Raw genomic sequence first — 56,287 nt, 5'->3', positions numbered from 1 at the left:
ATCCTCCGCGGCTTCAACCCCGACCCGTCGATCGTCCGCGTCGGCGAGGATTGTTATATCGCGACCTCGACCTTCGAATGGTTTCCCGGCGTCCAGATCCACCATTCGCGCGACCTGGCGAACTGGACGCTCGTCGCCCGCCCGCTGGTCCGGGCGAGCCAGCTCGACATGCGCGGCGATCCGGACAGTTGCGGCGTCTGGGCGCCCTGCCTGACGCATGACGGCGACCGGTTTCACCTGATCTACACCGATGTGAAACGCTATGGCCGCACCACCACCGGCGGCGCCTCGGGCGCGTCGCTGCGCGATTTCCACAATTATCTGGTGACCAGCGACACGATCGAGGGCGATTGGTCCGACCCCGTCTATCTCAACAGCAGCGGCTTCGACCCCTCGCTGTTCCACGACGATGACGGCCGCAAATATCTCGTCAACATGCTGTGGGACCATCGGCCCGGCCGCAACCGCTTCGCCGGCATCGTGCTGCAGGAATATGCGCCCGAGGCCAGCGCCCTGGTCGGCGAACCGCGCCTGATCTTCGCAGGCACCCCGCTGGGCCTCACCGAGGCGCCGCATCTCTACAAGCGCGACGGCTTCTATTATCTCATCACCGCCGAAGGCGGCACTGCCTGGAACCACGCCGTCACCATGGCGCGCTCGCGGTCGCTGACCGGCCCCTATGAACTCCACCCCGACACCTATATCCTCAGCGCGCGCGACCGCCCCGATGCGCCGCTGCAGCGCGCAGGCCATGCCGATCTGGTCGAGACCCCCGAGGGCGAGCCCTGGATGGTCTATCTCTGCGGCCGCCCCCTGCCCAATCGCGGCCGCTGCGTGATGGGCCGCGAGACCGCAATCCAGCCAATGCGCTGGGCGGACGATGGCTGGCTCTATACGGCGAGCGGCGACAGCATCCCGGTACTCGACATCCCCATGCCGACGCTCGATGCGCCGACGCTGGCACCCCCTGTACGATCGGACTTCGACGCCGGCGCGCTGCCGATCGACTTCCAGTGGCTCCGCTCGCCCGAGCCGGAAAAGCTGTTCAGCCTCACTGCCCGCCCCGGCCATCTCCGCCTGTTCGGCCGCGAGTCACTGGGCAGCCTGTTCGAACAGGCGCTGGTCGCGCGCCGGCAACAGGCCTTCTGCTATTCGGCGGAAACGGTCGTCGACTTCGCCCCGCAAAGCTACCAGCAAGCGGCCGGCCTGATCTGCTATTATAACGGCTCGAAATATCATTATCTGTTCGTCACCGCCGGTGACGATGGCCGCCGCCAGATCCAGGTCATGTCGGCCCTGCCCGACTCTCCCCAGGGCGACGCCTTTTCGCAAATCCACCCCGTCGCGGCGGAAGGCCGGATCCACCTCCGCGCCGAGGTCGATTACGAACGCCTCCGCTTCGCCTTCCGTATCGAGGGGAACGCCGAGTGGACCTGGCTGCGCGAGCAGTTCGACGCCAGCATCCTGTCCGACGAAGCGAGCGCGCCGGGCCTGCCCAACTTCACCGGGGCGTTCGTGGGGGTCGCGTGTCAGGACACATCCGGCCGGCGGCTGGCGGCGGATATCGACTGGTTCGACTATCGCGAGCGCGCCTATCTCGCGGACTGTACAAAGACCTGATCAGGAGACAGCGCCGTCACAGCCGCCATGTGGTGAGCCGTTTCTGACAGCAGCGGCAGATCCGTTACTGCTCCTTCTTGAACAGGTCCTGGAAGATCAGCGGCCCCCAGATGCGGCCGCGTGCGTGGACCAGCGCGCCACCTTCATTGAGCTTGCCCAGCGCGACGGGGGCGAAGCCGAGTTGCCTGGCCAGGGCCGCCACCGGCGCGACCGCGTCCCCATCGTCGCTCGACAGAAAGACGACCCGGTGCCCGCCCTTGACGACCGGATCGGTGGCCAGGGTGGCCGCGATCAGGTGATTGAACCCTTTCACGAGCCTGGCGCCAGGGAACGCCTTCGCAACGAAGGCAGAGGACGGGAGACCGTCCAGCTCTTCCGGGGGAACGCCGTACGTGTTCGTCGCGTCGATGATGGTCTTGCCGTCCCAGCTCGGCAGGGCCTTCGCAACCTCGCCATGCTCCCCGAACGGGACCGCCAGGATGATCGTGTCGGCCTCGAGCGCATCCTGCAGCGATTTGGCGACGACCATGGGCCCGATCGCCCGAGCCTGCGGCGCCAGTGCCTCGGGCGGCCGGCGGCTCGCGACGGTTACCGCGATGTTCTTGCGGGCGAAGGCGTGGGCGAGCGCCTGGCCGATCTTGCCGAAGCCTATGATTGCATAACTCATGATAGTTCTCCGTTTCGTGTTGATAGTGATTTCTTGGGCCTCAACGGCGCCAGGCCAGCGCGTCAGAGTTGGGCAAGGCCGCCGTCGACGGCGAGTTCGCTGGCGGTCATGAAGCTGCTGTCCGACGACGCGAGAAAGGCAGCCGCCGCCCCGATTTCGGCTGGATCGGCCATGCGCTGGAGCGGCGTCATCGCGGCGAAGGCCTTCTGGCCCTCCTCGCCCAGCGCGTCCTTGGCGAGCTCGGTCGCCGTCGCCCCGGGCGACAGCACGTTTACCCGGATGCCGGTGCCCTTCAGGTCCTCCGCCCAGGTCCGCGCAAGATTGCGCACGGCCGCCTTGCTCGCGCTATAGGCGCTCATTCCCGGGGCACCCGTGGTGCCGGCGCTCGATCCGGTCAGGATGATCGAACCGCCCGCGCTCATCAGCGGCAGCGCCTTCTGGACCGTGAAGATCGTCCCCTTCACATTGGTGTCGAAGGTTTCGTCGATGTGCTCGGCAGTGATCTTGCCGAGCGCAAGCTGGCTTCCCGCCCCGGCATTGGCAAAGACGATGTCGAGGGTTCCGCGCTCGGCCTTCACCGCCGCGTAAAGCCGGTCGAGGTCGGCCAGCTCGGAAACCGAGCCCTCCACCGCGCGGGCATTGCGCCCGAGCGCGGCAATAGCGGCGTCGAGCGCTTCCCGCCGACGGCCGAAGATGAAGACGAAGGCGCCCTCCTCGATGAAGCGCTTCGCAGCGGCAAGGCCGATGCCGGTAGCGCCGCCCGTGATCACGGCGGTCTTTCCATTCAGTCTGTTCATGTCGTGCATCCCTGGCTGGAGCGTTCGGTAACGCCCCCGAGGACCACCAGATGGGGCCGCCGGCATCAGGCGTTCAGTGCAAAAACGCGCACATCGGTGGTGCAAAATTCAACCGGCTGGATGAGCTTTCGCCAACAGCGACGGTTGATTGGGCGCACCCTGCGGTGCAGGATCGCACCATGATCGACTGGGATGACGTTCGCTATTTTCTCGCCGTCGCGCGCGGAGGCTCGGTGCGGGCTGCCGCCGCGCGCCTGGGCGTGAACCACTCGACCGTGYTGCGACGCATCGCCCAGCTCGAGGAGCGCCTWGGGGCRCAGATGTTCGAAAARCTGCCTKCGGGCTATCGCCTGACGGCYGCGGGCGAGGAGGTYCTCGARCTCGCGAACCAGATGGAAGCRTCGTCGCACCARCTGGAGACGCGMRTCTTCGGSCGCGACCAGAGCGTGCGCGGGCTTYTGCGGGTGACGCTGGCGCCGCCCCTCGCSACWCACCTGCTCATGCCGGMCTTCGCCGATTTCGCGCGCCTGCACCCGGACATCGAGATGGAAATCCTGTCGTCCGGCGAGCTGGCAAATCTGACCAACCGCGAGGCTGACGTGGCGATCCGCGTCGTCTACGACCGCAAGACCCTGCCGCTCAATCTTCACGGCCTGACGGGGCCGGAGGTCTTCGGGGCCGTCTATATGTCCCGCGATCGACTGGCCGCATGGCGTGCGGGCGCGCCTGATCCCATGCGGTGGATTGTCATCAGCATGCACGGCATTCCGGACTGGGCCAGCGAGGGGGAGGTTCGCACCACGGGGGCTCCGTTCAGGGTCACGGATGCCGAGGCGCAACTCGCCGCGGCGCGGCAGGGGCTCGGCATCACGACATTGCCGTGCTTCGTCGGAGATGCCGATCCGCTATTGGTGCGGGTACCGGGCACCGACCTGCACCAATATGGCGCGGTTTGGCTTCTCACGCAGGGGGAGACACGCAAGACGAAGCGCGTGCGGCTGTTCACGGAGTTCGTATCCCGCAGGCTCGCCGCCTACGCGCCGCTTCTCGCCGGGCTGTCCATGTCGCGCGACTGACCCCCAGGCCGCGGCGATCCACACCAGCCCGGCTCCTGCGAGGATCTGCGGGAATTTCAACATCGCGGCGCCCGATCCACTGGCGCTTCGCGTCGAATGCGATACCAACGGCCCGCACCACAGCTGAAAGAGATCGAATGCCCGGAGGCCTTGTAGCGCTGCTCGACGATATCGCGATGATCGCGAAGCTGGCCGCGGCCTCGGTGGACGATGTCGCCGGCGCGGCGGGCCGGGCGGGCGTGAAGGCAGCGGGCGTGGTGATCGACGATACCGCGGTCACGCCGCGTTATGTCGTCGGCCTGACGCCGGACCGCGAGTTGCCGATCATCGCCAAGATCGCGATCGGATCGCTGCGCAACAAGCTGTTGTTCCTGCTGCCCGCCGCCCTGCTGCTGAGCAGCTTCGCGCCCTGGGCGATCACGCCGCTGCTGATGATCGGCGGCGCCTATCTCTGCTTCGAGGCGACCGAGAAGATCTTCGAGACGATCGTCGGCGAGCATCACGCCGACGAAGTCGCCGAGATCCACGATCCGGCCGAGCTGGAAAAGCGCCAGGTCGGCGGCGCGATCCGCACCGATTTCATCCTGTCGGCCGAGATCATGGTCATCGCCCTGTCCGACATCCCCGAACAGTCAGTGGTGATGCAGGGCGTGGTGCTGGCCGCCGTCGGCATCGCCATCACCGTGGGTGTCTATGGCGTGGTCGGGCTGATCGTGAAGATGGACGATATCGGCCTGCACCTCGCCCAGCGCAGATCGGCGGGCGTCCGCGCCCTCGGCCGCGGGCTGGTCAAGGCGATGCCGCTGCTGCTCGAGGGCCTGTCGACGCTAGGCGTCGCCGCGATGGCGTGGGTCGGCGGCGGGTTCATCGTACATGGGCTGGAGGAATTCGGCCTCGGCGTGATCTCGCACGGGCTGCACGATGCGGCTGAGGCAGTCGGTCACGCCTCACCGGTGGCGCAGGGTCTGGTCGAATGGCTGGTCGGCGCGCTCGGATCGGCGGTCGTCGGCATGATCGTCGGCGGCGTCATCGTCGCGGTGCTTCACCTGATTCCGCGCAAGGGTGGCCAGGCCGCGAAGACTCATGGCTCAGCGGTCGATCAGAAGGTCCCGCAATAACCCGGCAGGTGCCTCGCCTCCTCGCCATGCGCGATCTCGAGGGCCTTGTTCACTGCCTTTTCGAACCTGTCCGCCACCCTTTTCGCTGGAATCCGTCCACGGAGAAAGTCGGCCCAAAGGAATTCGGCATAGGGCGTGTCGGTCTTGGCATAGCCGCCGGCCTGTCGCACCGCCCCGGCCAGGGAGCGGTACGGATCGTCGACAAGCTTGCCCAGCGAGCGCGGGATGTCGGCGACGTCGCACCTTCTGCCCTTCGCGTCATAGGGGTGGAGCCAGTTGCGATTGTCCATGAAGGTGAGGAATTCCGCCTTGCGCAGATGGCACAGCCTCGCGACCACGCTGACCAGCACATGCTCGACCCCTTCGTCGTGCAGCGCGCGCGCCAGGTGATGATGATCGATCAGCCACGGAACCTGCTTCGGCCCCAGCACCACCGGGATCATGTGGCTGCCGAGGAAATCGGGGCCGTCCGCGGCGACATGCCCCTGCCATTGCCGTCTCTTGCGGTCCACCTCGATCATGCCGACCGTCATCTGCGTCGGGCGCAGCGCGGCGAGCGGAACGGGCTGCAGCCGTGGCTCAAGCAGATTGTACATCGTCGTTCCCTTTTCCCGCCTTCACCGCGCGCACCGCGTCCGCGACACTGAACGAGGCGCCGTTCGCCAGGCGATGGAACCCGGCCGCCACCAGCACGTCGCGAACGCGATCATGCGCCCGCGCAAGCTGCAGGGACAGGCCTTTCGCCGCCAGCAGCTTCTCGAACTCGGCGATCGCCTCCAGTGCGGTGCTGTCGAGATCGTCGCTCTCCTCCAGGCTCAGCACGACATGGGTGTCACCGCTTCTTGCCAGCGCCTTCGCCGCGATGGTGCCGAGCGACTGTTCGGCATTGGCGAAGAACAGCGGCGCATTGGGGCGAAAGATCACCATGCCCTCCACGCCCCTGGCATCGGGATGGCGCGCCCGGTCGACGAAATCATGGCCGCCATCGAGATAGCCCAGTTCGCTCACCACGGGATGGGCGAGCCGGTTGAGCAGCGCCCCGATCGACAGGGCCACCGCGATCAGCATGCCGTCGAGCACCCCGAACAGGATCACGCCGCAAGCCGCCGCGAGCGCGATCCACTGGTCGCGGTCGATCATGAACAACCGCGTGAGCGGCGCGGGCGACAGGGCGTGCGCCAGTGCCGCGACCACCACCGCCGCCAGCAACGGCTGCGGCAGGGCCTCGATCGTCGGGCCGGCCAGCCATGCCGCCGCCGCGAGGGCGATCAGCGCGGTGATCGCGGCGAGCCGGTTCGTCGCGCCGGCGGATTCGGTGGCCGACGCTGCGGAAAAGCCGGCCCCGACCGGCATGCCCTGAGCCAGCGCGGACAACAGGTTCGCGCCGGCCAGCGCACTGAATTCGCGATTGGCGGACAGCGTATCGCCATGGCGCAGCGCGAGCGTTCGCACGGTGCCCCAGCTTTCGGCGAACAGGATCAGCGTCAGCGGGGCAGCGAGTTGCGCGAGGCGCGACCAGCGCGCGAAACTGAAATCCGGCATCGTCCAGGCGGACAGATGGAAATCGATCGGCCCGACCGATGCCACGCCCAGCGCCGGCAGGTCGATCATCCGTGCCGCCGCGACGCCCAGCACCAGGGCGATCAGCGCGGCGGGAAGACGAGTCGTCGCGCGCAGGCCAAGCAGCAGCGCCAGGGCGACCGCCCCGATCGTGAGGCTGGCGAGGTTCGTCCGGCCGAGATTCGCGGCGATGTCGGCCAGCAGGGCCAGGGTGGAGGACGAGACGAGCTTCAGCCCGAGCAGATGCGGCACCTGGCGGATGATGATGTTGATCGCCAGGCCGAAGGCGAAACCGCGCAGCACCGGACGGGCGATGAACGCCGACAGGCTGCCGAGACGAAACAGGGCGATCAGCGCGAATAATATCCCGACGATCGCGGCCATCGCCATCGCCATCGCGCCGCGCTCGGCCGGGCTGCCCGGCAACGTCGCCAGCGCGGCGGCGAGAATGGCGGCCGAGGAGGAGGTCGGCGCGACGATCGCGAAGCGGCTGCGGCCGAGCACCGCATAAGCCGCGCCGCCCGCGAGCGCGGCGAGGATGGCCCGCCCGGGCGTGAACCCGGCGATGCCCGCATAGGCGACGGCCTCGGGCAGCATCAGCCCGGCCACGGAAAGACCGGCCACGACGTTCATGCCGGTCTGCGCGGGGATGCCGAGGATCGTCTTCACGCCGCCATCCTAACGGCGCGCGGAGCGACGCAGCAATCCATTCCGGGGAAGAATGGTCGGGGAGACAGGATTCGAACCTGCGACATCCTGCTCCCAAAGCAGGCGCGCTACCGGACTGCGCCACTCCCCGACGGACGGGTCGCTTAGGCTGGACCGGGGTGCGACGCAAGGCCGCTCGGTCATCCCCGGCCGAACAGGGGCATATTGGTCGCCATGATCGTCATGAAGGGGATGTTCGCGTCGAGCGGCAGTGCCGCCATATGGACGACCGCACGAGCGACATGGCCAACGTCCATCCTCGGCTCGGCTCGGATGCTGCCGTCGGGCTGCGGCACGCCCTGCCCCATCGCCGCACTCATATCGGTCACCGCATTGCCGATATCGATCTGCCCGGCCGCGATGCCCCAGGCGCGGCCATCGAGCGCGATCGACTTGGTCAGGCCGGTGATGGCGTGTTTGCTCGCCGTATAGGGCGCGGAATGGGGTCGCGGCCGGTCGGCCGAGATCGATCCGTTGTTGATGATCCGTCCGCCCTGCGGCGCCTGGCGCTTCATCGCCCGCATCGCCGCACGCGCGCACAGGAAGCTGCCGAGGATGTTGATGTCGAGCAGCGACCGGATCGCCTCGACGTCCAGCTCGTCGAGCGGTACCGGCGGCGCTAAAATGCCGGCATTGTTGAACAACAGGTCGATCCGGCCGAATTCGGCAACCGCCGCGTCGAACAGCGCGTCCACCGACGCCGCATCGGTCACGTCGCACGGTACCGCGAGCATCGACCCGCTGCCCAGCGCCGCCGTTTCGGCAAGCGCCTCGCGCCGCCGCCCGGCCAGCACGACGCGCCACCCGGCCTCGCCCAGGGCGAGCGCCACGGCACGGCCGATGCCGCTTCCTGCGCCCGTCACGATCGCGACCCGATTGTCCATGAACACTCCCCCACTGCGCTGAATGCCTGCGGGAAGTTGGTGGGCCCGGCAGGACTTGAACCCGCAACCTACCCGTTATGAGCGGGCAGCTCTAACCAGTTGAGCTACAGGCCCCACCAAGCCGCTCGTTAGCGGAGGGCGTGCTTGGGTGGCAAGGCCGCCGCGCCGATGAAGGCGCGGATTGACTTGCGATCAGCTAGAAGAAACCCGTCCTGCGCGATCGCCGGGCGCCGCAGGCAGCCGCAACGTCAAAATCTTGTCGCCAATGGTCAGGGTGCCACGCAACTCGATCGCGAGATTGCAGGCCAGCCGCAGCGCAAAGCCAGTGCCGAGCAGCGGCGCGCCCTCGCGGTCGTTATCGATTTCCGCGTCGATCGTCAGCAGCTCGTCACCGGCATAGTCGGCAAGCGCCCCCGGCCGATCGAACACGACCGCGACCACCGCATCGGCATCGCGCATCGCAGCGATGCCGATCCGCTCGCCCTGCCCGCTCGACGCCACCAGCGTCGCGGCGAGCCGGGAGATCAGCCGCCCAACCGCGCGGTCATCGCCGGCAAGGGCGAGGTCGCTGTCGCCGAGATGGAGATCGATCGTCGTGCCGCGCAGCGCCGCCAGCGGCTGGAGTTCGCCCACGACGCGCTCGAGCAACGGCACCAGCGGCACCTCGCCCGGGCGCAGATCGAGCGCCCTGGCGTCGATCCGCGCGGCCATGTCGATATCGTCGATCGCGGTCAGTAGCCTGCTCGCAAGGGCCCTTATCTCGGCCGCATGCGCGCGATAGGCCTCGGATACGGGACCAAGTGTCTGCGATTCGATCATTTCCGCAAAGCCCGCGATGGCGCTGGTCGGCGTGCGCAATTCATGGACGAGCTGGCGCAGCGCATCGGAAGCGGGGTTGGGATCCGGATAGCGCTCGGCCGTCTCGTCGGGGCGCGGACGGCGCGCGGTGCCGCGATAGCCGGTAAAGCGTCCGCTTTCGTGGTCGAACACCGGGATGCCGGTGATCCGCCATGGCCCGGCAGCTTCCGAGTCGCCGCCGATGACGAGCCGCGCATCGGTAAAGCCCGTGCGCTGGCGGAATGCGCCCGCAGCGGCCCCGTCCACCTGCGATTGGCCCTGGATCGCCATCGGATTCAGCGACAGGCCGATCAGCGGCGCGCGGGCGGCGCCTTCGATCCAGCGGACCACGCCCGCCGCGTCGGTCTCGAACCGGAAACCCTGCGCGCGCACCGAGCCGGGCGCGAACAGGTCGGTCTCGACCGGCAGGCGAATCGGCGTGACGGGCGTCTGCTCGCGCCGCTGTCGATAGGCGTCGATACGGGCAACCATCTCGGCGATCTGGAACGTGCCGCTCGCCGCTTCCTTGGGTGCCGGCAGATAGGCGAACTCGATCACATCGGCGCCAGGTTCCGGCGCATCCGCAGCGTCCTTCGCTTCAGCCTCGTCATGGGCAGGCACTTCGGTGACGACCGGCAGACCAGGCGCGATGCTGGCGAATGAAAGCGGCGATTCGCCAACGGGCTCGGCGACCGGCTGATGCGGAACGGCCTCCCATGCGGAATCGACGCTGCCGAAGCTCTCCAGCAGACCCGCCAAGGCCGGCGAGAGGTCGCCGCGATGGCGCAGGACCGCGCGCGCGTCGGGCGCCATGACCGGCAGCATCGCAATCCATTCGTCGTCGCGCAGCCTTGCGCTGCGGAGCAATGGCGCGGCAATGGTCGGCTCGTCTTCGACGAAGAGATGGACGAGCGCGGCGGGCGGGTCTGCACCCTCCGCGCCCCGTGCGCTCGCCGCGCGAACAGAGGGCGGCACGAGCGGGCGAATCGCCTTGAGTCGTTCGATCACGTCAGTCTCGGGCGCGATACGGCGGCGGGCAATCAGATCGACCAGCTGCCGCCAGGCCGATTGCGCGCCGAGCGGGCTTGACATGTCCGCCGAAAGAACCGTTTCGAGGCTGTCGTCGAAGCGCAAAGATCGAATTCCCACCGGTCGCGAGGGCCGCGCCGCGGGACGTGCTTAGACGCCCGGCATGGCCCGCGAAACACCTGTTTTTGACGCGTAGCAATGTGGGACAATTGCGTTCGCCCGCAATTATCTTATGCTGAACGCCGGCCGCTCGCCACAAAGACAGAGCCGGCGGGGAGCTTTGCGTAATGGCGTTTGATTCGATCGACCGGCGGATTCTGGGATTGCTGCAGGATGATGGCCGGATGACGAATGTCGATCTGGCGGAACGAGTCGGTTTGACCGCCCCACCCTGCCTGCGCCGGGTCCGCACGCTCGAGGAAGCCGGCGCGATTCGCGGCTATCATGCCGAGCTCGACGCGGCGACCCTCGGCTACCCGATCACGGTTTTCGCGATGGTCAGCCTGCGCAGCCAGGCCGAGCATGATCTCGCCGCGTTCGAGGATCATGTCGCGCAGATTCCCGAGATCCGCGAATGCCATATGCTGAATGGGGAGATCGACTTCATCCTCAAGATCGTGGCGACTGACCTGAAGAGTTTTCAGGAGATCCTCACCACGCATCTGACGCCGGCGCCGAACGTGGCGAGCGTAAAGACCTCGCTGACGATCCGCACCGCCAAGGCGCTGCCCGGCATCCCGGTGCGGCAGGACTGACGCGAAAAGGGGCGGCCACGCCGCCCCTTCCCGAATGCTCCATCCCCCGGCAACCGCTATACGGCGGGTGGAGTATCGAGCCAGATCTTCCAGAGCGTCGCGGTGTCGCTGTCGGGCGCCGTGGCAACCGTCGCCAGATCGGCGCGCGCGCGCTCCTTGTCGCCGGCGAGCGCCAGCGCGATCCCGCGGTGAAGGCGCACATCGTCACCATCCTTGACGCTCTTTGCCAGCGCGAGATCGTACATCTCGACCGCCTTGGCATAGGCGCCCCTGCCGATGCTCATATTGCCGAGCTGTGCCGCCAGCTCGCCATTTGCCGCCTTGCGCGCGGCGGCTTCGGTCGGGCCAGCCGCCGGCGCCGCCTTGCCCTTGGCGGGCGTGGTGCCGAGCAGGCGGATGCTCTCCGGGTCCTTGGGCGGGATCGCGCCCGAGGCGAGCCCTTCCTGGATCACCGATTTCACTTCGTCCTTCAGGCCGAGATTGTTCGCCCGCCGGGCATATTCCAGATATTCCTTCTGGCCGGCCAGGCTCTTGGTCGCGCGCATCAGGCGGAACAGGTCGACGAACCGGGTGTCGCGATCCTTGCGCTCGGCCGCGCTCAGCTTGGTCTCGTCCTCGTCCTTGAAGCCGTTGATCGCGATCGCGTCATGCCAGTTCGCCTTGGTGCCATAGGCAGCGAGCCATTTGCCGGTCCAGGCCGCCGTCTCCGGCGCCTTTTTCAGCCGGAGCCGCTGCGTCGTGAAGCGATACCAGCTTTCCGGCGGCTTCTTGCCTGCCGCGATCTGGGCCGCGATCAGCGCATCGACTTCGGCCGCGCCGGCGGAAACCTGCCCGCCTTCCATGTTCGCGCGCACGATCTGCAGGTTCAGTTCGTCGTCGCGCAGGCCATTCTCGCGCGCCTGGCGATAGAATTGCACCGCTTTGGCATAATCCTTCCGCGCATAGGCGAAATCGCCGAGCGTGTAGTTGTACCGCGCCGCGTCGTCCTTCGACGTGCGCGGATCGGCGATCAGTTCGGTCAGCGGCTTGACCATCGCCGTCTGGGTCTGGACCGTCACCGGCGATGCGCTGAGCAGCCTCACCCGGAGGGTCCGCCCGACAAAGCGCTCGCTGTCGTTGCTCGCGCTCCGCTCGATCGTCGAGATCGCGCCTTCGGCACCCGCCAGGTCATTGGCCTTCAGCGCCAGCGTCGCCGCCGCCGCCGAATCCCGCACCTGCTTGGACAGGACGAAGCTCGCCGGACCGTCGGACGCCGGCTGTTCCTTCTTGCCCGCAGCGGTCGCCGCGAACGGGATTGCGGCACTCGCCGTCAGCAGCGCCGCCAGCGCCATCGTCGAAATCGTCTTCATTACTGATATTCTCCAAAACCGGCGCTGGCGGTCGCGCTCTTAGCTCCTGTGAATCACGCCAGCGGCGGCGAGTCCAGCCAGATCGTCCACAGATGCGCGATCTGGCTCAGCGGCGCGGTGGCGACCTTGGCGAAAGCGGCCTTGGCTTCGTCCTTGCGGCCGAGATTGGCGAGCGCCATGCCGAGATGCATGTTCACCGTGCTCGCATCGGCACCGGCCTGACCGGCCGCCGCCGTGTAGCTTTCCACGGCCTTCGCATAATCGCCCGCGGCATAATAAATGTCGCCGGCGACGCTCGGCTTGGATTTGCCCGCGGCACTTGCCGCCGACACTTCGGACTTTATCGCTGTCTGGGCCGCCGTATAGACGCGCGCGATATCGGCATCGCCCGCCGGGATCTTGCCGGCCGCGCGGCCCTCGTCGATCACCGCGGCGGATTCCCACGGCAGGCCCGAATCCAGCGCGGCCTGCACATAGCCATAATAATCGTTCGGATCGCTCAACACCTTGGTGCTGCGCATCGTGCGGTACAGGTCGAGCTTCTGCGCCTTGGTGAACTTGGTGTTGGTCGGATCAGTCACCTTGCGGAAATTGCCGACCGCGGTGCGCCAGGTGGCGACCTTCGGATAGGCCTTGAGCTGACGCACGAGCCAGTCCTCGGCCGTCGGAACGTCGTGGGCGGCATAGCTGTTGCTCACGGCATAGGCGTACCAGGATTCAGGCGCCGTACGGCCGGCCGCCGTCTCGGCGGCGACGGCCTTGTCGAGCTCCGCGATCGCGTCCTTGGTCCGGTTGGTCGAGCCGTACGCCTGGGCCAGCGATACCGAGAGGTCCGACTTGGCATAGCCGAGTTCGCGCGCCTTCAGCAGGAAGGGAATGGCCTGCTCGTTCTGCTTCGCGTCGATCGCGATCGTGCCGCGCACGAAATTATAGGCGGGAAGATCGGCCGGCGGAGTCTTCGGGTTCACGATCAGCGCATCGAGCGCGGTGGCCAGCGTGGCGTTGTCCTTCTTCTCGCTTGCGATGTTCAGCCGGAAGATATTGGCGAAATACCGGTCGTCGTCCGTCGTCGCGAGCGGATCGGCGATGGCGAGCTTGGCTTCGGCGGTGGCATAATCCTTGGCGTCGAGCGCCTTCTTGACCTCCTGCGCGGCCTTGCCGAAGGCGGGGCTCGCGGACAGCTTGGGCACGCCCGCCTCCGCCTTGTCGTCCTTCTTGTTCTTCTGCGCGGTTGCGGGCGCGGCAACCATGGCGGTGGCACCAAGCGACAGCATCAGGGCCAGGGCGACGTTCGGAAGCAACTTCATCAAGAAAAACTCCTAAGCGGATGGATGTCCGGTCAATTCGCAGACGCCTCTAATGTGGGGGGCACCATGGTTCAAGCGCACGGATTACCCGTTTGGTTCGCATTCAGGCGCTGAACGCTGCTTTAACGCACCGGATCCCCCGGGCGACACAGCACGTTTGACTCGCGCGCGCCGCACCGACTAGGCGCAGCGGGTGATCGCCCTGCTCTCCCCCGCCAAGACTCTCGACTATGAACGGCCCCTGCCGCCGGTCGAGGCCACCGTGCCGCGTTTCGCCGCCGAGGCGAGCTCCCTTGCCGCGTCGGCCGCCCATCTCAGCCAGAAGCGCCTGGCCGAGCTGATGCAAATCTCGAAGAAGCTCGCCAAGCTCAACGCCGACCGCTTCGCCGGATTCGACGCCCAGCCGGAGCGCCCGGCGCTCTATGCCTTTGCCGGCGACGTCTATCTCGGTTTCGAGGCGCGCACGCTCGACGAATCGGGCGTCGCCTTCGCGCAGGATCATGTGCGCATGCTGTCCGGCCTGTACGGCCTGCTTCGCCCGCTCGATGCGATGCGGCCCTATCGCCTGGAAATGGGCACGCGCTGGGCGCCGCGCCGCAAGAGCCTCTATGCCTGGTGGGGCGATCGCATCGCCCAGGCCGTCCGCGACGATGTCGCGGCGGAGGGCTCGGGCGTGGTGCTCAATCTCGCCAGCCAGGAATATTTCCACGCCGTCGCCGATAAGCTCGCGGGTCTGCGCGTCATCCATGTCGATTTCCGCGAGCCCGGCCCCGATGGCCCGCGCTTCGTCAGTTTCCACGCGAAAAAGGCGCGCGGCATGATGGCGCGCTGGCTGTGCGAGCACCGCATCACCGACATCGACTCGATGAAGGGATTCGACAGCGCGGGCTATCGCTTCGACGCCGCGGCGAGCGCGCCCGACAGCTGGCGCTTCGTCCGCGCATGAGCAGCGCCGTCGTGTTCGGCGCGTCGGGCGGCATCGGCGGCGCGCTCCGCGACGCGCTCGAGGAGGAAGACGCCTTCATGACGGTTCACGCCTTTTCCCGCAGCGCCACCGGCACCGACCTGACCGACGAAGCGAGCATCGCCGCCGCGGCCGCCATCGTCGCCAAAGGCCCCGCCCCGACTCTCGTCATCGTCGCGACCGGCCTGTTGCACGAGAAGGGACAAGGCCCGGAAAAGGCCATGCAGGAGCTCGATCCGGCCTGGCTCGCCCGCACCTTCGCGGTGAACGCGATCGGCCCGGCGTTGGTCGCCAAGCATGTCCTGCCGCTGATGCCGCGCACCGGCCGCACCGTCTTCGCGGTCCTGTCGGCACGGATCGGCAGCATTGCCGACAACAGGCTCGGCGGCTGGTACGGCTATCGCGCGTCCAAGGCCGCGCTCAACATGATGGTCCGCACGCTCGCCATCGAGGAGAAGCGCCGCAACGATCGCTCTATCGTCGTCGCGCTGCATCCGGGCACCGTCGACACCGATCTGTCGCGCCCGTTCCGCGGCAATGCCGCGCCCGGCACCCTGTTCGATCCGGCCCGGGCGGCGATGCAGTTGCTGGATGTGATCGACGGCCTGAAAGCGCCCCACAGCGGAAAGCATCTGGCCTGGGACGGCGCGGAAATCGCGCCGTAGCGTCCCCTCGCGTACGCGCGCACGCGTGACGCACGCGCGTGACAAAGGCGGCAGGCTGGTCTAGACCGTCATCGAACAGACATACACACCATTTCCGAAAGCCTTGAAACTTGACCGACGAGACACTCCTCGCCGACCCTTCCGATATTTCACCGATCTCGATCGTCGACGAGATGCGTTCGAGCTATCTCGATTATGCGATGAGCGTGATCGTCAGCCGCGCGCTGCCGGACGTGCGCGACGGGCTGAAACCGGTGCATCGCCGCATCCTCTTCGCCAGCCAGGAGGGCGGCTTCGTCCCCGGCCGGCCGTATCGCAAATGCGCCAAGATCGTCGGCGACGTGATGGGCAATTACCATCCGCACGGCGACAGCTCGATCTACATGGCGCTCGCCCGCCTCGCCCAGGATTGGGCGATGCGGGTGATGCTGATGGACGGCCAGGGCAATTTCGGATCGATGGATCCGGATATGCCCGCGTCGATGCGGTACACCGAAGCGCGGCTGACCAAGGCGGCAATGGCCCTGCTCGAGGATATCGAGAAGGACACGGTCGATTTCGCGCCCAACTATGACGGATCGCGCGAAGAGCCGACCGTGCTCCCGGCGCGCTTCCCCAACATCCTGGTCAACGGCGCCGGCGGCATCGCGGTCGGCATGGCGACCAACATCCCGCCGCACAATCTCGGCGAAGTGGTCGATGCCTGCCTCGCCTATATCGAGCGCTCGCTCGACGGCGGCGACGCGATCACCATCGACGAATTGATGGAGATCGTGCCCGGTCCGGATTTCCCGACCGGCGGCATCATCCTCGGCCGCGCCGGCTGCAAGGGCGCCTATCATGAAGGCCGCGGCTCGATCATGGTGCGCTCGCGCCACGTCGTCGAGGAAGGGCGTAACGACAAGCGCTCGATCGTGCTCACCGAAATCCCGTACCAGACCGGCAAGAACGCCCTGGTCGAGAAGATCGCCGAGGCCGCCAAGGACAAGCGGATCGAGGGCATTTCGGACATCCGCGACGAATCCAACCGTCACGGCGTGCGCATCGTCATCGACCTCAAGCGCGACGCGACGGCCGAGGTCGTGCTCAACCAGCTCTGGCGCCACACGCCTGCGCAATCGAGCTTCCCGGCCAATATGCTCGCCATCCGCGGCGGCCGGCCCGAAACGCTCAACCTGCGCGACATCATCGAGGCCTTCGTCAAGTTCCGCGAGGAGGTCATCACCCGCCGCTCGAAGTTCGAGCTGGCCAAGGCGCGCGAGCGCGCGCACATCTTGCTAGGCCTGGTCGTCGCGACGACCAATCTCGACGAGATGGTCAAGATCATCCGCGGTTCGTCCAGCCCGCCCGTCGCGCGCGCCGCATTGATGGCGCGCGAATGGCCGATCGCCGAGATTCTGCCCTATATCAAGCTGGTCGAAGCGGTCGAAAAAGAGGTCGAGGGCGACACCTATCGCCTGTCCGACATCCAGGTCCGCGCGATCCTCGACCTGCGCCTGCACCGCCTCACCGCGCTCGGCCGCGACGAGATCGGCGAGGAGCTCAAGACGCTCGCCGAATCGATCACCGAGCTGCTCGCGATCCTGGGCGACCGGGTGAAGCTCTATGGCGTGATGAAGGACGAACTCGCCGCCGTGCGCCTGGCCTTCGCTACGCCGCGCAAGACCGAGATCGCCGCCGCCGCCGACGGCATCGACGATGAGGACCTGATCGAGCGCGAGGACATGGTCGTCACCGTGACCATGCAGGGCTATATCAAGCGCACCACGCTCGACACCTTCCGCGCCCAGCGCCGCGGCGGCAAGGGCCGCGCCGGCATGGCGACCAAGGACGAGGATATCATCACCGAACTGTTCGTCACCTCGACGCACACCCCGGTGCTGTTCTTCTCCACGCTCGGCAAGGTGTACCGCATGAAGGTCTGGCGCCTGCCCGAGGGCGGCGCCGCCACCCGCGGCCGCCCCATGATCAACCTGCTACCCCTCGCAGAGGGCGAGACGATCTCGACCGTGCTGGCGCTGCCGGAAGACGAGGCGGAGTGGGGCAAGCTCCACGTCATGTTCGCCACCGCCAAGGGCAATGTGCGCCGCAACTCGATGGACGCATTCACGAACGTGCCGTCGAACGGCAAGATCGCGATGAAGTTCGAAGGCGAGGACGAGGACGACCGGCTTATCGGCGTCGCGCTGCTGGACGAAGCCGACGACGTCCTGATGGCCACGCGCCAGGGCAAGGCGATCCGCTTTGCGGGCGACGAGGTGCGCGAGTTCCAGAGCCGCAACTCGACGGGTGTACGCGGCATCAGGCTGGCGGCGGGCGACGAGGTCATGTCGCTCTCGATCCTGCACAAGGTGGGTGTCCGCGATCAGGACGAACGTGACGATTATCTCCGCCACGCCCCCTGGAAGAATACCGAGGTCGCTGACCGCGCGCCGCGCCTGATGGACGACGCCCGCTTCGAAGAGCTGATGAGCCGCGAGCAATTCATCCTCACGGTCTGCTCGAACGGATACGGCAAGCTGTCGAGCGCCTTCGAATATCGCCGCACCGGTCGCGGCGGCCAGGGTATCACGAACATCGACAATATCGCCCGCAACGGCCCGGTGGTGGCCAGCTTCCCCGCCTCCAAGGGGCATCAGCTGATGCTGGTGACCGATCAGGCCAAGCTGATCCGCATGTCGCTCGGCGACCTGCGCGTCATCGGCCGCGGCTCGGCTGGCGTGAAGCTGTTCGATGTCGGCAAGGACGAACATGTCGTCTCCGCCGCGCGCATCGAGGAAACCGAGGAAGAGGCCGAGGTCGATCTGTCCGACGGCCCGATCGCCGGCGCGCCGACGCCCGACGGCGACACAAGCGAGGATCTGGCCGACGGCGGCGAGGCCTGATGGGATGACGTCCGCCGCTTCGGGCGGCGGGCACCCTCGCAAGGCCGGCTGGATCATGCTATATTCCGCCTATGAAGGCTGAACGCGCGATATTCGAGCAGACGGATCCTGATGCCGAGACGGCAGCCGACGCGCGGGCAGACGCCGATATCAAGGCGGGGCGTACCGTCGATCACGCGGAGGTGGTCGCGTGGCTGGCCAAATGGGGCACGCCAGAAGAGACTCCCGCGCCGCCCGAATGGCTCGCATAGTCTGGACGCGGGAAGCGCTCGCCAATCTTGAGTTGATCCGCTCCTACATTCACCAATTCGATCCACAGGCAGCGCGACGCATGGCGCGTCGCCTGATCGAGGCGGGCGACAGTCTGCAGACCTATCCGCATCGCGGTCGCCCGGTGTCGGGAGGAAGGCGGGAACTGGTCACGATCCAGCCCTATGTCATTCGGTATCTGGTTGACGGCGACCGGGTCTTTATCGTGGGAATTCGCCACAGCGCGCAGCTTCAAGACGACCAGGAAGCTTGACCGTTGTATGCGCGGTCCCTCGGGTGACTCACAATCCGTTAGTTTTGGAGAGGGAATCGCATGACGTCGTTAACCGCCTACAAGGTCCTGACCGCCGATCAGATGGCCGTGCTCGAAACCGGCAGCTTCGCCGGCGCGCCGATCGACCTGGCCGATGGTTATATCCACCTCTCCACCGCGCAGCAGCTCGACGAGACGGTCGACAAGCATTTCGCCGGCCAGACCGATCTCCACATCGCCGCGGTCGATCTCGACGCGCAGGGCGAGACGCTGAAATGGGAGCCGTCGCGCGGCGGTCAGCTGTTTCCGCACATCTATGGCCCGCTGCTGCTGGAAACGGTGATCGCCTATGGCCCGATGGAACGGGACGATCAGGGCAAGGTCAGGCTTCCGGTCGCCGGTTGATCGGGGCGCGCGCTCGTCCGGTCAGTGCGTCACCCGTTCGGGCTGAGCTCGTCGAAGCCCTGCTCTTGACTTCCGCGTCGATCATTCCGGCCGGTGGCAAACCGCCTCGACATTGATCCCATCGGGGTCGAACACGAATGCGGCGTAATAATTCGGGTGATAATATTCCCGCACGCCGGGCGCCCCATTGTCCCGTCCGCCACTCGCCATCGCCGCTTCGTAGAAGGCGTCCACCTCGGCACGGCTGTCAGCGGTGAAGGCGACATGCATGCCCGCGCCCCGCGGCCCGCCATTGCCGACCCAGAAAGACGGCTTGCCCTGCTTGCCCAGCCCGAGCCCGTGATAGCCGCCGCTTTCCTCGGGCGTCACCTCCATCATCAGCCCGATCCCGAGCGGCGCAAGCGCCGACTCGTAGAAGCGGCGGGAAGCGTCGAAGTTCGACGCGGCGATGCCCATATGATCGATCATCGATTGTCCTTTCAGGGTTCAGGCGAACAGGTCCACGATTTCGGCGTCTCCGCCCACCGCATCGAGCAGCAAGGTGCGGTGGCACACACAGGGATCACGCTCGAAACACAACAGGGCGCTCGGCTTCTCCGCGGCCAGATCCAGCATCTGCGCCGCCTGGGCCTGCGCTTCGGGTAGTTCGAGCTGCCCGGCATAGACCTCTTCCAGCGTCGCCCGGTCGCCCTTCTTCGCGGCATCCCGGCCCCGCTTCGGCGTGCCGAGTTGCTTGAGATGGACATAACCGATCCCCGCTTCCAGCAGCGAGGCCGCGAGCGACGATTTGGAGAAACCCGGCCGCCGCGACAGCGGCAGCGCGCGCACGTCGATCACCCGCTCCACCCCCGCGCCTTTCAGCGCGGCGAGGAAGTCGGCCATGGTCGTGCCTTCATAGCCGATGGTGAAGATCTTCATTCCGCTTCCTCGCTTCGAGGGTCCTGAGCACGCCGTACGCAATCAGCGTCTGGCCGCCGAGATAGAGCGGCCAGATCGTCAGGACCGGCAGGATCGAGCCCTTCAACGGCCCGAGCTCGGCGAAGATCAGCAGGTCCGATGCCGCGAACATCAGGGCGCCGGTCGCGACCAGCGTCCGCGGAAAACGGCTGTACCAGGCAGCGCCCGCCATCCCGCCCAGCCCGGTCGCATAGACCGTCGCGCCGGCATCCCGGGTAATGGCGAAGGCAGCGGCCGGTACCGCCACGGCAATCGCGATCGCCACCGCGCCGCCTTCCTTCCGGCGGTTGGAGAGATAGAGCAGGATCGAAACGAGATGCCCCGCCAGAAAGGCCGCCCCGCCGACCACGATGCCGGAGGTTTCCAGCACCACATCGCCCAGCGTTCCCAGCGCCAGCAGCGCGGTGAGCAGCCAGCCATTGCGCTCGCGCGCGGCGAGACCGGCGCACAGCGTCAGCAGCCCGACACACACGCCCTTCCAGGCCACGAACAGCGCGCCGGACAGCCCCATATGGCTCGCCGCCCAGAAGGTCGCGCCCGCAAGGATCGCGGCCGGGAAGAGCCAGAAGTTCGGGAAGGGCGGTGTTCTGGTCTCGGTCATCGCAACGGTATCGCGCTCCGCGAGGGATCGCGCAATCCGTCCTCATGCGGGCAGATGGCAGACTGCCTCGACATTGATCCCGTCGGGATCGAACACGAACGCCGCGTAATAATGCGGATGATAGTGCGCCCTGATGCCCGGCGCGCCCGGCACCGGGCCCGGTTGAGGCCCCTCAAACCCGCCTTGTGTGTCAGGCCGTGCAGGAATGGTCGCGCGGAGGCGCTGAGGGCATTGGCATGGTGGTCGCGTCATCATCGCGCATTCACAGGGCTCGCGATTTTGCGATGACGGTGCGACCGACCGGACACTCTCCGCGCCTCAGCGCCTCCGCGCGAACACCCCTTTTCTCGCCCCAGCGACCGGCCGGCAGCTGATTGCACGATCCGTTCGCCCAACTCTCCAGGAAGATTTTTCACGCGAAGACGCGAAGGCGCGAAGAGAGCGGCTCCACCATCTGTGCCAGCTTCCCCTTCTTCTCCTTCGCGTCTTCGCGTGAAACAATCGCCCATTCCCGCACGACGCCGCCCCGCATTCTCCACCGGACATCGATCCGCACCACAACGAAACCCACCGTTCGGAGACATGGTGGACACCCCCTTGACGCCCTCCTCGATATCTAATATTTCTGTCTTTACAGAAAAGAGAAATACATGACCCTCACCGATTATCCCGACGTCAAGGCCTTCATCCTCCATTGGGGGGAGATGGGCACGCAATGGGGCGTCAACCGGTCGGTCGCGCAGATCCATGCCCTGCTCTATCTGTCCGACAGGCCGATCGATGCCGAGGCAATCGTCGAGGCGCTTGGCCTCGCCCGGTCCAACGTCTCGACCGGCCTCAAGGAACTGCAGGGATACGGCATCGTCCGCCGCGTCCATGTCGAGGGCGACCGGCGCGACCATTTCGTCGCGGAAACCGATCTGTGGGAAATGCTGATGCGCATCACCGCCGAGCGCAAGCGCCGCGAGATCGACCCCACCCTCGCCCTGCTCGCCGAGCTGTCCGAGCGCATGAAGAACGACAAGGCCGCGCCCGCTCATGTCCGCGAGCGGGTCACGCGGATGCACGAATTCATCTCGACCCTGGGCGGCTGGTACGACCAGGTCCGCACCCTGCCCAAGCCGACCCTGGTCACCTTGATGAAGCTCGGCAGCAAGGTCGCCCGCTTCATCCCGGGGGCGAAGGCCAAGGGGGAGTAGGTCGATGGGCGGTCGGCACGTCACTCGCCCCGGCAGAAGAATTTTTCACGCGAAGCCGCGAAGACGCGGAGGAAATAGGCGAATGGCAGCGCGATTCAAATCTGCGAGACGTGCTCCTCGGCCCGAAGCCGGATTGCTCCCGCCCGACACGATTTCTCTTCGCGTCTCCGCGGCGTCGCGTGAATCAAATCGTCCACCAGCCCCGTTTGAAACCTCGCTTTCGATCACCTCCAACACCCGCCACTGAGGACTAAAAATCGTCGCAGAAGGGCAATTTCACGCCGCTCTATTTCTCAAATTACAGAAAGAAAGGAAATAACCATGGTCGAGACCGTCTACATCCTCTATCTCGCGATCACGCTGGCGATCACCATCTGGGTCGCGCGGACCCTGTCCAGCAACGGCGTCGTGTTCCTCAGCCAGTGCTTCGGCCAGAACGAGACGCTGGCGCGTTCGACCAACCATCTGCTCGTGGTCGGCTTCTACCTCGTCAATATCGGCTTCATCACCCTCACCCTCAGCCTCGGCCAGGAACCGACCACCATCACCGGCGCAATGCGCTTCCTCAGCGGCAAGGTCGGCCTCGCGGTGATCGTGCTGGGCGCCATGCACTTCTTCAACATGGGCGCGATCGCGCAGTTCGGCCGCAAGGTGAATGGCTGGCTCGATGATCGCGACCACCGCCGGCCGACTGTCGCATGACCCGCGCGCAGGAGGGGCGGACGGTGGCATATGCCTCGATCAACACGTCGAGCATCACGCTAGCCTCGGTGGCTGCCGGACCGCTCTTCCTGCTGGGCATCGGCATCGGTCTATGGGCCGACGATCCCGGGACAGCGCGCTCGATCGATCTGACCGGATCGATCATCCCGGCGACACCCCTGATCGCGCTGTTGACGGTATTTTTCGGCGCGATCGTCGCGGTGTTGCCCAATCTCCTCGGTGCCTGGCTCATGACCTGGCTGGGCAATCGCAACGACGCCGCTCGTCTGCCGGTGATGTGGGCATTGGCCGGGGCGCTTGCCTCCGCCTTTTTCGTCGTGGCCGCCGATTCCAGACCGGCCGGCGAACCTTCCACGACTCTCGTCGCCTTCACTTTCACCGGTGCCTGCTGCGCCTTGATCTGTCGCCGCCGGATCACCTGGTGACGGGGCTCCGCGACCGGGCGGGGCTATATCGCGCCGCCCGAACCCGGCTATCCTGCGACGAAAGCGGGAGGACGCCTTGGCCACACATGCGACAGACGACGCCTATCCGCCCATCGGCATGCTGCTGCGCGAATGGCGCGCGGCACGCCGCATGAGCCAGCTCGACCTCTCGCTCGAGGCCGGCATCTCGACCCGGCATCTGAGCTGCATCGAGACCGGCAAGGCCAGGGCGAGCCGCGAGACGATCTCGCGGCTCGCCGATACGCTCGCCATGCCGCTGCGCGAGCGCAACGTCCTGCTGCGGGCCGCAGGCTATGCGGCGATGCACCCCGAACGCGATCTCACCGCGCCCGCGCTCGACCGGGTCCGCCAGGCCGTCGAGCTGATCATCGCGCATCAGGAGCCTTATCCCGCCTTCGTGATCAGCCGGCACTGGGACGTGCTGATGACCAACGCGGCGGCCGTGCGCCTCAACACCCTGCTGACCGGCGGCCGCCAGAGCCCGCACGCCAATCTGCTCCACCAGCTGTTCGACCCCGCCGATTTCCGCTCGGTCATCGTCAACTGGCCCGAAGTGGCCGGGCGCTTCATCCGCCACCTGCACGACGACCTCGCCGCCAACCCGACCGATCGCCGGACCCGGCAGCTGCTCGACGAGGTTTTCCAGTACACCGGCGTGCCGCAGCGCTGGCGGCTGCGCGATCTCGGCGAGGAGCCCGCGCCGATCATCACCTTCACCTTCGCCAGCCCGCGCGGCGAGCTGCGCTTCTTCGAAACCTTCACGACCTTCGCTGCACCCCACGACGTAACGCTCGACGAAATCCGGATCGACTGTACCTTCCCCGCCGACGAGCACACCGCCCGGGTCTGTGCCGAGCTTGCGCAGGAGGAGGAGGGATAATTCCTCCCCGTGCCGGGGAGGATCAAATCCCGATAAACTACCCGCTGCTGGCCCATCGCCGGACACGCTGCTATCTGCCCGCGCCATGACTCATGACATCCATATCATCGGCGGCGGCCTCGCCGGTTCCGAAGCCGCGTGGCAGCTTGCCGAGGCCGGCTTCAAGGTGAAGCTCTCCGAAATGCGCGGTTCGGGCGAGATGACGCCGGCCCACCACACCGACGGCCTGGCCGAACTGGTCTGCTCGAACAGCTTCCGCTCCGACGACGCGGTCAGCAACGCGGTCGGCCTGCTCCATGCCGAGATGCGCGCGCTGGGCTCGCTGATCATGCGCGAAGGCGATATCCACAAGGTCCCCGCGGGCTCCGCGCTCGCCGTAGACCGCGACGGATTCTCGGCGGGCGTGACCGCTGCCATCACCACGCACCCCAACATCACCGTGGTGCGCGAGCGGGTCGACGCCCTGCCCGATGACGGCCTCGCCATCATCGCCACCGGCCCGCTGACCGCCGCCGGTCTCGCCTCCAGCATCGGCGCCGCGACCGGTGCGGATTCGCTCGCTTTCTTCGACGCCATCGCGCCGATCGTCCATTTCGATTCGATCGACATGGAGACCGCCTGGTTCCAGTCCCGCTGGAACAAGGGCGAGGGCAAGGATTACATCAACTGCGCGATGGACAAGGAGCAATATGCCGCCTTCCACGCCGGGCTGATCGCGGGCGAAAAGACCGACTTCAAGGAATGGGAGAAGGACACCCCTTATTTCGAGGGCTGCATGCCGATCGAGGTGATGGCGGAGCGCGGCTTCGACACCTTGCGTTTCGGTCCGATGAAGCCGGTCGGCCTCGACGATCCGCGCACCGGGCGCTGGCCGCATGCCGTGGTCCAGCTCCGCCAGGACAATGCGCAGGGCAGCTTGTGGAACATCGTCGGCTTCCAGACCAAGCTGAAGCATGCCGAGCAGGTCAGCCTGTTCCGCACCATCCCGGGCCTCGAGAATGCCGAGTTCGCGCGATTGGGCGGTCTTCACCGCAACACCTTCATCCGCTCGCCCGAGCTGCTCGACCCGACATTGCGGCTGAAGAACAAGCCCAATATCCGTTTCGCCGGCCAGATCACCGGCTGCGAGGGCTATRTCGAGAGCGCCGCSATMGGCCTSCTCGCCGGCCGYTTCGCCGCKGCCGAGCTGGGCGGGCAGGCGCTCACCCCGCCGCCGGTCGAGACGGCGTTCGGAGCGCTGCTCCACCACATCACCGGCGCGGCGGTCGCCGAGACCTATCAGCCGATGAACGTCAATTTCGGCCTGATGCCGCCCATCCCCGGCCGCACGAAGAAAGCGGACCGCAAGAAGATGTATACCGATCGCGCGCGGGCGGCATTCGAGGGATGGATCGCGGCCTGATCGTCACCATCGATTCAATGGCCGATGGGATCGTGGCAGCACAAGCGCGTCGACGTCGCTTGCTTCATCATCATCCCGGACTTGTTCATTGTGTCCCCGCGAAGGCGTGTCGGGTCGCCCCTGCCCCGCAGGGGGCAAGGATCGTCCGGGGGACGATCCGGCCCGACACTGACCCGGTCTGGGCTCCCGCCTTCGCGGGAGCACAAGGAGACTTTCAGCAATATCGCGTACCTGGCTGAAGGGGGACAATCACCGAACAAGGTCCGGGATAACGGCAGGATTCGACCTTTCAGGTCTCCTCGTCCTCACGCGGAGCCTGAGCGGGCGGACAATTGGGCTGCCGTTTGACGGTGCGTTTCGGCGCGGTCGTCGCGAACTCGACCGGGGTCATCGCGCCCGATTTGTCCTTGTCGGCCTCCGCGAACTTGGTCGTCGTCTTCACCGCCCATTCGTCGAACGAGAGCTGTCCGTCGTGATTGGCGTCGAGCTTCGCATAGGCCTTGCGGCGCTGCGCGAGATATTCCTCGCGCGTCACCTGCGCGTTGCGGTCCTTGTCGTAGCGGTCGAAGCGCTTCTGCTCGCGCGTGCGTTCGCTCGCCTCGGGCACGGTGGCGGGAAGCGGTGCATCCTGCGCGGCCGCCACGACCGGCGCCGCGGCCAGGGGCGATGGCGGACGGGCCTTGCCGGTCGACAGCATGATCCCCGCGGTTACCAGCAGCAGCGCCGAAGCGCCGCCTGCGACATAACGCCACATCCCACTCTCCTCCCGATCCGTGTTGGAAAGCTATCGTCTTCTAGCGGCCGGTCAATCGGTGGAGCAGCAAGCGCGCCACGCGCCGGGGAGCGCCGGTCGGTATCGGCTGATCGAACGGGATGTCGAGGTTGAGACGCGCGATGTGCGCCAGCGCACCAAGCGGCCTCGCCTGCCGGCTCCATTTCCGGCGAGTCGCCTGGGCCAGCGGCGCAGCGGCGCGCGCGAGGACATGGTCGGCGGTGGGGCGATCGCTCAGATGCCGCGCGAGATCGGCCAGTGCCCATCCCTCGCCCGCCGCAACCAGCGGATCGGTCTCCGCCGCGCCGAGCAGCAGCCCGGCCATCTCGAACAGCTTGCCGCCGCGCCGCGCGGCGTGGCGGGCGATTGCGTCGTCATCCAGTTCCGGCTCGAGCAGCTCCTCCCAGCCCTCGATCATCCAGGCCAGCCGGGCGCCCGAGACGCCATTGGGCACGACATGCAGCGCCAGCGCCTGCAGCACCGGCTCGGCCGGTGGCGGCGCGGTGTCGAGGCGGGTCAGCGCCTCATGCCACCAGGTCAGCCGCATCTGCCCGACCATCGGTTCGCGGGTCGTGCGCAGGATCTGGGCAAGGCTCGAATCGAGCGCGAACAACGCCTCCAGCGCGGGCAACGCGGCGCGCGGCGCATAAAGCAGGGCGAGCCGCAGTTCCGGATCGTGCAACGGGCCGTCCGCGCTCATGCCGCGGAAAACTCGCAGAAAAGACCGAAGATGCTGGCGATGACGCTCTGTTTCATGCGCCGGATGTACATCACTGGGATACCGCTGCAACGCCCCAGCCGCCCGGCGTTACGGGCCGTTTACGAAATCTGAACGTCGTTCCCGGAGAAGGGACTCAAGGAGGCCATGCGTGGCGATTTTGCGCACTATCATTCGTGCACGGAGCCCGGGGCACCGATTCCGCACGAATCTGTGGGAGAACCGTGAGGGCATGGCCGTCCTGGAGTTCGCCATCGTCGGGCCGGCCTTTATCGCGCTGCTGCTCGCGGTCTTGTACACGATGCACATCTACCTCGCGCAACAGATGCTGGAAACGGCGGCCGAGAGCGCCGGGCGACTGCTGCTGACCGGCTCGGCTCAGACGGTGCAGCTGGCCAACGGCCATGTCGGCATGTCGGCGAGCGACTTCAAGAATGCCATCTGCAACGGCGTGTCCGGCACCGGCTCCAATGGCCAGGCTATGACTATTCGCCCGCTCTTGCCTCCGACGCTCTCCTGCTCCCGACTTACGGTCAACGTTACCACCGCAAATGCCTATAATATCGCCAGCACCGCTTCACCGACCTTCACCTATAACAGCAATGGCGTGCTGACCTCGACCGGCACCGGCTACAATTACCAGTCGAACGGCCAGGGCAAGAACCGCATCGTCGTCCTGCAGCTGATCTATCTGTGGCCGACGGGAAAAGGGCCGCTCGGTCTGAACCTGATCGATGAGCCCAATGCCAATCACAAACTCGTGGCGACGTCGGTGTTCACGACGGAGGACTATTCATGCAGCGCGTCGCAGACTTCGTGCTGAAGCGCTTCGCCCGGGATTCGCGCGGCGCGGTGATCGTGGAATTCGCGTTCTGCGTGCCCGTGCTCCTGCTCATGTACACGGGCGGATGCTGTTTGTCGGACATGCTCTCCTGCAGTCGCAAGGTGACCGTCGCGACCCGGTCGCTGGTCGACCTCACCAGCCGGGCCATGTCCCCCGCGATCATCTATAACGACCCACTGGGCGCCAGTGCGAGGTCCTATCTCAGCGCCAGCGCGGTCGTCCTGGCGCCCTACAAGCTCAATAACGCGACCGAGCAGATTTCGTTGATCAGGGTCTGCGACGCCACCCATGCCTATGTCGTCTGGACTCAGGCCCAGACGCAGAACGCCAATGGCAGCGTCGTCACGCCCACCACCTCTGGCCACATAGCGGGCACGCTGCCGGCGAATGCGGCGCAGTCGGCCAACAACATCATTTCCATCCCGAGCGAAATGATCACTTCCACGATGGTGCCGACATCGCCCGACGGCTCGAACATATGTGACAATCTTGCTCCGGGCACCAGCACCAAGACTCAGGTCGGCACGGCCGGGGGTTGGCTGTTCATGGGCAAGATTACCTACAATTTCACGCCGGTGGTCGGCTTCGTCGCCGTCGCCCCCTCGGCGCTGACTCACACCATCTATATGGTCCCTCGCCTTTACTAGGTGCTGACATGATGAAGAAACGCCTCTCCTTCAGGCCCTCGGCCCTATTGGCCGGACTTTTCGCTCGGCTGAAGGCCGATCGGAAAGGCGGGGTCATGATGATAACCGGCTTCGCGATCATCCCGGTGACCTTCGCGCTGGGTTTCGGCCTGGATTATTCTCGCGCCATGAGTCTGCAGACTCACCTGAACGCGGCCGCCGACGCTGCCGCGCTGGCGGCTGTCGGGCCCGCGATGATCCTCCAGCCGAACAGCACGTCGACCGACGCGGCAAGGCACATGTTCGACGCGCAAGCCGGCCTGCTGACCGGTTACGAGAATCTGGTGGTAACGCCCGTGGTGGTCGACGGCACCTCCGGGAGCAGCGGCGCGCTGGGCTACCTTCGAAAGGCTACCGTCAGCTACACGGCTGAGTCGATCAACGTGTTCGGTGGGATTCTTGGGGCCCATACGCTGACGATAAGGGGAACCTCAACGGCAAGCGCCGCTCAGCCGCCCAATGTCGATTTCTACCTGGCAATGGACAATTCACCCTCGATGCTGCTGCCCGCGACCTCCGATGGGATCAGCAAGATCATCGCGGCGACCAAAATATCCCAGAAGCCGGACGGCTGCGCCTTTGCATGTCATGCGCAAATGCCGAAAAGCGACAACATCTACATCAGGGATACGCAATCCCGCCATATATTGCTGTCGTTGGGCTATTATACCTCCGGCTCATCGACGCAGAATGTCTATTATCGGTGGAATTCGACGGCCAACCAGGTCTATGACAGCGCCGGCAATCTCATGACTTCCTCCTCGACATCGGTGTCGGGACCGACCAGGACGACGTCCGGAACCGGAACCACCAAGAAGAACATCGACACGACCGTGACCACCGTCGCGGTCACTACCTATACGGTCACCGACAGCACCACCGGTCCCGCGACCGTTTACAAGAAGGTGACGTCGACGCCGACCACGACAGTCGTGACCACCCCTGCCAGTGGCGGCACCTCGACCACCACCACGACCACGGGCAACGCCACCACGACCAATACCGTCTATGACACCGGCTACTGGGCCGACGGATATTGGCTGACCCACAATTACGGGCAGATCTACGGCAGCCCTGCAAGCATCGTCCTGCGCAAGGACGAGGTCGTTTCGGCGGCGTCGCAGCTGATTCCCTTCGCGGCCAACCAGGCCTCGCAATATCATGTCACCTACCAGGCGCAGATGTTTTCCTTCGACTGGACGCGATCCGGCGGCTCTTCGCCCGTCAAGACGCTCAATACGCTGACCGATGTCGCGTCCTACGGCAGCGGCTTTTCGGCAGCCTCCCTGTTCCCGGTCGACGATTATTGGTGGAAGAATTCCCAGCCCACCAACGGCACCAGCAACGACGACCGGTCCACCGAAGTGACCAATATGCTCACCAAGATGAAAGACACCATCCCCAATGCCGGGACCGGCGCTCCCGGCGCCACGCCGCAAAAGGTGCTGTTCATCATCACTGACGGCATGCTGGACCAGCCGGATGGGGGCGGTCGCTATTTCGGGCCGATGCGGACGGCCGACCTGACTCAATGCACCGCCATCAAGGCCAAGGGCATCAAGATCGCCATCCTCTACACGCAATATCTGCCGGAATCACTCGCCGGCGACAGCTGGTCGCAGACGAACATCGCGCCGTTTCTGCCGGCTCCCCCTTCGCCCTATCCGGCAGGGAATGCCGGGACCTCCGATCGGGTCGTCACCGCGCTGCAGAGCTGCGCGTCGCCCGGCACCAACGGCTCGCCGCTGGTCCAGACGGTGACGGCAAACGAGAACATCACCACTGCCCTCCAGCAGCTGTTCTCCACGGTCCTCCAGTCGGCGAGACTGGTTCAATAACAGAGGAAGTTGATCGTCCGATGGTGAGGAGGCGAGGTACCGACCTCGCCTCCGTCATGCGTCAACCGCGATAGGTGACCTTCTTCACCGCCGCGACGATCTTGTCGGCGTTGATCAAAGCCAGCTTTTCGAGATTGGCGGCATAGGGCAGCGGTACGTCCTCGTTGGTCACGCGCAGCACTGGCGCGTCGAGGTCGTCGAACCCTTCCTCCATCGCGATCGCGACGATCTCCGAGCTGATCGAGCAGGTCGCCCAGCCCTCTTCGACCACCACCATGCGGTTGGTCTTTTTGAGGCTCTTGAGCACCGCTTCCTTGTCGAGCGGTCGCAAGGTGCGCAGGTCGATCACTTCGGCGTCGATGCCCTCGGCCGCCAGCGCTTCGGCCGCGTCGAGCGACAGCCCGACACCGATCGAATAGCTGACGATGGTCACGTCCTTGCCCTCGCGCATGATCCGCGCCTTGCCGATCGGCAGGACGTAATCGTCAAGCGCCGGCACCTCGAAGCTGCGGCCATAGAGCAGCTCGTTCTCGAGGAACACGACCGGATCCTCGCTGCGGATCGCYGCCTTGAGCAGGCCCTTGGCRTCGGCCGCGTCATAGGGCGCGATCACGATCAGGCCCGGCACGCTGGCATACCAGGGACCGTAATTCTGCGAATGCTGCGCGCCAACTCGGCTCGCCGCGCCGTTGGGGCCACGGAACACGATCGGGCAGCGCATCTGGCCGCCCGACATGTAATTGGTCTTSGCGGCSGAGTTGATGATSTGGTCGATCGCCTGCATSGCGAAGTTGAACGTCATGAACTCGACGATCGGGCGTAGCCCGCCCATCGCCGCGCCCGTGCCGACGCCGGCAAAGCCATATTCGGTGATCGGCGTGTCGATCACGCGCTTGTCGCCGAACTCGTCGAGCAGCCCCTGGGTGACCTTGTAGGCACCCTGATACTGCGCGACTTCCTCGCCCATCACGAAGACGCGGTCGTCCTTGCGCATTTCCTCGGCCATCGCATCGCGCAGCGCTTCGCGCAGCGTGATCTTCACCAGCTCGGTACCTGCGGGCACTTCGGGCTCGGGCGCGCTGGTCTTGATCTCGAGCGGCTCGGGCGTCGCCGCGCCGTCTTCCTCTCCGTCGGAAGCGGCAGGCGCGGCTGCGGGTGCCGCCGGTGCCGGGGCCTCGGCGGCCTTGGCCGGCGCGGGAGCAGCAGGCGCCGCCTCTTCGCCTTCGACGTTCAGCGTCGCGATGACGGTGCCGACCTTCACGTTATCGGTACCCTCGGCGACGAGGATCTTGCCGATCGTGCCTTCGTCGACCGCTTCGAACTCCATCGTCGCCTTGTCGGTCTCGATCTCGGCCATGATGTCGCCGGACTTGACCGTGTCGCCTTCCTTGACGAGCCATTTGGCCAGCGTGCCTTCCTCCATCGTCGGGGAAAGTGCCGGCATCTTGATCTCGATCGCCATCAGTATTTCTCCACCAGCACGTCGGTGTAGAGCTCGGCTGGCTCCGGTTCGGGCGTCTGTTCGGCGAAATCGGCGGCTTCGTTCACGACCTTGCGGATCTCCTGATCGACCTTCTTGAACTCGTCTTCCTTCGCGCCGAGCTCTTCGAGCAGCTTCTTCACATGCTCGATCGGGTCGGACTTGTCGCGGACGGCCTGCACCTCCTCGCGGCTGCGATACTTTGCCGGGTCGGACATCGAATGCCCGCGATAGCGATAGGTCTTCATCTCGAGGATGATCGGGCCCTTGCCCGCGCGGACCCAGGCCAAAGCCTCTTCGGCCGCGCCGCGGCACGCCAGCACGTCCATGCCGTCGACCTGGATGCCGGGGATACGGAAGCTCTCGCCGCGGCGATAGAGCTGGTCCTCGGACGAGGAGCGGTTGACGCTCGTGCCCATGGCGTACTGGTTGTTCTCGATGACGTAGATGACCGGCAGCTTCCACAGCTCGGCCATGTTGAAGCTTTCGTACACCTGGCCCTGATTCGACGCGCCATCGCCGAAATAGGCAAGGCACACGCCGCCATCGCCCTTGTATTTATGGCTGAAGCCAAGCCCGGTGCCGAGCGAGACCTGCGCGCCGACGATGCCGTGGCCACCATAGAATTTATGCTCGACGCTGAACATGTGCATCGAGCCGCCCTTGCCCTTCGAGATGCCGGCCTGGCGCCCCGTGAGCTCGGCCATCACGTCCTGTGGCGGGATCCCGCACAACAGCATATGACCATGGTCGCGATAACCGGTGATCACGCTGTCCTTGTCGGTCAGCGCTGATTGCAGGCCGACCGCGACGGCCTCCTGCCCGATATAGAGATGGCAGAAGCCGCCGATCAGACCGAGGCCATAGAGCTGTCCCGCCTTCTCCTCGAAGCGGCGGATGAGCAGCATCTGCTTGTAGAAATCGAGCAGTTCTTCCTTGGACGCCTTGTAGGGCTTGGGTTCGTCGGGACGCTCGCGATTGGGCGTCAGGGGCTCGGCTTTCCGAGCAGCAGGGGCTTTGGCCACGTGAGGGAAACCTCGTTTCCGTAGGGGAGGACGGCGAGCCTATAGGCCCGTTTCCTCTCGGACATCAATCGTCTGAGCACAACAGAAGTTTCACCTACCAAAGCAATCGGAGATTGCCCCCTCAAGGATCGCGCGCCTAAAGCCGGCGCAATGGATTCGCCTCCTCACCCGTTCCGCATCGCCAACTTCCGCGCCTATTGGGCCGCCCGTTTCTGCATGACCCTTGCGCAGAACGGCATGATCATCGTGATCGGCTGGCAGACCTACACCATCGCGCGCGAGACCATGTCGCCCGCCGGCGCCGCGGCTCAGCTCGGGCTGATCGGCCTGTTGCAGTTCGTGCCGCTGTTCCTGTCGACTCCGGTCACGGGCTGGGTGGCGGATCGTTTCGACCGGCGCTGGATCACGCGCGTAACCGTCGCGCTGCAGATTCTCTGCGCCTTCATCCTCGCCATGGCGACCTATGAAGGCTGGATGTCGCTTCCCGTGCTGTTCTCGGTCGCGGTGCTGCTCGGCATCGGTCGCGCTTTTGCCGGTCCCGCCTTCTCTGCCCTCGCGCCGAATCTCGTGCCGCGCGAAGTGCTGCCGACCGCGATCGCGCTGAGCTCGATCTCGTGGCAGGTCGGCACGATCATCGGGCCGGCGATCGGCGGCTTCGCCTATTCGCTCGCGCCGTCCGCCGCCTATTTCCTGGCAACCGCGCTGTTCAGCGGCGCGCTGATCTGCCTGCTGGCGATCGGTCCCGTCGCGCGCACCATCGCCGTCAGCACCGCGCACCCGCTGAAGCAGATCGCTGACGGACTCGCCTATGTCTGGCAGAACAAGATGATTCTGGGCACGATCACGCTCGATCTGTTCGCCGTGTTCCTCGCCGGTACGAGCGCGCTGCTGCCGATCTATGCCCATGATATCCTGAAAGTCGGGCCGCAGGGTCTGAGCGCCCTCGCCGCCGCCCCGGCGGTCGGGGCATCGCTGACCGCCTTGTTCTTCTCCTTCCGGCCCTTGAAGACCAATGTCGGCCCGAAGATGCTCGGCGCCGTGCTGGTCTATGGTTCCGCCACCGTGATATTCGGCCTGTCGACATCGATGCTGCTCAGCCTCATCGCCCTGTCCGTCGCCGGCGCAGCCGACATGTTCTCGGTCTATATCCGCCAGTCGCTGATTCAGCTCCACACACCCGACGACAAGCGCGGCCGGGTCGGCGCTGTCTCGCAGCTGACCATTTCCGCGTCCAATGAGTTGGGCGAGGCCGAATCCGGCTTCCTCGCATCGGCGCTCGGGCCGGTCGGGGCGGTGCTGGTGGGTGGCGGCGGCGCGATTGTCGTGACCATCCTGTGGACCTGGCTCTTCCCGAGCATCCGCAACGCCCGTACATTCGACCCACCCGCGACGCCCCAGGACGCCGCAGATATTGAGATGGAGGCCGCACGATGAAAGCCAACACGATCCTCGACACAATCGGCAACACCCCGCACATCCGCGTGCAGAAGCTGTTCCCCGGCGCCGAGGTATGGATCAAGTCCGAGCGCTCCAATCCTGGCGGCTCGATCAAGGACCGCATCGCGCTCAGCATGATCGAGGCGGCGGAGAAGTCGGGCGATCTCAAGCCCGGCGGCACGATCATCGAGCCGACCAGCGGCAATACCGGCGTCGGCCTGGCGATGGTCGCCGCGGTGAAGGGCTACAAGCTGGTCCTCGTCATGCCCGAGAGCATGTCGCTCGAACGCCGCCGCCTGATGCTCGCTTATGGCGCGACCTTCGATCTCACCCCGCGCGAAAAGGGCATGAAGGGCGCGATCGAGCGCGCGCTCGAACTGGTATCGCAGACGCCGAACAGCTGGATGCCGCAACAGTTCGAGAACCCGGCCAATATCGACGTCCATGTGCGCACCACCGCGCAGGAAATCCTCAATGATTTCCGCGATTCGCCGATCGACGTGATCATCACCGGCGTCGGCACCGGCGGCCACATCACCGGCGTCGCCGAGACGTTGAAGAAGGAATGGCCGCACCTCAAGGTCTATGCGGTCGAGCCCGAGGCGTCGCCCGTCATCTCGGGCGGCCAGCCTGGGCCGCACCCGATCCAGGGCATTGGCGCCGGTTTCGTGCCCGCCAATCTTCATACCCAGGCGATCGACGGCGCGATCAAGGTCGATGCGGCCGTCGCCAAGGACATGGCGCGCCGCGCCGCCCGCGAGGAAGGCATGCTGGTCGGCATCAGCTCGGGCGCGACCCTGGCCGCGATCCTGCAGAAGCTGCCCGATCTGCCCGATGGCGTCCGGGTGCTCGGCTTCAATTACGACACCGGCGAGCGCTACCTGTCCGTGCCGGACTTCCTGCCGGAAAGCTGATCTCGCGCGCACAGCCGGCCTCGACCATATTTCACTGGTCGGGGCAGGCGGGGCAATGCTCGGGAATGTCGTCGAGCGTCGCGGCTCGGGCGCAGCGTCCCACCGCGCCGCGTTCGCCTTGGGCCGCGAACCATTTCGTATCCGAAGCGTTCTGGGCTAAAGGCCCCTGCTTGTCGTCGCCAGGAGCCGCTCTTGCCCCCCTTTCGCGTCGCTCCCTTCATCGCTGAAACCCCTTCGCCCATGCCCCAGCCCTCCGCCCCGCCGGGCAATCCCGGTCCCGGCCTGAACCTCCTGCTGTCGCTGGTCGCGGTCATCGCGATCGCGGCTCCGGCGCTTATCGTCCGCAATGCGCCGCCGGTCGTGCCGCACCATGTGGTCAAGCGCCTGCCGCAACGCGTGGTGCCGAAGGCGGAATTGCCGCCGGTCGAGCCGGTCGCGTTCCAGAATCTGGACCCGGACGACGCCCGCGCCTTCAACGCCTCGGTCCCCTTCTCGACCGGCCCCAATCCCGCGGCCCGGCCCTTCAAATTCGTCGGCACCGACGAGCAGCGCGCCCGGGCGATCGACTGCATGGCCGCCGGCGTGCTCTACGAGGCCGGCGACGATACGCTGGGCCAGCGCTCGGTGGCACAGGTCGTGATCAACCGGGCGCGCCATCCTGCCTTCCCCAAGACGATCTGCGGCGTAGTGTTCCAGGGGTCCGAACGCGTGACCGGGTGCCAGTTCACCTTCACCTGCGATGGCGCGCTGGTGCGGCATCGCTGGTCCGATGCCGCCTGGGTGCGCGCGCGGGAAACCGCCACGCTCGCGCTGAACGGCGCGGTCTACAAGCCCGTCGGCTATGCGACTCATTACCATACCGACTGGGTCGTACCCTATTGGCAGTCCAGCCTCGACAAGATCGCCCGGGTCGAGACTCACCTGTTCTTTCGCTGGACCGGCTGGTGGGGCACCCCGCCCGCGTTCAACCGGCACGTCTCGTCCGACGAACCGGTCATCGCCCAGCTCGCGCTCTATTCCGATGCGCACAAGACAGGCGCCGCGCTGGTCGACGCCACCGCCGCGACCGTCGAGGCCGCCGCAGCGGGTGCGGCGCTGCCGCCCGCGCTGACGACCGACACCAACAGTTTCCTGCTGACGCTCGACCCGCGCATGCCAGCGGACGCCTTTGCCTTGCTGGCGGCGCGTACGTGCGGCGACCGCCCCTATTGCAAAGTCATGGGCTGGACCAGCAAGGCCAAGACGCCGGGCGCGCTACCGCTTCAGCCGACCCAGATCGCGGCGATGTCGTTCAGCTATCTGCGCGACAAGAGCCGCAACTACGACAAGGCGCTGTGGAACTGCACTGAGTTCAAGCGCGCCGATTTCAGCCAGTGCATGAAGCTGCAGGTATTGGTGCCGGTTGCGCGCCAGGTCGACAATTTCAAGCTTGAGAGCCTCACGGGCACCACGAAGGTCGCGCCCCCGCCGGTGACGGCGACGATCAAACCGGTACCGGAGCTGTCGGGCGTGCGGCGCAAGGCGGAGACCCCGTCGCCGGCCAGGCCTGTCGCCGCGCCGCAAGTGCCTGCAACACAACCGCCGGTGCGTTAGGGAGCGATCCCATCATCCAACGTCAACCCGGACTTGTTCCGGGGTCCATCGCGCCGCGTACGACACGCGTCGGCCCTTGGCGCGCGCGATGGATGCCGGAACAAGTCCGGCATGACGGAATTGGCTACCTACCGCGACTATCGAACTCAGGCCGCGACAAACATCTCCGGCGGCAGCGTCATCAGAGCTTCGGCCCCACCCTCGATCTTGCGACGCAGCGCGCCCGCGTCCGGCATGATCCGCTCGGCGAAGTAACGCGCGGTCACCAGCTTGGCGTCGAGGAAGGCGGCATCACCCTCGCCCGCCGCCTTCAGCTTCGCGGCAGCAGTGGCCATGCGCAGCCACATCAGGCCGACTGCGACGATGCCCATCAGATGCAGATAGGGCTGCGCGCCCGCGCCGACATTGTCGGGGTTCTGCATGCCGTTCTGGAGGAACCACAGGGTCGCCTGCTGCAATTCGCCATTGGCCTTTTCGAGGCGCGCGGCGAAATCGGCGGTGGCCGGATCGGCCTTGCCGGCCGCGACGTCCTCGCCGACGACCTTGAAGAAGGCTTGCACCGCCCGGCCGCCGTTCATGGCGAGCTTGCGGCCGACCAGGTCCATCGCCTGGATGCCGTTGGTGCCTTCATAGATCATCGAGATGCGGGCATCGCGGACATATTGCTCCATGCCCCATTCGGCGATGTAGCCATGGCCGCCATAGACCTGCTGCGCGTTGGTCGCGATCTCATAGCCCTTGTCGGTGCCATACCCCTTGATCACCGGGGTGAGCAGGCCGACCAGATCCTCGGCGAGCTGACGCTCCTCCTCGCTTCCCGCGGCATGCTCGAGATCGACCTGGAGCGCACCCCAGAGGCACAGGGCGCGCAGACCCTCGGTCAGCGCCTTGGCATCCATCAGCATGCGACGGATGTCCGGATGCACGAACAGCGGATCGGCCTTTTCCTGCGGCTCCTTGGCGCCGGTCAGCGACCGGCCCTGGCGGCGGTCATGCGCATACTGCACGGCATTCTGATACGCCGTCTCCGCCACGCCGAGACCCTGGAGGCCGACGCCGAGGCGGGCGGCGTTCATCATGATGAACATCGCGGCGAGGCCCTTCATCTCCTCGCCGACCAGCCAGCCGGTCGCGCCGTCATAGTTCATCACGCAGGTCGAATTGGCGTGGATGCCCATCTTGTGTTCGATCGAGCCGCACGACACCGCGTTGCGCGCACCGAGCGATCCGTCGTCATTGACCATGAACTTCGGCACCACGAACAGCGAGATGCCCTTGGAGCTTTCCGGCGCACCCGGGGTCTTGGCCAGGACGAGGTGGATGATGTTCTCGGTCAGGTCATGCTCGCCCGACGAGATGAAGATCTTGGTGCCGGTGATCGTATAGGAGCCGTCGGCCTGCGGCTCGGCACGGGTACGGATCAAGCCGAGATCGGTGCCGCATTGCGGCTCGGTCAGATTCATCGTCCCGCCCCATTTGCCCGAGACCATATGGGGGACGTATTTCACTTTCTGCTCGTCGGTGCCCTTGACCAGCAGCGCGGCGATCGCGCCGTGAGTCAGGCCCGGATACATGGCGAACGCCATGTTCGCGGAGATCATATATTCCTGGAACGCGGTCGAGACGACGTGCGGCATCTCCTGTCCGCCGAACTCGGCCGGCGCCGACAAGGTGCCCCAGCCCGATTCGACGAACTTGTCATAGGCTTCCTTGAAACCCTTGGGCGTCGAAACCGAGCCATCCTCGTGACGCGTGCAGCCCTCGAGGTCGCCCGACTGGTTGAGCGGGAACAACACTTCCGCCACGAACCTGCCGCCCTCGTCGAGCACAGCGTCGACCACATCGGGGGTGGCGTTGGCGAAGCCGGGCAGGTTCGCATAGCGATCGAGGCCGACCACATGCTCCAGGATAAAGCGGGTGTCGCGGACGGGCGGGGTATATTGCGGCATGATATCAGTCCTTCAGGCGGCCTTGCGCGCCGTGCGTTTCGAGCAGGGTGATGAAGTCGTTGAGTTCGTCGATCGCGGCATCGATATCCTGCTTCTGTGACGTAAGCAGCGACACGCGCTCGCGGCAGCGATCGATCGTGACGGCGCGCTGCACCTGACGGCCATCGCCGATATCGTAAAGGTCGATCATCTCGCGTATCTCGGCGAGGCTGAAGCCGACGCGCTTGCCGCGCAGGATCCAGGCGAGCCGCGCGCGGTCGCGCTGCGAATAGATGCGGGCGGTGCCGCGCCGTTCGGGCGCGATCAGTCCCTCGTCCTCATAGAATCGAAGCGCCCGTGCGGTCACGCCGAACTCGGCTGACAGGTCGGAGATCGAGAAGTGATCGCGATCGGGGTGGCGCTCGATCGCGGCATAGGCGGCGACTGTGGACATGACCCGAAAGCTAGATGCCGTTTACGTGAACGTCAAGCTCATCCGCCGCTGCCGCAGAGCAGTTTGCCCCTGCCGTCGCGCAAGGTCGAGGCCTCTGACACCGACTCGCTCAACTGAGTCACGTCGAGCCCCGCCATCGACGCGCGCTGCGCGCAGAGCTTCTGGCAGGCACTGGGCAAGGCGCCCGGAAACTGGATCCTGTCTCCATCGAATTGCGCGTCGAACCCGCACCCTTTTGCCCCATAGAACTCGAGATGGAGCTTCTCTCCCGTCCGGGTGACGGTGCCTGCGCCACCGCAATTCATCTTGTCGCCATAGTCGACAAACACGCCGATCCGGAAGCCAGTGGCGCCGGGCACGATGCAGACTCGATCGGTATCATGTGCGTAGAGGCCGCTGATGTCGGTATTGTCGGGGTCGGGAATGACCCCAGCCTCGATCGCGGCAGCCTCGAGGCCTGTCGCCGCAACGGCATTGCTGGCGGCCTTCTGCTCATCGCCCCGGCAGCCGGTGACGAACAGCATCAATACCAGCGACAGCCCGAGTCTCATTCAACCGGCGCGAGTCGGTCGCCATCGATCCGGCGATAGAAGCAGCTGCGCTCCCCCGTGTGACAGGCCGGGCCAGCGGCATCGACGATCAGCCACACCGCATCCTGATCGCAATCGATCCTGATATCGGCGACTCGCAGTACATGGCCCGAGGACTCGCCCTTCTTCCAGAGCCGCCCGCGGCTGCGCGACCAGAAATGGGCTTCCCGCGTCGCGACGGTGGCCGCCAGCGCCTCCGCATTCATGTGGGCGAGCATCAGCACCTCGCCCGTGGTGCGGTCAGTCGCCACGGCGGTGATCAGGCCGGCGGCGTCAAATTTCGGGTCGAGCACAAGGCCGGTATCGCGGGAATCGGGCATGGCCAGCACTTAGCGCGACGCACGCAAAACCGCCAATGCGACGGGTGGCGATTAATCCTTGTTACAAAAGCGCGACAAAGCCGAAAGGCGCCCCTATATGGCGGGCGACGCTACTCCCCCCGAAGGGCGCCATGCTTACTACGAATCCATTTGATGACGACAAGCTGCGCGAAGAGTGCGGCATTTTCGGCGTATCCGGCAGCGACGGCGCCGCGGCGCTGGTTGCGCTCGGCCTGCACGCGCTGCAGCACCGCGGCCAGGAGGCGGCCGGCATCACCAGCTTCGACGGTGCCGAGTTCCACACCCACCGCGCGATGGGCCATGTCGCCGGCAATTTCGACCGCGACGACATCATCGGCGCGCTGCGCGGCACCGTCGCCTGCGGCCATGTCCGCTATTCGACGACCGGCGAAACGGCGCTGCGCAACGTCCAGCCGCTCTACGCCGATCTCGCCTCGGGCGGTTTCGCCATCGCGCATAACGGCAATATCTCCAATGCGATGCGCCTGCGCCGCGATCTCGTCCAGCGCGGGTCGATCTTCCAGTCGACCTCGGATACCGAGACGATCATTCATCTCGTCGCGACGTCGAGCTATCGCACCTTCGTCGACAAGTTCATCGACGCGCTGAAGCGAGTCGAGGGCGCCTATTCGCTGATCGTGATGACGCCGGAGGGCATGATCGCCTGCCGCGATCCGCTCGGCATCCGCCCGCTGGTCATGGGCACGCTCGACGGCGCGGTGATCTTCGCCTCGGAGACGGTGGCGCTCGACGTGGTCGGCGCCGAGTTCGTCCGCTCGATCGAACCCGGCGAGCTGGTAATCGTGCGCGGGACGGAGATCAGCTCGCACCGCCCCTTCCCGCCGGCCTCGGCACGGCCGTGCATCTTCGAATATGTCTATTTCTCGCGGCCCGATTCGATCTCGGAGGACCGCAGCGTCTATACGGTGCGCAAGGAAATCGGCGCCCAGCTCGCGATCGAGAGCCCGGTCGACGCCGACATCGTCATCCCGGTGCCCGATTCGGGCACGCCCGCGGCGCTCGGCTATGCCCAGCAGTCCGGCATTCCGTTCGAACTCGGCATCATCCGCTCGCATTATGTCGGCCGCACCTTCATCCAGCCGGGCGACAAGGTCCGCCATCTCGGCGTGAAGCTGAAGCACAATGCCAATCGCGCGCTGATCAAGGGCAAGAAGATCGTGCTGATCGACGATTCGATCGTGCGCGGCACCACCAGCCTGAAGATCGTTCAGATGATGCGCGAAGCCGGCGCGGCCGAAGTGCATATGCGCATCGCCAGCCCGCCAACGCGGCACAGCTGCTTCTACGGCGTCGATACCCCGGAACGTGCCAAGCTGCTCGCGGCGACCAAGAATATCGAGGAAATGAACACCTATATTCAGGCCGACAGCCTGGCGTTCGTTTCGATCGACGGCCTGTACAAGGCGCTCGGCCAGCCGCGCCGCGCCGATATCCGCCCGAGCCATTGCGATGCCTGCTTCACCGGGGATTACCCGACGACCCTGACTGACCAGGACGAGGTCGCCTCGGTCGACCAGTTCGCGCTCCTGGCGGAACGGGTCATATAAATTTCCGTTCGTGCTGAGCTTGTCGAAGCACCGTTCTTTTCTTTCCCACGGCGCGCGATAGAAGAGCGGCCCTTCGACAAGCTCAGGGCGAACGGAATTTATTGTGACTGACCTCCTCCTCGCCAACCAGATCGCCCTCGTGACCGGCGCCAGTCGCGGCATCGGCGCCGCGACCGCCAGGGCCCTCGCCGCGGCCGGGGCGCATGTCGTCATCACGGCGCGCACCGCCAAGGATCTGGAACAGGTCGAAACCGACATCTTCGATGCCGGCGGCAGCGCGACCATCGCCCCGCTCGACCTGACCGAGACCGACAGCATCGCCCGCCTCGGTGCCGCGATCGGCGAGCGCTGGCCGCAGCTCGACATCATGGTGATGAACGCCGCGACTCTGGGCAGCCTCGCCGCCGTACCGGCGATCGATCCCAAGGAACTGGCGACCGTCCTGACCCTCAATGTCAGCGCCCAGGCCGCGCTGATCACGGCGTTCGACCCGATGCTGCGCAAATCGAAGCGCGCCCGCGTCATCGGCATCACCTCGAGTGTCGGCCGCGCGCCCCGCGCCTATTGGGGCCTGTACGGCGCCTCCAAGGCAGCGTTCGAAACGCTGGTCGGCGCGTACGGCGACGAGATGGAGCATATCAGCAGCATCCGCACCGCGATCGTCGACCCYGGCGCGACGCGGACGAAGATGCGCGAGCGGGCTTATCCGGGCGAGGATCCGGCTTCGGTGAAGGCGCCGGAAGTGGTTGCGGACCGGCTCGTGGCGCTGATCGCCGGCGATTTTGAGAACGGCCATTTCGAGCGGATCGACTGACCCGTCTTGTCCCTTTTCCAGCCCGGTGAGGCCCGAGTCGGTTCAAAGCTGACAAGCACGCCGGGTCATACGACGGAGCCACCGAGCCTGAGCTCGTCAGGCAGCGTCCAGGTCGAGCCGTGACGGGTCTTCGTGTTTGCGCTCGAGTTTCGCAACTGTCGCGGTGACTGTCAGATTGCCGCTGGCGCTGGCGACGGTGCGCGTCATATCCAGAAGACGGTCGAACGGCAGGATGAAGCCAACAACCAACGCGGTCTGCGCGCTGTCGACGCCGATCGTCGAAAGCACCGCAGCGAGCATGAACAGCGAGGCGGACGGTACCGGGGCCGTGCCGAACGCCGCTAGGCTGCCGGCGACCAGGATCACCATAAGATTGGCCGCGGTCGGCTCGATCCCCAGCGCCTGAAGACTGAAGATGCTGATCAGGCCGACATAGGCGGCGGTGCCATCCTTGCCGACGCTGGCACCGAGCGGAAGGATGGTCGACGCGACTGGCCGCGGGACGTCGAGATTCTCGACGGCGCAACGCAGCGCGACCGGCATTGTCGCGGTTGATGACGCGGTGGAGAAGGCGATCGTCAGCGCCTCAGCGATACCGCCGTAGAATTTGACAACGGATCGCCGCGCGATCAGCGCGAGGACGGTCGCATGGACAATGACAATCTGCAGGATCACGCAGAGCACCGTACCGAGCGCCAGCCACTGGACATTCGCGATCACGGCGACGCCATTCGCCGCAACGGCATTCGCGACCAACGCGAAAACGCCGAACGGCGTGAGTTCCATGACTAGCGAAACGACCTTGAGAAGCGCCGCCGAAGCCGATTGAAGGAACGCGGCAAGCGGCTTGCCGGCATCACCCGAAAGCAAGGCACCAACCCCGATCAGACCGGAAAACAGAATCAGCGCCAGCATATTGCCCGCTGCCATTGCCTCGAAGATGTTGGGTGGCACGATGTCGAGCGCCTGTTGCGCCAGGCTCTTGGCGACCCCGAGGTCGTGCGGGGGCAGATGATGGCCCAGCGGATTATTGGCGCCGGGCCGCAACAGCAGGCCGACGACCATGCCATTTGCCATTCCGATCACCATCAGCGCGGCGAAAAGGCCGATGGCGCGTCCGCCGACCGTGCCCAGTCGCCTGGGATCGCCTAACTCGGTGACACCGGCAGCGATCACGACTAGCAGCACCGGCAAGACCAGCAGCCGGATCAGTCGCAAGAACAGCTCGCCGATGAGCGATATCCACGGCGCGGCGGCGGGAAAAAAAGCCCCGAGCAGGATGCCGAGCACGAGCCCGGCGAGCACGCGCTGCCACAGGGGGAGAACGCTCCAGGCGCGAAAAATGGTCATCGGCTTCCCCCGCTGGCTAACGCGACGATGATCACATGTGGCGCGGGGTATCAAGAACGGGCTCCGGCGGGAGGCACGTGCCTACGCGGCTAATCGCATGATGTTCACCATCATTCCCCGCCCGTTACCGGGAAGGAATAGACACCCGACTACTTCGCCGCCGCCATCAGCTTCTCGAAAAACGCCAGCCGCGCGAGCGTCAGCGACCGCTCGCTCGCCTTGGGCGCAGCGCTGACCATCGCGATCACCAGCTTCGACTTGGGATCGATCGTGATCATCTGCCCGAAAATCCCCTGCGCGCCATATCGGCCGCCCGGATAAGTCCACCATTGATAGCCATAGCCGAACCCGCCCGGCGCCACCTCGGCGTGCGCCCTGGTGGCCTCGACGAACCAGCCCGGCGCGACCACGCCCTTGCCGCCCTCCAGCGCAAACTGCCCGAACCGCGCATAATCCCGCAGCGACACCGACAGGCAGCACCCGCTGACCTCCGCCCCGGTCTGGTCCTTCATCCAGAAGCCGTCGCGTTCCATGCCGGCGGGTTCCCAGATCTTCTCCTGGGCATAAGCGGCTAGCGTCTTGCCCGTCGCCCGGCGCACCAGCACGCCAATCAGGTTGGTCTCGCCGGTCTTGTAGACCCATTTGGTGCCCGGCGCGGTCTCGCGCGGCAGCTTGCGCATGAAATAGACCGTGGGATCGACGCCCGCCGGCACCGGCTCCAGGAACATGCGCGCCACGTCGGATTTGGGGTCGGTATAATCCTCGTTCCATTTGACGCCCGAGGTCATCGTCATCAGCTGCGCGACGGTTACCCCGTCATAGCCGCTGCCCGCCAGATCGGGGATGTAGCGCGTCACCGGATCGTCGAGCGATTTGATGAAGCCGTCCTTGATCGCCGCGCCGACCAGGGTCGAGGTGAAGGACTTGGCGACCGAGAAGCTTGTCCAGCGGCCTTCCGCGGAGAAGCCGCGCGCATAGCGTTCCAGCCGCACCTTTCCGTCCTGCAGCACGATCAGCCCCGCAACATTCATCGACGCGATGAAGGCATCCACATCCGCCGCCGCGATGGGCAGCGGCTTGCCCGCTGGCAGCTTGCGCGCCTTCGCAGGATCGGCCTTGATGACGTTGCCCGGGAAGATCTTCTCCATCGCCGGGAAGTTCGAATCGCGCTGCGCCTGCGACCAGAACAGCACTTCCGCGCCGACCTGACGCTGAGTCGCCTCGGCCGGCTGCGCCTGACCGAAGCCCTGCGCCGGAATCATCGCGGCGCCCGCCAGCGCGAGCGCACCCAACACCTGCCTCTTCATCTCATCCCACCTTTATGAGCGTGACCTGCGCGACATGTATCCCGCCGCCTCTGAATCCGCCCTCGCAATACATCAGATAATATCGCCACAGATCGACGAAATGGCGATCGAATTCGGCGGGCAGCCTTCCCGCCGCCACGGCAAGGTCGAACGCCTTACGCCAGCGCTTTAGCGTCTCGGCATAATGAAGGCCGAAATCATGCTGGTCGTGCCAGCTCAGGCCATTTGCTTCGGCAATCGCACGGAATCGGCTTTCCGACAGCAGCATGCCGCCCGGAAAAACGAAGCGCTGAATGAAATCGACATTCGCGGCATAAGCCTCGAAGATCGCGTCATCGATCGCGATATACTGGATCGCGGCGCGCCCGCCCGGCTTCAGCGCCCGCGCGACCGCCTGCAGATAGGCCGGCCAATATTCCTCACCGACCGCTTCGACCATCTCGATGCTCGCGACCGCGTCATACTGCCCCGCCACGTCGCGATAATCGGTCAGCGAGACGGTGACCCCGTCCAGCCCCGCCTCCGCCATGCGCGTTTCGACCGCGCGCTTCTGTTCGGCGGACAGGGTGACGCCATGCACCTTCACCCCCGCTCGCGCCGCGACCTCGGCGAAAGAGCCCCAGCCGCAGCCGATCTCCAGGATGGCATCACCGGGCTTTGTCGCGGTGCGATCGAGCACCGCGCGAAGCTTGGTCGCCTGCGCCTCCTCCAGCGATTGCGCCGCTGCAATCGGCTCCTCGAACAGCGCGCTCGAATAGGTCATGCCCGGGTCGAGCCACAGGCTGTAGAAGTCGTTGCCCAGATCGTAATGGAACTCGATGTTCCGCCGCGCCCCGCTGCGATGATTGCGGCGCAGCAGGTGCCAGAGCCGTCGCACTGCCCGCATCGGCCCGCGCGATCGCCCCGCCTCGCCCAGCGGGCGGCGGTTGCGCATGAACAGGTCGAACAAGGGCACCGGATCGGGGCTGCGCCATTCGCCGCGCGACCAGGCGACAAACCACCCGGCCGATCCACCCATCGCCAGCCGGATCAGCGCGCGCCAGCTCCTGATCTCGACGATCGCGACCGGCCCCTCGCCCCGCCCGCCAAGCACGCGATCAGTCCCGTCGGGCAGCGATGCCTCGATCGCGCCGGCCTCGAGGCCCCGGTCGATCCGGTCGAGCAGGCGGTGGAACATGCCGGCAAAAGGGGCCAGCAGCCGGTCGACGCGACCAGTCGCCGGTCTTGCGCGCGTGCCGAAGCGACGGCCCCTGTTCGGCGCTGGAACGTTCATCAGGCGGCTCTCATGCACCCGGAGCGAGTGCGGGAAAAGCGATTCGTCACCGCGCCCTTGCCGCCGCGGCCAGCGCCCGTTCCCGTGCCTCACGATGCCCGATGATCTTCGCCGGATAGGCCTCGGGACGACACCCTGCCGCATCCGGATCATGGATCGTCGCATCCGGGAGATGCGCGAGCTCCTGCACCCAGTGCCGGATATAGTCGGCCGCATCGAATTTCTCGGACTGAGTCAGCGGCGCCATGATCCGCACGAACATGTTCGAATCCACGCCCGTCCCGGCGGTCCATTGCCAGTTGACGCTGTTGTTGCCGTAATCGGCATCGACCAGCGTGTCCCAGAACCACGCCTCGCCTTCGCGCCAGTCGACCAACAGATGCTTGATCAGGAAACTCGCCGCGATCATCCGCACCCGGTTGTGCATCCAGCCGCTCGCCCAGAGCTGCCGCATGCCGGCATCGACGATCGGATAGCCGGTGCGACCCTGCTGCCAGGCGCGAAGATCGGCATCGGCTGCTTTGCCAGTACGCCACGCGAGCGAATCCAGCGCCGCGCGCCCATTCCTCGATCCATAATCCGGGAATTGCAGGATCACATTCTGCGCATAGTCCCGCCAGGCGACCTCCTTGAGGAAAGTCGTGGTATCGCCCCGCGCCTTTTCGACATGGTGCCAGACCGTCGCCGGCGAGATCTCCCCGAAATGCAGATGCGGCGACAGGCGCGAACTGCCTTCGTCCGACGGCAGGTTGCGGTCCACGTCATAGGCGGCGGCCTTGGGCAGGAAATCCTCCAGCCGCTCCGCCGCGCCCTGCTCGCCCGGCGTCCATTCGTCGCGAAAGCCGCCGGCCCAGTCGGGTTTCACCGGCAACAGCTTCCAATCTTCCAGCCGATCGCTCTCCGGCCATGTCCCGGGAACGGGGATGCTGTGCGGAACCCGCGCAGGAGCAGGCGGCGGCATATGCTCGCGCAAGGCGCGCCAGAACGGCGTGTAGATCTTGTAAGGCTGCCCCGCCCCGGTAGTGACCGACCCGGGCGGCGCGAGATAATTGCCGTCATGGCATATCAGATCGAGCGTCTTCGCCACCGCCCGCTCGGCATTGCGCCACCACGGCTCGTAATGGCGCAGGCAATGCACCCGCCCTGCCCCCGTCGCCTCCGCCAGCTTCGCCAGTTCGACCGCCGCATCGCCCCGCCGCAGGATCAGCCGCGACCCCTTGTCGCGCAAATGCCGGTCGAGCGCCTCGAGGCTGTGATGCAGCCACCATCGCGACGCAGCCCCCATGCGCCGATGCTTCGGCGTCTCGTCGTCGAGCACATAGACCGGGATCACCCGCCCCTCATCGACCGCCGCGATCAGCGCGGCCTGATCGGTCAGCCGCAGATCGCGACGGAACCAGAGGAGCGTCGGCGCGGTCAACGGCGGCGGCGGGTGGAAAAGCAGTACATGCCCCCGACATGCCCGCCGCCCGCCATACCCGCAAGCGCCGCAGGCGAACCGCTTCCCAACGCGGCCGATCCTGGTCTAGTCACGGACCACAGCAGCGGGAGTGGCTCCAGCACATGATAACCGACCTGCGCAGCCTGGTTGCGCCGCACCCGCTCGCCACGCTCACCGATGCGATGGTCGGCGAGCAGCGCCTTCACCTGCAAACGACTCACCAGGCCGATTTCGCGCGGCTGCTGCCATGGCCCGCCTTCAATGCCCTGATCACCTTCGATCGGCTCCAGCGCGGGCAGGTCCGCGCGATCCGCAACGGGCACGACGTGCCGCTCGGCATGTTCACCGCACGTGCGGGCCGGTTCGACAATCAGGAACTCGCCCCCGATTCGCTGCAATCCATGGCCGACATGGGTCTCAGCCTGGTGATCAACGACATCCACCGGTTGGTGCCCGGCATCGGCGCTATCGCCGCGATGGTCGAGCGCCATCTCCGCGCCCGCGTCGGCGTCAACGCCTATGTCAGCTTCCGCCGGGACAGCGCGTTCGGGGCGCATTGGGACGATCACGACGTGCTGGTACTGCAGGTCCATGGGCGGAAACGCTGGTTCGGCTACGGCCAGCGCGACGCCTATCCGATGAAGGGCGCCCCGGCGGTCACGAAGATCGGCGATACCGAGGAACCGGTCTGGAGCGAAATGCTCGAACCCGGTGATGTGCTCTACATCCCGCGCGGCGAATTCCACCGCGCCGAGATCGAGGACGGTCATTCACTCCATCTGACGATCGGCCTCGCCTTTCCCCGCGGCGACGATGTCGTGCGCTGGATCGGCCGGCGCTGCCTCGAGGACGCGCTCTTCCGCCGCGACGTCTCGACCCTGGCCGGCCCCGAAGCGCTGGCGACGCGGCAGGAAGACCTGCGCGCGGCGCTCCACCGCGCGGTGGACGATCTCGACCTGAACCGCTTCCTCGCGACGGCGGATCGCCAGCGCGAGTCGCTGAAGGTCCTCAACCTCGGCCTGTCCGATCCGCTCGACCCGGCCGTGGTGATCCGACCGACGCTACGCCGTCGCCTGCCCCTTCCCGAGGGCATGACCCAACTGCGCCACGGCCCGGCGACGACGACGCTGAGCCCCACCGAACGCATAGTCCTGGCCAATCTGCTCGACCGCGACGCCTCCACCCTCACTGGATTGATCGAGGCCCTGCCGGACCTGCCCGCGCACGATATCAGCGCCGCCGTGTCCGGCCTCGCGCGCAAGTCACTGGTGCTGCTATCCGACGAGCCCGCCTGACGCCGGGGATCAGTCGCCCTTCCCGGGCTCGGCCGAGAAATACTTCTCGAACTTGCCCGCCATGCCGTTGAACGCCTCGGCGTCGTCCGGCGTCTGGTTGAGCTTGCGCGACACCAAAGGCCACAACGCCGCATAAGTCTTGTTCAGCTCGATCCAGGCCGTCGCACCGCTTTCGATATCGGGCAGGATCGCGTCAGCGGGGCATTCCGGCAGGCAGAGATTGCAGTCGATGCACTCGTTCGGATCGATCACGAGCATGTTCTGCCCCTCGCGGAACGCTTCCACGGGACAGACCTGGACGCAGTCCATGAACTTGCACCGGATGCACGCATCCGTGACGACGAACGTCATTGCCGGCCTCCGCCCGCCTACATCGTGTGCGGCTGCTTCTCGACCTGCCAGGTCTGGCCTTGCGACAGGAGCTTTTGCAGGTTCGGCGTCTTGCCCGTGCTGGCCTGCGCGTTCTGCGCGACGACCGCGCTCTCGAAGGTCGGGGCCGGATCGTCGTAGAGTACGCCCAGCGCCATCGGGAATGCCCCGAACGGCATCTCGACCAGCATGTGCGCGACCGCGCGGTTGGTCTGGTCGTGCACGATCACATGCGCCGCTTCCCAGTCGCCGTCCACGACATCGACCACCTTCAACGTCAGCCGCTCGGTATCGAGCGCCAGCCCCTTGGTGCCGCCCTCGAACAGCAGGGGCTTGCCCTGCTCGACCCAGAGCTGCCCGGTCGCGGCGTTCTTCTTCTCGGTGAAGGGCGCGAACACATCGTCATTATAGACGATGCAGTTCTGGAAGATCTCGACGAACCCGGTGCCCTTATGGGCATAGGCAGCTTTCAGCACCGCCGGCAGGTTCTTGTTCACGTCGATCGCCCGCGCCACGAACCGCGCGCCGCTGCCGAGCACGAACGCGCACGGCGTCAGCGGCCGGTCGAGCGAGCCGAACGGCGTCGAAGGGCTGCGCGTGCCGACATGGCTGGTCGGCGAATACTGCCCCTTGGTCAGGCCGTAGATCTCGTTGTTGAACAGCAGCACCTGGCAATCGAGATTGCGGCGGATCAGGTGCATGGTGTGGTTGCCGCCAATCGACAGCGCATCGCCGTCGCCGGTGATGATCCACACGTCGAGCTCGGGATTGGCCAGCTTCACCCCCGTCGCCACCGCCGGCGCACGGCCATGGATGGTGTGGAAGCCATAGGTTTCCATATAATAAGGGAAGCGCGACGAGCAGCCGATGCCGCTGACGAACACGGTGTTCTCGGGCCGCGCGCCGATCTCCGGCATGGTCCGCTGCACCGCCTTCAGGATCGCATAATCGCCGCAACCCGGGCACCAGCGCACCTCCTGGTCGGTCTCCCAGTCCTTGGGGCTCGTTTTCGCGATTGGGGTCATGTCGTTCATGAGCGTGGTTCCGGATTGCGGTTGGCACCGATATGGATCGCGGCCGTATCGAGATCCTCGTCGCCCAGCGACGTTGGTAGTTGATGGGTATCCGCCGGCACTTCGCTGTGCGTCTGCCCGCCACCGAGCGCCTCGGCGATCGCCGCTTCGATCTCGGCGATCATGAAGGGCTGACCGGAAATCTTGTTGAGCGGCCTGGCGTCGACCAGATATTGGTCGCGCAGCACGGTCTTGAGCTGGCCGGTGTTCATCTCGGGTACGAGGATCTTCTCGTAACTCTTCAGAAGCGCACCGAGATTTGCCGGCATCGGCCAGATATGGCGGATATGGATATGGCTGACGTCGAGCCCGCGCGCACGGGCACGGCGCACCGCCTGATGGATCGGGCCATAGGTCGATCCCCAGCCGACGATCGCCAGCTTGCCGCTCTCCGTGCCCATCTCGACCTTCTGGTCGGGCACATCGATTCCGAGCACCTTGTCGCGACGAATGTCGGTCATCGCCTGGTGGTTGGCGGCGCCATAGTCGATATTGCCCGTGCCGATCTGCTTCTCGATGCCGCCGATGCGGTGGAGCAGGCCAGGCGTGCCCGGCTTCACCCAGGGCCGCGCCAGCTTCTCGTCACGCGCATAGGGCAGGAAACCACTCTCAGGCGCTTCCTCGAGATAGGTGACCGGGAACGGCGTGTAGCTGTCCATGTCCGGCACCAGCCACGGCTCGGCGGCATTGGCGATATAGCCGTCGGTCAGCAGCATCACCGGGGTCATGTACTGGACCGCGATGCGCACCGCCTCGATCGCGCAATCGAAAGCATCGGCCGGCGAGCGCGCGGCGATCACCGGCATCGGCGAATCGCCGTTGCGGCCATAGACGGCCTGATACAGGTCCGACTGCTCGGTCTTGGTCGGCAGGCCGGTGGAGGGCCCGCCACGCTGCGAGTTGACGATGACCAGCGGCAGCTCGGTCATGATCGCCAGCCCCATCGCCTCGCCCTTGAGCGCGATGCCCGGCCCCGACGAGGAGGTGACGCCCAGTTGCCCCGCATAGGAAGCACCGATCGCGCTGGCGATCGCGGCGATCTCGTCCTCCGCCTGGAAGGTCGTGATGCCGAATTCCTTCAGCCGCGACAGATGATGCAGGATCGCCGAGGCGGGCGTGATCGGATAGCCGCCGAAGAACATCTTCACGCCGGCCAGCTGCACGCCCGCGACCAGCCCGAGCGAGATCGACTCCGCGCCGGTGACCGTGCGGTACAAACCCGGCTCGGCCGGCGCCGCCGCGACATGATGCTGCTTCATCGGCCCGGCCAGTTCGGCCGTCTCACCGTAAGCATGGCCGGCGTTCAGCGCGGCGACATTGGCCTCGACCAGCGTCGGGTTCTTCGCGAACTTGGCCTTCAGCCAGTCGATCAGCGGCTGGCGGTCACGATCGAACATCCAGAGCGCGAGCCCCAGCGTCCACATGTTCTTGCAGCGCAGCGCTTCCTTGTTACCGAGGCCGAACGGCTTCACCGCGTCGAGCGTCAGCTGCGAGATGTTGAACGCCAGCACCTGCCATTTGGCCAGGCTGCCGTCATGCAGCGGGTTCACCGCATATTTCGCCTTGGCGAGGTTGCGCTCGCCGAACTCGCCCTCGTCGGCGATGATCAGGCCGCCCGGCTTGAGCGCATCGACATTGGTCTTCAACGCCGCCGGGTTCATCGCCACCAGCACGTCGGGCGCGTCGCCCGCGGTCTCGATCGCGGTCGACCCAAAATTGATCTGGAAAGCGGAGACGCCGAACAACGTGCCCTGCGGCGCCCGGATTTCCGCGGGGAAATCGGGGAAGGTCGCCAGGTCGTTGCCGGCCAGCGCGGTCGAGAGGGTGAATTGCCCGCCGGTGAGCTGCATGCCGTCACCGGAGTCTCCGGCGAAACGTACAACGATCGATTCTGCGGCGGGATGTGCGGACGCCTCGGCGGGCGTCAATTCGTGAACGGCGGATGCCATCAATATGTGTCCTGCGGATTTATCCGACGCCCTCTATGCCCGGAGCGTTGACTGGCCAACCTAGTTTGATCGGAGGCGCCTGCAAATGGTTCTTTTAAGCGAGTGTCCCGTGGCCGCCGGGCGCGAGCACTGATCCGAGCGCCAAAATCGCCGCGACATGGCGCCGCGCCACGGCATAAAGGTCTTCGTCATAGCCCCCGCCCACCGTGCTGGCGAGCGGAATGCCATGCTCCCGCGCCAGTCGCGCGACCAGTCGGTCGCGGGCGATCAGGCCCTGATCTGTAAGCGACAGGCGCCCGAGTCGATCGCCGCCAAAGGGGTCCACTCCGGCCTGATAAAGGATCAACCCCGGCCGCTGCTCGTCGATGAGCGGCGCGAGACTCGATTCCAGCGCGTCCAGATAGGCGGCGTCCCCGGTGCCGTCGGGCAATGCCACGTCGAGCGTGGAGCGCGCCTTGCGCACCGGGAAGTTGCGCTCGGCATGGATCGAATAGGTCGCGATACCCGTCCTGCCCGCGGTCAGTGCCGCAGTGCCGTCGCCCTGATGCACGTCGCCGTCGACGATCAGCACCCGCGCGACCGTGCCGTCCTCGACCAGCCGCACCGCCGCGATGGCGAGATCGTTGAGCACGCAATAGCCCGCCCCGGTGGTCGCCAGTGCGTGATGGCTCCCGCCCGCGCTGTTCGCCGCAAAACCGCGCTCCAGCGCGATCCGCGCCGCCAGCCAGGTGCCGCCCGCCACGATCTGCGACCGGAGCGCCACGGCTTCGGTCACCGGGAAACCGATCCGCCGCTCCTTCTCGCGCGGCACCCGCGCGCTCAGCACTTCCTCGACATAATCGGGGTCATGGACTGCCTCGATCCATCCCCGGGGCATCGGGTCGGGCTCGATCCACTCGATCCCCTCGCCTTCGTCGAGGAGCAGGTCGCGGATCGCGGCGTTCTTCGTCAGCCGTCCCACCTGCCGGCCGGCGGTGAGATAGGCGGGGTGATGGACGACGGGGATCATCGCCTCTAGGTAGTCGGCCGACACCCGCCGCGCCAATGCGGGATATGGGAGAACGCCGTGACCGAACCCTTTGTCCGCCCGGATGTTCGTGGATTTCTCGCCTATCTCAACAACCTGCCCGGTCCGAAGATGCATGAACTGGAGGCGCCGGCGGCGCGCGCGGTCTATGCCGCGATGAAGGATGTCGCCGATCTGCCGCTGGGCGATCTGGCCACCGTCACTGACCTGTCCATTCCCGGTCCGGCCGGCCCGATTCCCGCGCGCCTGTTCGATGCGAAGGCCAGCCGGGAGCCCGGTCCGGCACTGCTCTTCTATCATGGCGGCGGCTTCGTCATCGGCAATGTCGAGACTCATGCCAGCTTCTGTGCGGAGATCGCCCGGACCCTCGATATCCCGGTCATCTCGGTCGACTACCGCCTCGCCCCCGAAAATCCCTGGCCCGCCGCCCCGGATGATTGCGAAGCGGCGGCGCGCTGGGTCGCGGGCAACCCGGCCGACCTCGGCCGCAAGGTCACCTGCCTCGTCGTCGCCGGCGACAGCGCGGGCGGCAATCTGGCGATCGTCACCGCCATGGCGCTGCGCGACGCGCCCGCCGCCGTGCCGGTGATCGCGCAATTCCCGATCTATCCGGCCACCGACGCCTCGAAGGACTATCCTTCCTACGCCATTTTCGCCGAAGGCTTCCTGCTCACCCGGGACAGCATGGACTGGTTCCAGGCCTCTTATGATGCCGAAGCCACCCATATCCGCACCTCGCCATTGATCGGCGATCTCGCCGGCATGCCGCCCGCGGTGGTGATCACCGCCAGTCTCGACCCGATCGGCGACCAGGGACGCGCCTATGCCGGCGCGCTTGCGGTGGCGGGCGTGCCGGTGATCTTTCGCGAGGCGAAGGGGAACGTCCACGGCTTCGTCACCTTGCGCAAGGCCATCCCCTCTTCGGCCGGCGACGTCGCCGGCGCGCTGGCAGCCCTGAAGACGGTGATCGTCGAAGCCGAGGGCGACCGTGTCATGGCGCAGGCGGCGGGATGACCGACCCGGCTACCCTTCCCTATCGCCCTTGCGCCGGCGTGATGCTGATCAACCGCGCCGGGCAGGTGTTCGTGGGCCAGCGCATCGATGCGACGGTCGAGGCGTGGCAGATGCCGCAAGGCGGGATCGATGACGGCGAGGATGCCGAGACCGCCGCGATCCGCGAACTGGGCGAGGAAACCGGGGTTCAGCCCGACAAGGTCGAGCTGATCGCGGAGGCGCCGGAAGAACTCTATTACGACCTTCCGCCCGACCTGGTCGGCAAGGTCTGGAAAGGCAAATGGCGCGGCCAGCGCCAGCGCTGGTTCCTCTATCGTTTCCTCGGCGAGGACAGCGACGTCGACATCGCGACGGAACACCAGGAATTCCGCGCCTGGCGCTGGGTCGATCCGGCCGAGCTTCCCGAAATCATCGTGCCCTTCAAGAAGGCGCTCTACGAGAACGTTCTGTCGGCCTTCGCCGATCAGCTCGGTTGATCGTGAAAGCGGACGCGCGCTATTCGCGGACCATGCTGTGCCGTCCGCTCCTGCTCGCCATGCCGTTGCTGCTCGCCAATGCGGAGCCGGCGCAGATTCCGCAGCCCGTGAAGGCGATGCTCGACGCCGCGATGGCATCGGGCAGCGAAACCGAGGTCGCGACCGTCTCCAAATACGCCCGCGCCGCAGCCCCCGAATCGGCGGATGCCATCGCTGCCCTGGTGACGGACTGGGCGAAGGAGCGGGCCGCCAGCCGCGAAGCGACCTTGCGCGATGCGGGCCTGCTCGATCTATGGAGCGGCCGCGCCGAGCTTGGCGGCTATCTGACCACCGGCAACACTCAGGATGCCGGTGTGAGCGGCGCGATCGACCTGACGCGGGAATCCCTGCGCTGGCGTCATAAGCTGCATCTCGCCGCCGATTACAAACGCAGCGCCGGTGTGGTCAGCCGCGAACATTATCTCGCGGCCTATGAGCCGAACTTCAAATTCTCGCCGCGCGGATATGTCTACGGCGCCGCCCAATATGAGAGCGACCGTTTCCTTGGTTACACCAGCCGCTACTCGGCATCGCTCGGCGCCGGATACAGCGCGATCAAGCAGCCCGGCGTGACTCTCGACATGGAACTTGGCCCGGCTTATCGCGACACCTCCTACACGGATCGCACCCGCGAAAGCAGCCTGGCGGCCCGCGGATCGATCGATTTCGACTGGCGGCTGACGCGCGCGATTTCGATCAGCCAGGACGCCTCAGCCTATCTCCAGCATTACAACAGCACGGTGAGCAGCACGACGGCGCTCAATGCAAAACTCATCGGGCCGCTCGCCGGCAAGATTTCCTATGCCGTCCAGCATGAAAGCATGCCGCCGATCGGGCGGGTCGGCACCGACACGACAGGCCGCGCGTCAATCGTCTACAGCTTCTGATCGCCCGGCACACGCGCGCCCATGGTCCAGAAGGCGCCGTCGCTATCGATTCACATCTGCGCGCCGACATGGCAACGATGATTCAGGGCATGAACCTCCGTGTCCGCGCGAACCAGGGAATGCTTTTTCCATGACGCCAGTGGTGCCTGTTATGGTTTTCACCTGCCCTGTTTATCCGGTGGAATGACCCCCTAGACTGAGACATGAAATAAGAGAGAGCTCTCTGGATGGAGGGCAAGAATGTCGAAGGACCATCGACGACGGCACGACCGGGGGTTCAAGCTGTGGGTTTTGGGTCGGATTGAGTCGGGCGAGCGGGTGTCAGCCTTGTCGCTCGAGTTGGGGATCAGGGATAATCTGCTGTACCGGTGGCGCAATGCGGTGCGGGCGGGCGGGGAGCAGGCGCTGCGCGATCCGGGTCGTCCGGG

The 56,287-nt window shown here is 66.0% G+C and carries 55 protein-coding genes and 2 tRNA genes (1 of these 57 cut by a window edge); 28 read left to right on the top strand and 29 right to left on the bottom strand.

Features of this window, described 5'->3' with window-relative positions; genetic code table 11:
* On the top strand, positions 1-1,620 hold the 3' portion of the coding sequence (locus AC1DX5_RS02820; protein ID WP_478014078.1) for a glycoside hydrolase family 43 protein. It extends 15 nt beyond the left edge of the window; 1,620 of the gene's 1,635 nt are visible here — the last part of the coding sequence; its start codon lies off the left edge, out of view; its stop codon occupies positions 1,618-1,620.
* Between the two features lie 64 nt (positions 1,621-1,684).
* Here AC1DX5_RS02820 and AC1DX5_RS02815 read toward each other — a convergent pair whose 3' ends face one another.
* Positions 1,685-2,287, bottom strand: a complete 603-nt coding sequence (locus AC1DX5_RS02815; protein WP_478014077.1) for an NADPH-dependent F420 reductase — start codon at positions 2,285-2,287, stop codon at positions 1,685-1,687.
* 62 nt (positions 2,288-2,349) lie between these two features.
* The gene (locus AC1DX5_RS02810; RefSeq protein WP_478014076.1) at positions 2,350-3,084 is read right to left on the bottom strand and encodes an SDR family NAD(P)-dependent oxidoreductase; all 735 of its coding nucleotides are present in this window, start codon (positions 3,082-3,084) and stop codon (positions 2,350-2,352) included.
* Positions 3,085-3,134: 50 nt separating this feature from the next.
* On the opposite strand from AC1DX5_RS02810, the gene AC1DX5_RS02805 reads away from it, so the two are divergent.
* Together AC1DX5_RS02805 and AC1DX5_RS02800 are read left to right on the top strand one after the other, a co-directional pair.
* Positions 3,135-4,160 (top strand): LysR family transcriptional regulator, encoded by a 1,026-nt coding sequence (locus tag AC1DX5_RS02805; RefSeq protein ID WP_478014075.1) that lies wholly within the window; start codon positions 3,135-3,137, stop codon positions 4,158-4,160.
* Positions 4,161-4,297: 137 nt separating this feature from the next.
* Complete coding sequence (locus AC1DX5_RS02800; RefSeq protein WP_478014074.1) at positions 4,298-5,278, top strand: DUF808 domain-containing protein; 981 nt, start codon at positions 4,298-4,300, stop codon at positions 5,276-5,278.
* On the opposite strand, the gene AC1DX5_RS02795 is transcribed toward AC1DX5_RS02800, so the two are convergent.
* The 6 genes from AC1DX5_RS02795 to AC1DX5_RS02770 form a co-directional block, all read right to left on the bottom strand.
* Complete coding sequence (locus AC1DX5_RS02795; RefSeq protein ID WP_465176604.1) at positions 5,260-5,874, bottom strand: ParB-like protein; 615 nt, start codon at positions 5,872-5,874, stop codon at positions 5,260-5,262. The genes AC1DX5_RS02800 and AC1DX5_RS02795 overlap by 19 nt on opposite strands.
* A complete protein-coding gene (locus AC1DX5_RS02790; protein ID WP_465176603.1) occupies positions 5,858-7,507 on the bottom strand; it encodes a SulP family inorganic anion transporter in 1,650 nt (549 codons plus the stop codon). Before AC1DX5_RS02790 ends, AC1DX5_RS02795 begins: the two co-directional genes overlap by 17 nt.
* A gap of 53 nt (positions 7,508-7,560) precedes the next feature.
* Positions 7,561-7,637: transfer RNA gene (locus AC1DX5_RS02785), tRNA-Pro, on the bottom strand.
* Between the two features lie 49 nt (positions 7,638-7,686).
* Positions 7,687-8,430 (bottom strand): SDR family oxidoreductase, encoded by a 744-nt coding sequence (locus AC1DX5_RS02780; RefSeq protein ID WP_478014073.1) that lies wholly within the window; start codon positions 8,428-8,430, stop codon positions 7,687-7,689.
* A 37-nt stretch (positions 8,431-8,467) separates the two neighbouring features.
* Positions 8,468-8,544: transfer RNA gene (locus tag AC1DX5_RS02775), tRNA-Ile, on the bottom strand.
* Between the two features lie 78 nt (positions 8,545-8,622).
* Positions 8,623-10,359 (bottom strand): ATP-binding protein, encoded by a 1,737-nt coding sequence (locus tag AC1DX5_RS02770; RefSeq protein WP_465176596.1) that lies wholly within the window; start codon positions 10,357-10,359, stop codon positions 8,623-8,625.
* Between the two features lie 224 nt (positions 10,360-10,583).
* Here AC1DX5_RS02770 and AC1DX5_RS02765 point away from each other — a divergent pair, with 224 nt between their 5' ends.
* Positions 10,584-11,051 carry an Lrp/AsnC family transcriptional regulator gene (locus AC1DX5_RS02765; RefSeq protein WP_372853614.1) on the top strand — a complete coding sequence of 156 codons (468 nt, stop codon included), beginning with the start codon at positions 10,584-10,586 and terminating at the stop codon, positions 11,049-11,051.
* 56 nt (positions 11,052-11,107) lie between these two features.
* On the opposite strand, the gene AC1DX5_RS02760 is transcribed toward AC1DX5_RS02765, so the two are convergent.
* Both AC1DX5_RS02760 and AC1DX5_RS02755 read right to left on the bottom strand, forming a co-directional pair.
* Positions 11,108-12,400 (bottom strand): tetratricopeptide repeat protein, encoded by a 1,293-nt coding sequence (locus AC1DX5_RS02760; protein WP_478014072.1) that lies wholly within the window; start codon positions 12,398-12,400, stop codon positions 11,108-11,110.
* Between the two features lie 53 nt (positions 12,401-12,453).
* Complete coding sequence (locus AC1DX5_RS02755) at positions 12,454-13,707, bottom strand: tetratricopeptide repeat protein (RefSeq protein WP_478014071.1); 1,254 nt, start codon at positions 13,705-13,707, stop codon at positions 12,454-12,456.
* Between the two features lie 193 nt (positions 13,708-13,900).
* On the opposite strand from AC1DX5_RS02755, the gene yaaA reads away from it, so the two are divergent.
* From yaaA to AC1DX5_RS02725, 6 genes are all read left to right on the top strand, one after another.
* A complete protein-coding gene (gene yaaA / locus AC1DX5_RS02750) occupies positions 13,901-14,653 on the top strand; it encodes a peroxide stress protein YaaA (protein ID WP_478014070.1) in 753 nt (250 codons plus the stop codon).
* Positions 14,650-15,336, top strand: coding sequence for an SDR family NAD(P)-dependent oxidoreductase (locus AC1DX5_RS02745; RefSeq protein WP_478014069.1), 687 nt, complete (start codon positions 14,650-14,652; stop codon positions 15,334-15,336). The genes yaaA and AC1DX5_RS02745 overlap by 4 nt, the downstream gene beginning before the upstream one ends.
* Before the next feature lie 110 nt (positions 15,337-15,446).
* Positions 15,447-18,221: a DNA gyrase subunit A gene (gene gyrA, locus AC1DX5_RS02740; RefSeq protein ID WP_478014068.1), complete on the top strand. Its 2,775-nt coding sequence runs from the start codon at positions 15,447-15,449 to the stop codon at positions 18,219-18,221.
* Positions 18,222-18,292: 71 nt separating this feature from the next.
* Complete coding sequence (locus tag AC1DX5_RS02735; RefSeq protein ID WP_465176590.1) at positions 18,293-18,472, top strand: antitoxin; 180 nt, start codon at positions 18,293-18,295, stop codon at positions 18,470-18,472.
* The gene (locus AC1DX5_RS02730) at positions 18,424-18,744 is read left to right on the top strand and encodes a type II toxin-antitoxin system RelE/ParE family toxin (protein ID WP_478014342.1); all 321 of its coding nucleotides are present in this window, start codon (positions 18,424-18,426) and stop codon (positions 18,742-18,744) included. The genes AC1DX5_RS02735 and AC1DX5_RS02730 overlap by 49 nt, the downstream gene beginning before the upstream one ends.
* Positions 18,745-18,804: 60 nt before the next feature.
* Positions 18,805-19,149: a DUF952 domain-containing protein gene (locus AC1DX5_RS02725; RefSeq protein ID WP_478014067.1), complete on the top strand. Its 345-nt coding sequence runs from the start codon at positions 18,805-18,807 to the stop codon at positions 19,147-19,149.
* Between the two features lie 81 nt (positions 19,150-19,230).
* Here the strand turns inward: AC1DX5_RS02725 and AC1DX5_RS02720 are convergent, their stop codons facing one another.
* The 3 genes from AC1DX5_RS02720 to AC1DX5_RS02710 are packed head-to-tail and all read right to left on the bottom strand — an operon-like array spanning position 19,231 to position 20,707.
* Positions 19,231-19,617, bottom strand: a complete 387-nt coding sequence (locus tag AC1DX5_RS02720) for a VOC family protein (protein WP_478014066.1) — start codon at positions 19,615-19,617, stop codon at positions 19,231-19,233.
* A gap of 18 nt (positions 19,618-19,635) precedes the next feature.
* Positions 19,636-20,067 carry a DUF488 domain-containing protein gene (locus AC1DX5_RS02715; protein ID WP_478014065.1) on the bottom strand — a complete coding sequence of 144 codons (432 nt, stop codon included), beginning with the start codon at positions 20,065-20,067 and terminating at the stop codon, positions 19,636-19,638.
* A complete protein-coding gene (locus AC1DX5_RS02710; RefSeq protein WP_478014064.1) occupies positions 20,042-20,707 on the bottom strand; it encodes a lysoplasmalogenase family protein in 666 nt (221 codons plus the stop codon). Before AC1DX5_RS02710 ends, AC1DX5_RS02715 begins: the two co-directional genes overlap by 26 nt.
* 650 nt (positions 20,708-21,357) lie before the next feature.
* On the opposite strand from AC1DX5_RS02710, the gene AC1DX5_RS02705 reads away from it, so the two are divergent.
* From AC1DX5_RS02705 to trmFO, 5 genes are all read left to right on the top strand, one after another.
* Positions 21,358-21,906, top strand: a complete 549-nt coding sequence (locus AC1DX5_RS02705; RefSeq protein WP_478014063.1) for a GbsR/MarR family transcriptional regulator — start codon at positions 21,358-21,360, stop codon at positions 21,904-21,906.
* A gap of 321 nt (positions 21,907-22,227) precedes the next feature.
* Entirely contained in the window at positions 22,228-22,608 is a 381-nt protein-coding gene (locus AC1DX5_RS02700) for a hypothetical protein (protein ID WP_478014062.1), read from the top strand.
* Positions 22,605-23,054, top strand: coding sequence for a hypothetical protein (locus AC1DX5_RS02695; protein WP_478014061.1), 450 nt, complete (start codon positions 22,605-22,607; stop codon positions 23,052-23,054). The genes AC1DX5_RS02700 and AC1DX5_RS02695 overlap by 4 nt, the downstream gene beginning before the upstream one ends.
* Before the next feature lie 76 nt (positions 23,055-23,130).
* Positions 23,131-23,955: a helix-turn-helix domain-containing protein gene (locus AC1DX5_RS02690; RefSeq protein WP_478014060.1), complete on the top strand. Its 825-nt coding sequence runs from the start codon at positions 23,131-23,133 to the stop codon at positions 23,953-23,955.
* 85 nt (positions 23,956-24,040) lie between these two features.
* Entirely contained in the window at positions 24,041-25,357 is a 1,317-nt protein-coding gene (gene trmFO, locus AC1DX5_RS02685) for a methylenetetrahydrofolate--tRNA-(uracil(54)-C(5))-methyltransferase (FADH(2)-oxidizing) TrmFO (RefSeq protein ID WP_478014059.1), read from the top strand.
* 289 nt (positions 25,358-25,646) lie between these two features.
* Here trmFO and AC1DX5_RS02680 read toward each other — a convergent pair whose 3' ends face one another.
* Entirely contained in the window at positions 25,647-26,111 is a 465-nt protein-coding gene (locus AC1DX5_RS02680) for an EF-hand domain-containing protein (RefSeq protein ID WP_478014058.1), read from the bottom strand.
* Between the two features lie 40 nt (positions 26,112-26,151).
* Positions 26,152-26,829 (bottom strand): squalene/phytoene synthase family protein, encoded by a 678-nt coding sequence (locus tag AC1DX5_RS02675; RefSeq protein ID WP_478014057.1) that lies wholly within the window; start codon positions 26,827-26,829, stop codon positions 26,152-26,154.
* A 250-nt stretch (positions 26,830-27,079) separates the two neighbouring features.
* Here AC1DX5_RS02675 and AC1DX5_RS02670 point away from each other — a divergent pair, with 250 nt between their 5' ends.
* The 3 genes from AC1DX5_RS02670 to AC1DX5_RS02660 all read left to right on the top strand — a co-directional run bounded on the left by AC1DX5_RS02670 (position 27,080) and on the right by AC1DX5_RS02660 (position 30,215).
* Positions 27,080-27,670, top strand: coding sequence for a TadE/TadG family type IV pilus assembly protein (locus AC1DX5_RS02670; RefSeq protein ID WP_478014056.1), 591 nt, complete (start codon positions 27,080-27,082; stop codon positions 27,668-27,670).
* Positions 27,643-28,338, top strand: coding sequence for a TadE/TadG family type IV pilus assembly protein (locus AC1DX5_RS02665; RefSeq protein WP_478014055.1), 696 nt, complete (start codon positions 27,643-27,645; stop codon positions 28,336-28,338). Before AC1DX5_RS02670 ends, AC1DX5_RS02665 begins: the two co-directional genes overlap by 28 nt.
* Before the next feature lie 95 nt (positions 28,339-28,433).
* Positions 28,434-30,215 (top strand): pilus assembly protein TadG-related protein, encoded by a 1,782-nt coding sequence (locus AC1DX5_RS02660; protein ID WP_478014054.1) that lies wholly within the window; start codon positions 28,434-28,436, stop codon positions 30,213-30,215.
* A 61-nt stretch (positions 30,216-30,276) separates the two neighbouring features.
* Here the strand turns inward: AC1DX5_RS02660 and AC1DX5_RS02655 are convergent, their stop codons facing one another.
* A complete protein-coding gene (locus AC1DX5_RS02655) occupies positions 30,277-31,677 on the bottom strand; it encodes a pyruvate dehydrogenase complex E1 component subunit beta (protein ID WP_478014053.1) in 1,401 nt (466 codons plus the stop codon).
* Positions 31,677-32,720 (bottom strand): pyruvate dehydrogenase (acetyl-transferring) E1 component subunit alpha, encoded by a 1,044-nt coding sequence (pdhA, locus tag AC1DX5_RS02650; protein WP_465173144.1) that lies wholly within the window; start codon positions 32,718-32,720, stop codon positions 31,677-31,679. The genes AC1DX5_RS02655 and pdhA overlap by 1 nt, the downstream gene beginning before the upstream one ends.
* Positions 32,721-32,870: 150 nt before the next feature.
* Between pdhA and AC1DX5_RS02645 the strand changes: the two genes are divergently transcribed.
* The 3 genes from AC1DX5_RS02645 (at position 32,871) to AC1DX5_RS02635 (ending at position 36,664) form a co-directional block, all read left to right on the top strand.
* Positions 32,871-34,154, top strand: a complete 1,284-nt coding sequence (locus AC1DX5_RS02645; protein ID WP_465173143.1) for an MFS transporter — start codon at positions 32,871-32,873, stop codon at positions 34,152-34,154.
* Entirely contained in the window at positions 34,151-35,071 is a 921-nt protein-coding gene (gene cysK, locus AC1DX5_RS02640) for a cysteine synthase A (RefSeq protein ID WP_465176579.1), read from the top strand. Before AC1DX5_RS02645 ends, cysK begins: the two co-directional genes overlap by 4 nt.
* Positions 35,072-35,311: 240 nt before the next feature.
* Entirely contained in the window at positions 35,312-36,664 is a 1,353-nt protein-coding gene (locus AC1DX5_RS02635; RefSeq protein ID WP_478014052.1) for a cell wall hydrolase, read from the top strand.
* 146 nt (positions 36,665-36,810) lie between these two features.
* Here the strand turns inward: AC1DX5_RS02635 and AC1DX5_RS02630 are convergent, their stop codons facing one another.
* The 4 genes from AC1DX5_RS02630 to hisI are packed head-to-tail and all read right to left on the bottom strand — an operon-like array spanning position 36,811 to position 39,956.
* Positions 36,811-38,613, bottom strand: a complete 1,803-nt coding sequence (locus AC1DX5_RS02630) for an acyl-CoA dehydrogenase C-terminal domain-containing protein (protein WP_478014051.1) — start codon at positions 38,611-38,613, stop codon at positions 36,811-36,813.
* A 4-nt stretch (positions 38,614-38,617) separates the two neighbouring features.
* Positions 38,618-39,046 (bottom strand): MerR family transcriptional regulator, encoded by a 429-nt coding sequence (locus tag AC1DX5_RS02625; RefSeq protein WP_465173139.1) that lies wholly within the window; start codon positions 39,044-39,046, stop codon positions 38,618-38,620.
* A 38-nt stretch (positions 39,047-39,084) separates the two neighbouring features.
* Entirely contained in the window at positions 39,085-39,597 is a 513-nt protein-coding gene (locus tag AC1DX5_RS02620) for a hypothetical protein (protein ID WP_478014050.1), read from the bottom strand.
* A complete protein-coding gene (gene hisI / locus AC1DX5_RS02615) occupies positions 39,594-39,956 on the bottom strand; it encodes a phosphoribosyl-AMP cyclohydrolase (RefSeq protein WP_478014049.1) in 363 nt (120 codons plus the stop codon). The genes AC1DX5_RS02620 and hisI overlap by 4 nt, the downstream gene beginning before the upstream one ends.
* Before the next feature lie 131 nt (positions 39,957-40,087).
* On the opposite strand from hisI, the gene purF reads away from it, so the two are divergent.
* Together purF and AC1DX5_RS02605 are read left to right on the top strand one after the other, a co-directional pair.
* Complete coding sequence (purF, locus tag AC1DX5_RS02610) at positions 40,088-41,545, top strand: amidophosphoribosyltransferase (protein WP_465173136.1); 1,458 nt, start codon at positions 40,088-40,090, stop codon at positions 41,543-41,545.
* A gap of 103 nt (positions 41,546-41,648) precedes the next feature.
* Positions 41,649-42,359 (top strand): SDR family NAD(P)-dependent oxidoreductase, encoded by a 711-nt coding sequence (locus tag AC1DX5_RS02605; RefSeq protein WP_478014048.1) that lies wholly within the window; start codon positions 41,649-41,651, stop codon positions 42,357-42,359.
* 96 nt (positions 42,360-42,455) lie between these two features.
* Here AC1DX5_RS02605 and AC1DX5_RS02600 read toward each other — a convergent pair whose 3' ends face one another.
* The 4 genes from AC1DX5_RS02600 to AC1DX5_RS02585 all read right to left on the bottom strand — a co-directional run bounded on the left by AC1DX5_RS02600 (position 42,456) and on the right by AC1DX5_RS02585 (position 47,709).
* Positions 42,456-43,763 (bottom strand): dicarboxylate/amino acid:cation symporter, encoded by a 1,308-nt coding sequence (locus AC1DX5_RS02600; protein ID WP_465181479.1) that lies wholly within the window; start codon positions 43,761-43,763, stop codon positions 42,456-42,458.
* Between the two features lie 95 nt (positions 43,764-43,858).
* Positions 43,859-45,016 carry a serine hydrolase domain-containing protein gene (locus tag AC1DX5_RS02595; RefSeq protein ID WP_478014047.1) on the bottom strand — a complete coding sequence of 386 codons (1,158 nt, stop codon included), beginning with the start codon at positions 45,014-45,016 and terminating at the stop codon, positions 43,859-43,861.
* Position 45,017: 1 nt separating this feature from the next.
* Positions 45,018-46,289, bottom strand: coding sequence for a class I SAM-dependent methyltransferase (locus tag AC1DX5_RS02590; protein ID WP_478014046.1), 1,272 nt, complete (start codon positions 46,287-46,289; stop codon positions 45,018-45,020).
* 46 nt (positions 46,290-46,335) lie between these two features.
* Positions 46,336-47,709: a cryptochrome/photolyase family protein gene (locus AC1DX5_RS02585; RefSeq protein WP_478014045.1), complete on the bottom strand. Its 1,374-nt coding sequence runs from the start codon at positions 47,707-47,709 to the stop codon at positions 46,336-46,338.
* Between the two features lie 143 nt (positions 47,710-47,852).
* On the opposite strand from AC1DX5_RS02585, the gene AC1DX5_RS02580 reads away from it, so the two are divergent.
* The gene (locus AC1DX5_RS02580) at positions 47,853-49,025 is read left to right on the top strand and encodes a JmjC domain-containing protein (protein ID WP_478014044.1); all 1,173 of its coding nucleotides are present in this window, start codon (positions 47,853-47,855) and stop codon (positions 49,023-49,025) included.
* Between the two features lie 9 nt (positions 49,026-49,034).
* Here AC1DX5_RS02580 and fdxA read toward each other — a convergent pair whose 3' ends face one another.
* The 4 genes from fdxA to AC1DX5_RS02560 form a co-directional block, all read right to left on the bottom strand.
* Complete coding sequence (gene fdxA / locus AC1DX5_RS02575; RefSeq protein WP_478014043.1) at positions 49,035-49,376, bottom strand: ferredoxin FdxA; 342 nt, start codon at positions 49,374-49,376, stop codon at positions 49,035-49,037.
* A gap of 17 nt (positions 49,377-49,393) precedes the next feature.
* A complete protein-coding gene (locus tag AC1DX5_RS02570; protein ID WP_465173128.1) occupies positions 49,394-50,428 on the bottom strand; it encodes a 2-oxoacid:ferredoxin oxidoreductase subunit beta in 1,035 nt (344 codons plus the stop codon).
* Positions 50,425-52,416: a 2-oxoacid:acceptor oxidoreductase subunit alpha gene (locus tag AC1DX5_RS02565; RefSeq protein ID WP_465173127.1), complete on the bottom strand. Its 1,992-nt coding sequence runs from the start codon at positions 52,414-52,416 to the stop codon at positions 50,425-50,427. Before AC1DX5_RS02565 ends, AC1DX5_RS02570 begins: the two co-directional genes overlap by 4 nt.
* A gap of 94 nt (positions 52,417-52,510) precedes the next feature.
* Complete coding sequence (locus AC1DX5_RS02560) at positions 52,511-53,425, bottom strand: histone deacetylase family protein (protein WP_478014341.1); 915 nt, start codon at positions 53,423-53,425, stop codon at positions 52,511-52,513.
* 57 nt (positions 53,426-53,482) lie between these two features.
* Between AC1DX5_RS02560 and AC1DX5_RS02555 the strand changes: the two genes are divergently transcribed.
* The 4 genes from AC1DX5_RS02555 to AC1DX5_RS02540 all read left to right on the top strand — a co-directional run.
* Positions 53,483-54,457, top strand: a complete 975-nt coding sequence (locus tag AC1DX5_RS02555; protein WP_478014042.1) for an alpha/beta hydrolase — start codon at positions 53,483-53,485, stop codon at positions 54,455-54,457.
* Positions 54,454-54,933 carry an RNA pyrophosphohydrolase gene (locus AC1DX5_RS02550; protein ID WP_478014041.1) on the top strand — a complete coding sequence of 160 codons (480 nt, stop codon included), beginning with the start codon at positions 54,454-54,456 and terminating at the stop codon, positions 54,931-54,933. The genes AC1DX5_RS02555 and AC1DX5_RS02550 overlap by 4 nt, the downstream gene beginning before the upstream one ends.
* Before the next feature lie 2 nt (positions 54,934-54,935).
* Positions 54,936-55,859, top strand: a complete 924-nt coding sequence (locus tag AC1DX5_RS02545; protein ID WP_478014040.1) for a DUF481 domain-containing protein — start codon at positions 54,936-54,938, stop codon at positions 55,857-55,859.
* Between the two features lie 240 nt (positions 55,860-56,099).
* Positions 56,100-56,287, top strand: a 188-nt coding sequence (locus tag AC1DX5_RS02540) for a transposase (protein ID WP_478014039.1), incomplete at its 3' end; no start/stop codon positions are given.

The sequence above is a fragment of the Sphingomonas sp. P2_B6 genome, from assembly GCF_056404755.1.
The sequence above is the reverse complement of the archived record's forward strand: the minus strand, read 5'-3'. Positions and strand labels throughout refer to the sequence as shown.

Excerpts from the sequence above, each read along its gene's own strand:
- AC1DX5_RS02770 (WP_465176596.1), bottom strand. The coding sequence starts at position 10,359 with ATGTCAAGCCCGCTCGGCGCGCAATCGGCCTGGCGGCAGCTGGTCGAT.
- AC1DX5_RS02665 (WP_478014055.1), top strand. The coding sequence starts at position 27,643 with ATGCAGCGCGTCGCAGACTTCGTGCTGAAGCGCTTCGCCCGGGATTCG.
- hisI (WP_478014049.1), bottom strand. The coding sequence starts at position 39,956 with ATGCCCGATTCCCGCGATACCGGCCTTGTGCTCGACCCGAAATTTGAC.
- AC1DX5_RS02765 (WP_372853614.1), top strand. The coding sequence starts at position 10,584 with ATGGCGTTTGATTCGATCGACCGGCGGATTCTGGGATTGCTGCAGGAT.
- AC1DX5_RS02745 (WP_478014069.1), top strand. The coding sequence starts at position 14,650 with ATGAGCAGCGCCGTCGTGTTCGGCGCGTCGGGCGGCATCGGCGGCGCG.
- AC1DX5_RS02680 (WP_478014058.1), bottom strand. The coding sequence starts at position 26,111 with ATGTGGCGTTATGTCGCAGGCGGCGCTTCGGCGCTGCTGCTGGTAACC.
- AC1DX5_RS02715 (WP_478014065.1), bottom strand. The coding sequence starts at position 20,067 with ATGAAGATCTTCACCATCGGCTATGAAGGCACGACCATGGCCGACTTC.
- AC1DX5_RS02570 (WP_465173128.1), bottom strand. The coding sequence starts at position 50,428 with ATGAACGACATGACCCCAATCGCGAAAACGAGCCCCAAGGACTGGGAG.
- AC1DX5_RS02675 (WP_478014057.1), bottom strand. The coding sequence starts at position 26,829 with ATGAGCGCGGACGGCCCGTTGCACGATCCGGAACTGCGGCTCGCCCTG.
- fdxA (WP_478014043.1), bottom strand. The coding sequence starts at position 49,376 with ATGACGTTCGTCGTCACGGATGCGTGCATCCGGTGCAAGTTCATGGAC.
- AC1DX5_RS02815 (WP_478014077.1), bottom strand. The coding sequence starts at position 2,287 with ATGAGTTATGCAATCATAGGCTTCGGCAAGATCGGCCAGGCGCTCGCC.
- AC1DX5_RS02720 (WP_478014066.1), bottom strand. The coding sequence starts at position 19,617 with ATGATCGATCATATGGGCATCGCCGCGTCGAACTTCGACGCTTCCCGC.
- AC1DX5_RS02705 (WP_478014063.1), top strand. The coding sequence starts at position 21,358 with ATGACCCTCACCGATTATCCCGACGTCAAGGCCTTCATCCTCCATTGG.
- AC1DX5_RS02725 (WP_478014067.1), top strand. The coding sequence starts at position 18,805 with ATGACGTCGTTAACCGCCTACAAGGTCCTGACCGCCGATCAGATGGCC.
- AC1DX5_RS02620 (WP_478014050.1), bottom strand. The coding sequence starts at position 39,597 with ATGAGACTCGGGCTGTCGCTGGTATTGATGCTGTTCGTCACCGGCTGC.
- AC1DX5_RS02625 (WP_465173139.1), bottom strand. The coding sequence starts at position 39,046 with ATGTCCACAGTCGCCGCCTATGCCGCGATCGAGCGCCACCCCGATCGC.
- AC1DX5_RS02755 (WP_478014071.1), bottom strand. The coding sequence starts at position 13,707 with ATGAAGTTGCTTCCGAACGTCGCCCTGGCCCTGATGCTGTCGCTTGGT.
- AC1DX5_RS02800 (WP_478014074.1), top strand. The coding sequence starts at position 4,298 with ATGCCCGGAGGCCTTGTAGCGCTGCTCGACGATATCGCGATGATCGCG.
- AC1DX5_RS02700 (WP_478014062.1), top strand. The coding sequence starts at position 22,228 with ATGGTCGAGACCGTCTACATCCTCTATCTCGCGATCACGCTGGCGATC.
- AC1DX5_RS02810 (WP_478014076.1), bottom strand. The coding sequence starts at position 3,084 with ATGAACAGACTGAATGGAAAGACCGCCGTGATCACGGGCGGCGCTACC.
- AC1DX5_RS02560 (WP_478014341.1), bottom strand. The coding sequence starts at position 53,425 with ATGATCCCCGTCGTCCATCACCCCGCCTATCTCACCGCCGGCCGGCAG.
- AC1DX5_RS02550 (WP_478014041.1), top strand. The coding sequence starts at position 54,454 with ATGACCGACCCGGCTACCCTTCCCTATCGCCCTTGCGCCGGCGTGATG.
- AC1DX5_RS02645 (WP_465173143.1), top strand. The coding sequence starts at position 32,871 with ATGGATTCGCCTCCTCACCCGTTCCGCATCGCCAACTTCCGCGCCTAT.
- AC1DX5_RS02635 (WP_478014052.1), top strand. The coding sequence starts at position 35,312 with ATGCCCCAGCCCTCCGCCCCGCCGGGCAATCCCGGTCCCGGCCTGAAC.
- AC1DX5_RS02580 (WP_478014044.1), top strand. The coding sequence starts at position 47,853 with ATGATAACCGACCTGCGCAGCCTGGTTGCGCCGCACCCGCTCGCCACG.
- AC1DX5_RS02760 (WP_478014072.1), bottom strand. The coding sequence starts at position 12,400 with ATGAAGACGATTTCGACGATGGCGCTGGCGGCGCTGCTGACGGCGAGT.
- AC1DX5_RS02565 (WP_465173127.1), bottom strand. The coding sequence starts at position 52,416 with ATGGCATCCGCCGTTCACGAATTGACGCCCGCCGAGGCGTCCGCACAT.
- AC1DX5_RS02710 (WP_478014064.1), bottom strand. The coding sequence starts at position 20,707 with ATGACCGAGACCAGAACACCGCCCTTCCCGAACTTCTGGCTCTTCCCG.
- AC1DX5_RS02670 (WP_478014056.1), top strand. The coding sequence starts at position 27,080 with ATGGCCGTCCTGGAGTTCGCCATCGTCGGGCCGGCCTTTATCGCGCTG.
- AC1DX5_RS02695 (WP_478014061.1), top strand. The coding sequence starts at position 22,605 with ATGACCCGCGCGCAGGAGGGGCGGACGGTGGCATATGCCTCGATCAAC.
- AC1DX5_RS02590 (WP_478014046.1), bottom strand. The coding sequence starts at position 46,289 with ATGAACGTTCCAGCGCCGAACAGGGGCCGTCGCTTCGGCACGCGCGCA.
- cysK (WP_465176579.1), top strand. The coding sequence starts at position 34,151 with ATGAAAGCCAACACGATCCTCGACACAATCGGCAACACCCCGCACATC.
- AC1DX5_RS02795 (WP_465176604.1), bottom strand. The coding sequence starts at position 5,874 with ATGTACAATCTGCTTGAGCCACGGCTGCAGCCCGTTCCGCTCGCCGCG.
- AC1DX5_RS02730 (WP_478014342.1), top strand. The coding sequence starts at position 18,424 with ATGGGGCACGCCAGAAGAGACTCCCGCGCCGCCCGAATGGCTCGCATA.
- AC1DX5_RS02735 (WP_465176590.1), top strand. The coding sequence starts at position 18,293 with ATGAAGGCTGAACGCGCGATATTCGAGCAGACGGATCCTGATGCCGAG.
- AC1DX5_RS02595 (WP_478014047.1), bottom strand. The coding sequence starts at position 45,016 with ATGAAGAGGCAGGTGTTGGGTGCGCTCGCGCTGGCGGGCGCCGCGATG.
- AC1DX5_RS02660 (WP_478014054.1), top strand. The coding sequence starts at position 28,434 with ATGATGATAACCGGCTTCGCGATCATCCCGGTGACCTTCGCGCTGGGT.
- AC1DX5_RS02780 (WP_478014073.1), bottom strand. The coding sequence starts at position 8,430 with ATGGACAATCGGGTCGCGATCGTGACGGGCGCAGGAAGCGGCATCGGC.
- AC1DX5_RS02630 (WP_478014051.1), bottom strand. The coding sequence starts at position 38,613 with ATGCCGCAATATACCCCGCCCGTCCGCGACACCCGCTTTATCCTGGAG.
- purF (WP_465173136.1), top strand. The coding sequence starts at position 40,088 with ATGCTTACTACGAATCCATTTGATGACGACAAGCTGCGCGAAGAGTGC.